Source organism: Cognatundibacterium curvum, from assembly GCF_014284235.1.
GTDB lineage: Bacteria > Pseudomonadota > Gammaproteobacteria > Burkholderiales > Burkholderiaceae_D > Undibacterium > Undibacterium curvum.
Genome location: NZ_JACOGD010000014.1, coordinates 1 through 46,957, shown reverse-complemented (window position 1 = coordinate 46,957; position 46,957 = coordinate 1). Strand labels below are relative to the sequence as shown.

Here is a 46,957-nt window from a genome sequence, read left to right as displayed (position 1 = left end):
GATTTCAACGAGCTTGGTGCCCAGGCCATTGGCCAGTGCGTACACCAATACCGCGTGAAATGCCACTACCAGCCCTATGCCCAGGAACTTCTTACCCGGCTCTTGCTGGCGATCTGAAAAATCCATTAGTACTCCTCCAAAACCACAAGGTCAACTATCTGACACAAGTCAAAACTTCTCACACAAAAAAAGATTATAAGTGCTGCAGCCAGCTTCTAAATCGAAAGCTACAAAAACCACTTAACAACTTACTGGCAACGAGGAATTCAAAATTAAACACAATGCCAAAAACCATTGAGCACATAAAATTTTGTTCACTGTGTCACTTTCTCACAAAACCTCGCAGTATTCACCTATCCGCAAAAAATATGCCCCGCGGAGGCAGCAACTGCCTTCCTCCGCGTGCGATAGGAAACCATGTGAATGAAATTGAGCAAGCAACGTGCCAGGGGGATGAAAATCAAACAGCAAAAAGACGTAAGAAAATGTAAATAAAGTTACATATTGCCGACGATTTGTAAATTAATGCTCCAAAATTTTCAGACCGCGCATAGAAACATTTCTGCACTGCACCTGTCAATAGACTAATCGCTCAGTTTCCCGAAAAAACAACAGCGCGCATTTTGCCAAAAAAAAACTGGAAAAGGAAACGCATATTTTTGTGCTTTGCAGCAATTTTTTGGTGCAAAAATAATGCCCTCTGACAGCTTAAGTCAGAAATTCGCTGAAACCGCACTCGAACTGAATAAAATTTCATTTCAGCTGCATCTTAAGCCGTCAAAATCGCAAAAATTGCGTAAATCAAAAACAAGTGTTTTACGCATGACAGCAATTCTTTTTGAAAATCAAGATACTTTCCGTATTTTCACCACAGTTACAAAAAAAGCCTTGCACTCAATTTGTGCAGACTTCTTCCTTTAGCCTGTTTTTTTTATTCTATCCATAGTACGGAACTTGCTATAAGGTGACGACGCTTGGATTTCATCCCAGCCCTGATCAGTGTGATATCTAATAAAAACAATAAGCCGTGGCGTCACTCATCCGCATCACACTGTATTTGTTTTGACGTAATTGCCGGAGACCAGTGCATGGAATTGACTTACTTTCGCCATAAAATAACTCAAACACTAAAATACGGAGCTGGCACAGCCCTGCTCTGCAGTTTCTTGCTGCCATCAAGCGCATGGGCTGACAACAGTCAGTCCAGCTTTGCTGATCCTGACAAAGTACTGAGAACTATCTTCCCTGTCGCTGAAACCGGCTTTGATCCGGCTGCAGCCAGAGACTTGTATTCCAATGCAATTGTTGAAGCCGTATTCGAACGCCTGTATAGCTATGACTACATGGCGAGCCCGGCCAAAATTATTCCGGAAGCCGCCGATGGCTTACCGCAGATTTCTGAGGATGGAAAAACCTACACCATACGTCTCAAGAAAGGCATTGTCTTCACACCCGATCCTGCGTTCGGGGGCAAGAAACGAGAATTAACGGCACAGGATTTTGTCTACTCCTGGATGCGATTGATGGATCCCAAAATCGCATCTTCTCACCGCTGGCTGTTAGAAGGAAAAATTCTGGGGCTGGACGATCTGCACACCCAGGCCAGGAAAAGCGGCAACTTTAACTACGACGCACGGATAGCGGGCCTGGAGACGCCGGACCGCTATACCCTGCGCATCCACCTGACCCGACCCGACTTTAATCTGCCCATGATTTTGACGTATGCAGCGACCTCTGCTGTGGCACGCGAGGTGGTGGAAAAATACCGCGACCTGCAAGGTCAGGTGATGGCTAATCCGGTCGGCAGCGGCCCGTTCAAACTGGTGGAGTGGGTACGCGGCTCCAAGATGGTATTAGATGCCAATCCCGATTACCGCCCGGTGTACTGGAATTTCGCCGCCAATCAGTCTGCAGAAGATCAGCGTATCGCCAAAGCCATGCAGGGTAAGCGCCTGCCTCAGATAGGCCGTGTGATCGTGAATGTGATATTGGAAGATCAGTCACGCCTGCTGGCATTTCAAAAAGATGAAACCGATTTATTCCAACTGTATGGCGGCCTCGCTCCACAGGTGCTAAAAGATGGAAAACTCAAACCGGAATTTCAGAATAAAGGCGTGCAGTTATCGCGCATCGTAGATCCCGAACTCGCCATTTACTATTGGAATATGCAAGACCCGGTGTTTGGTGGACTCAGCAAAGAAAAAATCGCACTGCGACGGGCGATCTCAATGGCGCACAGAGTTGAGGATGAAATCCGTATCGTCGATAACGGTGAAGCGATTCCACTGCAATACCCAATTCCGCCCGGCGTGGTCGGCCATGATCCGCAATATCGCAGCATAATTCAATACAATCCAGCTGCTGCCAATGCCTTACTGGATAAATTTGGCTACAAAAAAGGGAAAGATGGTTACCGTACCCTGCCCGATGGTAAGCCGCTGGAAATTGTGCATACCGCGCAAACTGAATCACGCGGACATTTGCAAGCTGAAGTCTGGAAAAAAACCTATGACAGCATAGGCATACGGATGAAAGCAGAATTCCGGCCATTTGCCGAAATCCTCAAAGCCGAAAAACAATGTCAGCTAACTCAGAGGATATCACCCTGGATAGCAGATTATCCGGATGGCGATAATTTTATGCAGCTGTTTTACGGCAAAAACATCCATCTGAATAATAATGGCTGCGTCGCGATTCCTGAATATGATGCGCTGTATGAACAATCGCAAAAACTGCCCGCCGGTCCTGAGCGTGACCGCCTGTATCACAAGATGGCCCGTATCATGGAAGTGTATTCTGCCCAACGCTTAGGCTTTGCGCGTTACCGCAATATGCTGGCTCAGGAAAGAGTGACCGGCTATCGCAAACATCCGGTGATGCGTACCGAATGGCTGTATATCGATATCGACAAAAACAAAGCTCGTGTCTCACCATGATGCAACGCTAATTCACCAATCGGCTCCGTTTTTTGTATAAGCCCAACCCACACTGGAACAGATATGATCGCTTATATTGTGCGCAGACTCTGGCAGATGCTACCTACTTTGCTGGGTGTCATCCTGCTGGTTTTTTTCCTCTTTAACTGGGTAGGCGGCGATCCGGCCTATATCCTGGCTGGCAAAATGTCGAGTCAGGAACAGATCGCCAATATCCGCACCCAGTTGGGTATTGATCAGCCTTACTATGTACAGCTGTGGATATTCATCAAGCAAATCCTGACTTTCAATTTCGGACATAGCTGGAGTACCGGCGAAGCCGTCTCTTCGATTATCGGCAGTCGTCTGGGGCCATCGCTGACAGTGCTGATCCCGCTGACTATCATAGAAACCCTGATCGCGATTGCGCTGGCACTGGTGATTGCATTCCGGCGCGGCTCGCTGACTGACCGTGCGGTGATGATCGCCTGTACCGTCGGTATGTCAGTCAGTATTCTGGTCTACATCATCGTCGGTCAATATGTGTTTGCATATCAGCTCAGTCTGTTCCCGGTACAGGGCTGGGGCAATAGCTTCGCTGAAAACCTGTTCCGTTATTCCGCCCTGCCTATCCTGATCGCGCTGGCAGTGGGTGTCGCCCCGAATCTGCGTCTGTTCCGCACCTTTATTCTGGATGAAGTGAATCAGGATTATGTACGTACTGCGCGCGCCAAAGGCCTGTCTGAAGCCAGAGTCAAATGGGTGCATGTTTTACGCAATGCCGCGATCCCTATCATCACCCATGTGATGTCCAACCTGCCTGCGCTGCTGATCGGTGCATTTCTGATCGAAAGATTTTTTTCCATACCAGGCATAGGACGCGAAGTCATCCTCGCGGTGGAACGCAGCGACTTCCCTGTGATTAAAGCAATCACGGTCTATGTCGCCGCTGCCACCATGGCATTTAATCTCTTAGCTGACCTGATGTATCAGGCAGTCGATCCACGTGTTCAATTGAAATGAGTCAGCTCATGATGAATCAAGTCAACTCACCCGGACTGTGGGCGCTGGCGTGGCGCCGCCTGAAAGCAGACACAGTCGCCATGATCTCGCTCGCGGTCGTCAGTCTGTTTATGCTGTTATTGCTGCTGTCTTACAGCGGGCTGATTGCGGCTGACTGGGATACTGAGGCTGGTGTCAGCTACGCGCCACCCAGCTTTCTGCATACAGCGGGCCAGCCATCCGGTCAGCCGCTTAGCAAGCCAGAAGCAGCACCTGTCGTCACCGACAATCCACTGGACCCGCTGCGCGATGTGATACGTGAATTGAACCAGAACCAGGGTAACAAAGACGCAGCAGCGACCAGCAGTCAGCCAGTAAATATTGATGGCAGCGAAGTGGTCGATCCTATCGCTCAGGAGCTGGCTGAGATTCAGGCTGAACTCGCAAAAAAACAGCAGGCACAAATACAGGAGCGCGCTGACAGCCTGCCTTTCGGTGCTGATAAGTGGGGCCACGACATCATCAAAAAAACCATTAAAGGCGCGGAAACGTCGATTTTAGTTGGCATTGTTGCCGCCTTGCTCGCGACGCTGCTCGGTACACTGTTCGGTGCCACCGCCGGTTATTTCGGCGGACGGGTCGATGATTTCTTTAACTGGTTCTACAGTATATTCACATCTATCCCCTATTTGCTGCTGATACTGTCAGTCGCGGCAGTGTTACAGCAAAAAGGCGTGGGCACCATCATACTGATCTTAGCGCTGACTGGCTGGACTGGTCCTTTCCGCCTGATACGCGCCGAGTACATGAAGCATAAGGCCAGAGAATATGTGTGGGCCGCCGATGCGATCGGCGCCTCCCATCTGCGCAAGATGTTTATTCATATTTTCCCGAATATCAGCCATGTGGCGCTGGTTCAGGTCTCAATACTGGTGGTGGGATTTATCAAATCGGAAGTGATCCTGAGTTTCCTCGGCTTTGGGGTACCGGTAGGAACGGTGTCCTGGGGCAGTATGCTCAATGAAGCGCAAAATGAACTGATACTTGGCAAATGGTGGCAACTGACTGCAGCTACTGCGGCCATGGCGCTGCTGGTCACTGCATTCTCATTATTTACCGATGCGCTGCGCGATGCGCTCGACCCGAAACTGAAATAAGGACAGACCATGACGACAATTTCATCTTCGGTCACGAACACCAGCGCAGCGCCACTGCTGCAAGTCGACAATCTGCGCGTGTCTTTCCGCGTCAATAAAAAGGACAGCGTAGAGACCGTCAAAGGCATCTCGTTTCAAATTCCGCACAATGCCACAGTCGCGCTGGTCGGTGAATCCGGCAGCGGCAAATCAGTCAGCTCACTTGCGATTATGGGTTTGCTGCCAGCGGATACCTCGTCCATCACCAATGACAGCCGCATCCTGTTTGCGGGAAAAAATTTGCTGGAATTAGATCGCGAGCAGCGCCGCCAATTATGCGGCAAAGAGATATCCATGATCTTCCAGGAGCCAATGACTTCGCTCAATCCTGTGTTTTCCGTGGGATTCCAGATCGCAGAAGTACTGCGCCTGCATAAGGGCATGGATGCGGCCCAGGCCAGATTGCGCACGCTGGCCTTGCTGGAAGAAGTCGGCATACCTGATCCGGCACGCAAAATAGATGCCTATCCCAGTCAGTTGTCTGGCGGTCAGCAGCAACGCGTGATGATTGCGATGGCGATTGCCTGCGAACCTAAATTACTGATTGCTGATGAACCGACCACCGCGCTCGATGTCACCATACAAAAGCAGATTATCGACCTGATCAATGCACTGCGTATCAAGCATCAGATGTCGGTACTGTTCATCACGCATGACCTGGCATTAGTGGGTGAAATTGCGGATCATGTGATCGTGATGCGGCATGGTGAAATCCGCGAAACCGGTACAGTGCGTCAGATTTTTGATGCGCCTCAGGATAGCTATACGCAGGCGCTGCTGCATTGCCGCCCTAGCCTGAATACACGTCCGTGGCGGCTGCCTGTGATTGCCGATTTCATGCAGCATGCAGGCCATTTACCGGAGCAAAAACAACGTAGCCGTGGTCTGGACGGGCAGGAAGACATCGTGCTGGATGTGCGTAATCTGAGCAAAAGTTTTTATACCCGCGAAGGCTTATTTGGTAAAAAAGAGTTCAAGGCGGTTGATCAGGTCAGCTTCCGTCTCGCACGCGGCAAAACGCTCGGGGTAGTCGGTGAATCCGGTTCAGGCAAAACCACAGTCGGCCTGACACTGATGCGCATCCATCAGGCCAGCAGCGGTCAGGCCTTGTTTGATGGCGAAGATATTCTGGCGCTGTCCAACAAAGCCTTCCTGCCCTATAAACGACGCATACAAATCATTTTCCAAAATCCGTATGCCTCGCTCAATCCGCGCTTTACCATAGGCCAAATTCTGATGGAGCCTATGCATATCCATCAGATCGGAGCCAATGAACAGGAGCGCATACGGCTGGCTTGCCAGTTGCTGGATAAAGTTGGTTTGCCACAGACTGCGTTTTACCGCTATCCGCACGAGTTTTCCGGCGGCCAGCGGCAAAGGATAGCGATTGCACGCTGCCTGAGTATGAAGCCGGAAGTGCTGATCTGTGACGAATCGGTATCGGCGCTGGATGTATCAGTGCAGGCGCAGGTGCTGAACCTGCTGCAGGATTTACAAGATGAATTTGGCCTGTCCTATATCTTTATCTCGCATGATCTGGCGGTGGTGAAATACATCGCCGATCAGGTCATGGTCATGCATCACGGTAAAGTGGTGGAGCTGGCGAATTCGGATACCTTGTATCACGCTCCGCAACAAGCCTATACCCGCAGCCTGCTGAACGCGATACCACGCGGCCTGCAGCCGCAGGAGCGCCAGGCATAGGCTTAGCTTCAGCAAAGGCACGGTGCGCTATCTCAACAGACCATAAAACAGACGACCGTGCCTTTTTAAGCCAGGTTAAGCCGGATCACACGCAGCACAAACAGAAAATTTGCCCGAATCCCGCTTAGCACTTACAATTCCGACCTGTTGCCGCGGCGCGGCCTTATCCGCCACCGCATTTCAGTCCCCTGAAAAGGGAGGCTGAGCAAATCATGAATAACACCATCCCAGTATTCATGCGGCTTTTCAGGCATTTTCGTGCGCTAAGCCGCATCAATACTGGGATACAATCTGGAGTCAACATGGCATTTCTGCAAGGCAAAAAAATTCTGATCACCGGTTTGCTGTCTAACCGTTCCATCGCTTACGGTATTGCACAAGCCTGCAAACGCGAAGGCGCGGAACTGGCTTTCACCTATGTCGGTGAGCGTTTCAAAGACAGAATTACAGACTTCGCTGCAGAATTTGACAGCAAGCTGGTATTCGATTGCGACGTCGCCAGCGATGAACAAATCGAAGCAGTATTCAAAGATCTGGGCCAACAATGGGACCAGCTCGATGGTCTGGTTCACGCGATTGGCTTTGCACCACGTGAAGCGATTGCCGGTGAATTCCTCGACGGTTTCTCACGTGAAGCCTTCCGCATTGCGCACGATATTTCCGCTTACAGCTTCCCGGCAATGGCAAAAGCTGCGCTGCCTATGCTGCGTCAGGATTCCGCTTTGCTGACCCTGTCCTATCTGGGCGCTATCCGTGCTATCCCACACTACAACACTATGGGTATGGCGAAAGCCGCACTGGAAGCTTCGGTCCGTTATCTGGCCGAAGATCTGGGCAAAAAAGGCATACGCGTCAACGGCATTTCCGCTGGTCCGATCAAAACTCTGGCTGCCTCCGGCATTAAAGATTTCGGCAAACTGCTGGGCTTCGTTGCGGATCATGCACCACTGCGCCGCAACGTGACGATAGAAGACGTAGGCAATACTGCGGCCTTCCTGCTGTCCAACCTGGCGAATGGTATTACCGGCGAAATCACCTATGTTGATGGCGGTTTCTCACACGTGATGGGTCTGAACGCTGACACTTACGATCGCTGATACAGCGTCATCGCATATAGTCTGTCTGTCTGGTAAAAAAGCTGCAGTGAAAACTGCAGCTTTTTTTATGTCCGGCGCTATTAGCTTAAAGTTTAGTTTAAAGTTTAGCTTACAGATTAGCCTGCACTAACTAAGCAAAAATCAAGGGACTGAATGCCTTGGTCGAGATGGTGATGTGCGCGCCTGTTTGTAGCTGCGCCACTTCGCTCGCCGACGCCATGATTTCTATGATGTCTTGCCCGACCAGCAGCGAGACAATAAAAATCACTTCTTCCTGCCGGATCGCCAGTACCTGCGCGCGCAACTGCAACTGGCCCTGCATTTTTTGCTGCAAAAACACCTCAGCCGGTGAGCCGTAACGCTGAATGCGGCCACGTTCCAGCACAAATACCGTTTGCGCGAGTTTGAAAATTTCTCCCAGATCGTGGCTGACCAGCAGCGTGGTCAAACCCAGCTCGGCATGCAGGCTGGCCAAACTATCCTGCAACTGTGCGCGCAGACTGACATCGAGTGCAGACAGCGGCTCATCCAGCAATAACAAGCGCGCCGGACTGCCGATCACGCGCGCTAATGCGCGTGCCAGCGCGACTCTTTGCTTTTGTCCCCCCGATAAACTGCCGGGCAAACGCTGACTCAAGGCCGTCAAATCATTCAGCGCCAGCAAGTGCTGCAAACTATCCTGCTGATCACGCGCCAAGGCATAGGCGACGTTCTGTGCTACGGTCAGATTCGGGAACAGCGCATAGTCCTGGAACACCATGCCCACCGCGCGTTGCTGCGGCTGACGACACACCGACCGCGCGGTATCGAGCCAGACTTCACCATTGACCACGATGCGGCCAGACTGCGGCATGGCCAAGCCAGCCAGCATACGCAGCAAGGTAGTCTTGCCTGCACCGGAACTGCCAGACAACGCGCAGAAAGCCTGATCCTGAATAGACAAATCCAGCTCCAGCCATTCTGGTCCGCTGGTAGTTTGCATGGGATGACGCAGACTGATTTCTATCATGCTGCCCCCTGCCCACGCGCGTGACGCCGGTTCACGATATACACCGTCAACAGGATAGAAAAACTCATGACCAGTAACACTGCCGCATAGGCATGGGCCGCAGCATAATTCAGGCTTTCGACTTCATCATAAATCGCTATTGATGCGACCTTGGACACGCCGGGGATATTCCCGCCTATCATCAGCACCACGCCAAATTCGCCGACGGTATGCGCGAAACTCAATACGATGCCGCTCAATAAGGCGGGACGGATATTCGGCAATAAAATGCGCAGCAAGGTGTACCAGTCCGGCTTACCCAGCGTGCGCGACGCTTCCAGCAGCGATGGCGGCAAATTCTGCAAAGCCGACTGCAGCGGCTGCACCATAAACGGCAGACTGAAAATCACAGAACCAATGAGTAAACCGGCAAAACTGAACACCAGTTTCAGATGCAGATACTGCTCCAGCCAGGCGCCGAATGCATGCTGAGGACTGAACGCAAGCAGCAAATAAAAGCCAAGTACCGACGGTGGTAAAACCAGCGGCATACTGACCAGAGTTTCCCACAGCGGCTTCAAACGGCTGTGGGAATATGCGATGCGATAAGCGATGGGTATGCCGCACAGTATCAGCAGCAGCGTGGTCGCGCTTGCCAGCTTCAGGGTTAACCATAAGGGCTGCCAGTCGATGCCGCTCATGCTGGCTCCTGCGCTGCGCCGCCGTGCTGAGTCGGCTGCTGAATCTGCTGCTGAGGCGGCTGCTGAATTTGGGGATGAATTTGCGGCATCATGCTCATTTCATTCGACTTCACCAGCGCTTCAAGCTGATCGCCGATGCCCAGTTGCATCGCCTGTGCCGAGCGTGTGGTGATCAGCGATTCTATGCAACCGCCAGACACATCCTGCAACGCCAGCCTGACCCGCGTCAACAAACGCCCCTGCTCCAGCGCGACCACCTGGCCAGGCATGCGGTTACGCAGGCTGATCTGACCGCTAAGTTGTCTGGCTAAAGCAACTTCGGATTCTTTGAACAGCATCGTCACCGGCTGCCCGACGCTCCATGTGGTGGCAGGATGCGCAGCACCCAGCACCATCGCTGTCAGGATCAGCTTGCCATGCTCACCGATTGCGACATCAGCGATACTGACGCTGCCCTGGGTGTCTATCGCCAGCAACTGGCCGCTGAGCTGATTCATGGCAGGATATAGCCGTAACGTTCAAAGATGGCGCGGGCTTTGGCCGAGTAAATGAAGTCGTAGAATTGCTGCGACACCGCCGCATGCTGCTGTTTACCATGCTTCAAAATGACGGCTCCCTGTGCAATCGGCTGATACACATCGCGCGGCAATTCCAGCCACTTACCCTGCCCCTTCATTTCAGGTGACAGCACCACGGATTTGGCAGTAAATCCGAGGTCGGCTACCCCCGAATGAATGTACTGGTTAGTCTGCGCTATGCTCTCTGCAAACACCAGCCTGGGCTGTAAAGTCTGCTCCAGTTTATGTGCGTTCAGCACGCGCATGGTTTCGCGCCCATACGGTGCCGTCTTAGGATTCGCGATGGCGATCTTACTCACCCTGGCCTGCTGCAAAGCAGCTTGCCACTGCTGTAAATCCAGGTCTTTCATGGTCCACAACACCAGTGCGCCATAGGCATACACTTTAGGTGCCTGCATCGCATAACCATCTTTATACAGCTTCTCGGGAAATTCCATATCCGCCGATAAGAACACATCGAATGGCGCACCATTGCTGATCTGCGCCACGAACTTGCCGGAAGAATTGAAACTGGCCTGCAGCTCATGTCCGGTTTCTTGTTTAAACGCAGCCTTCAAATCATCAAACACGAACTGCACATTGGCCGCGACCGCGACAGAGATGGTTTCGGCCTGCACGGCTGCCGAAAAAAACATAGCGCAGCACAAACTGCTACGCATCAGGGTGCTGAAAAATTTCATGCTACCTATCCTAAATTCATTAATTTGCGGCACAGAGTTCAGTACAATGCGGCATTCGTTTGAGTATCACAGCCAGGATCACAAGCGCTCAGCACAGGGTAGCTTAGCCTGACATGGCAGACATACTAACAGTCCAAATCACTTTGCTCAATTTGCCAGCTTCATCCTGCTTCATTTTCCTGAACTGACATGCGCCCATCCTTACATTCACTGCTAAAACACGGCATCCGCATCTGCATCGCTGGCGCAGCACTCAGCCTGAACGGACTCAGCTTCGCTGCCACGGCGGGCAGTTGTACATCATGGCCAGCGTGGGAGCATTTCCGTCAGCAATTCATCACTAAAGACGGCCGTGTAGTGGACCATAGCGGCAACATCAAACCAACGGTATCTGAAGGGCAGGCCTATGCCATGTTTTTTGCGATGGCAGCCAATGATCAGCCCAGTTTCAAACAACTGCTGCACTGGACCAGCAATAATCTGGCCGGTGGAGATCTGACGGTACGGCTACCCGCCTGGCAATGGGGGCAACGTGCGGATCAAAGCTGGGGCGTGATCGATAATAATTCGGCGTCCGACGCGGATGTATGGATGGCTTACTCTCTGCTGCTGGCTGGTGATATCTGGGGTAATACATCGTACTCAGCACTGGGCAGCCTGCTGGCACAACGCGTACTTCGGGAAGAGAGTCTGGATTTACCCGGCTTGGGCTTCAGCTTACTACCGGCGCCACATGGTTTTGATCTGGGTGAAAAACGCTGGAAACTCAATCCCAGTTATGTGCCTTTGCAATTGCTGCGCTGGCTGGCCGTCAAAGAACGCGACCAGCGCTGGCAGCAAATGGCGCAAGCGTCTTTCCGTTTGCTGATCCAGTCTGCACCCAAGGGTTTTAGTCCTGACTGGACCATTTACCAGACCACCAGCAGCGGCCGCGCCAGCTTCTCGCCTGACCTGAACGGCGTGGAAAAAGGGGATGGTGGCTACAATGCGATCCGGGTTTATTTATGGGCCGGTATGCTGCATGCGCAGGACCCGGAACGCTCACGCCTGCTGCGGCACTTGGCCCCGATGGCAGCCTTGACTGAACAACTGGGCTATCCGCCTGAGTTCGTGAACATACAAACCGGTGAAGCGAAAAATCCTGGGACCACCGGATTTTCTGCCGCGCTGCTGCCCTTTTTGAGCAGCGGCCAACACAGCAAAGCACTGCAACAGCAGCAATTACGTATTCAGGCCAATGGCATACGGCCAGATGCCTATTATGATCAGGTGCTGGCCCTGTTCGGAATCGGCTGGCAGGAAAAGCGTTTTGCCTTTTTGCCGGATGGCCGCGCCGAATTTGCCTGGCAAGCTGCGGCCTGCCATTAAGGCCAGCCACATGCGCTTAGCCGGGATAACATAACTGCATGCATCTCCCCCGCAAACTCGGGCTTTCTATGCGATTTACAAAAAAGACTGCGAAATCTCACAAAATCATGTATCATTCCGTTTTTGCACTGCAATATAAAGATTCGTTCAGCGACTCCTTAAGCGCAGTGAGAAACTGAGTAGCATCGCAAGCCTGTGCCCATAAACCTTATGGTGCACGTAAAAGCCCTCCCGCCCTGCATGTCTGGTAACTAGATAGACATCATCCCGGCGCAAAGCTTTTGTGCCGAAATTTCATTGTCGTCCGTTTTTGGATTTTCTGTGTTCATTTCGTTTGCTTGACGCTGCATTTTTGCGCGCATTGGTTTTGTGGCGCGCTCCATTTTTACGAAAGAATTTCATGAGTTTTGAAGCACTTGGCCTCCACGTTAACATCATCCGCGCCCTGACCGATTCTGGCTACACCAAGCCTACACCAGTTCAGGAACAGGCTATCCCTGCCGCGATTGAAGGACGTGATCTGATGGTCTCGTCCCAAACCGGCTCCGGTAAAACCGCAGCCTTTATGCTGCCAGCATTACACAAACTGGCTACTGCTGAAGTCGTTACTTATACCAACGGTAAAACACCGAACCAGGAACGTCAGGCTGCACGCTCACGCGGCGACCGCCCACGTTTCGTCGCTGCAAAACCAAAAATGCTGGTACTGACACCAACCCGCGAACTGGCATTGCAAGTTACTACCGCAACGGACAAATACAGCTCATACACACGCCGCCTGAAAGCCGTATCTATTCTGGGTGGCATGCCTTACCCAAAACAGATGCAACTGCTGTCGCGTAATCCGGAAATTCTGGTGGCAACGCCAGGCCGTCTGATCGACCACATGGAATCCGGCAAAATCGATTTCTCTGAATTGCAAATGTTGGTTCTGGACGAAGCTGACCGCATGCTGGACATGGGCTTTATCGACGACATCGAGAAAATCGTTGCTGCAACACCGCCTACCCGTCAAACCATGCTGTTCTCTGCAACGCTGGATGGCGTTGTGGGCAATATGGCAAAACGCATCACGACTGAGCCTTTGGTAATTCAGATTGCAGGCTCTGCCAGCAAGCATGAAAACATCCAGCAAAAAGTGCATTTCGTTGACGATCTGTCCCACAAAAACCGTATGCTGGATCACCTGCTGCGCGACGTTTCTGTCGATCAGGCTGTGGTGTTTACCGCGACTAAACGTGATGCAGACAGCATCGCTGACCGTCTGAACATCGCTGGCTTTGCCGCAGCAGCACTGCATGGCGACATGCATCAGGGCGCACGTAACCGCACACTGGACGCACTGCGCCGTGGTCAGGTTCGTGTTCTGGTAGCGACCGACGTTGCTGCGCGTGGTATCGACGTACCTGGCATCACGCACGTCTTCAACTATGACTTGCCAAAATTCCCGGAAGACTACGTACACCGTATCGGCCGTACCGGTCGTGCTGGCCGTAAAGGTATCGCAGTATCGCTGGTGAATCACGCTGAAGGCATGCACGTTAAACGTATCGAACGCTTCACCAAGCAATTGATCCCGGTCGATGTGATCGAAGGTTTCGAACCTAAGAAATCGGCTGCGCCAGCACGCTCTGCCGCCCGCAAACCTAGCGGCTGGAAACCAGGTGACACACGCAAGTCCGGCAACAACTTCGGCAACAGCCGTCCAGGTGGCCAGCGTTCTTTCAGCAAGCCAGCTGCGCCACGTAAAGAAGGCAGCGGTGGCGGTAATGGCGGCGGCTATCGCGGCAACCGCTCCAGCGAAGGCGGCGCACGTCGTTCTTTCGGCGAATAAGTCACACTGATCTGATCATTTGAGCTGAGCATCATATTGCCCAGATCAAATAAGTAATATCAAAAAAAAGCGATCCCATCCGGGGTCGCTTTTTTTATACTCTGCAGCTCAGCGTATAATCAAAGCCTTGACTAACGCATACAGCACGCAAACATGAGCTCAACTTCCGATCAGCCCGTCCGCCTGACCTCGTTCTCCCACGGAGGTGGCTGCGGCTGCAAAATCGCACCCGGCGTTCTGTCCGAAATTCTGAAAAAATCCACAGGCTTTCCGGTTCCGCCACAATTATTAGTCGGCATAGAAACCTCGGATGATGCAGCCGTCTATCAACTCAATGAACATCAGGCACTGATCGCGACCACAGATTTTTTCATGCCTATCGTGGATGATGCATTTGATTTTGGCCGTATTGCGGCAACCAATGCAATTTCCGATATTTACGCCATGGGTGGCACCCCCATCATGGCACTGGCACTGGTCGGTATGCCAGTCAATCAGATTCCACTCGACGTCATCGGCGAAGTGATACGCGGTGGCGAATCTATCTGCGCAGAAGCTGGCATCCCGATTGCGGGCGGCCATACCATTGATTCGGTTGAGCCGATTTATGGCCTGGTGGTGATGGGCCTGATCCATCCATCCAAGGTCAAGCGCAATGCCGGTGCGCGCGCAGGCGACCAGCTGATACTGGGCAAACCGCTGGGCGTAGGCATCTTGTCAGCCGCACTGAAAAAACAGGCACTGGATCAGGATGGTTACGCCAGCATGATCGCCAGCACGACTCAGCTCAATCGCCCCGGACAAGTACTGTCGGAACTGGACGGTGTACATGCGATGACGGATGTGACCGGTTTTGGTTTGCTGGGTCACTTACTGGAAGTCTGTCGCGGCTCCGGTGCAGCCGCGCATCTGCGCATGAACGACATCCCGTTATTGAACGGCGTGGAGACATTGGCTGAAGCCGGCATGATTACCGGCGCCTCAGGCCGTAACTGGGCAGCCTACGGCCATGAAGTACGCCTGTCAGCACAGCTGAGCGCAGCACAACAAGCCCTGCTGACCGACCCGCAGACTTCGGGCGGTTTGCTAATCGCCTGTGACCCTGCTGTCACAGAGCAGGTTTTATCTGTTTTCCGCAGCAGCGGATTTTTGCATGCTGCTGTGATTGGTGATATGGTGAGTGGTTCACCTATCGTTGAAGTTAACCCCTGATCTTTGAAACTGTACTAACCATGAATCAATTAGAACAACTGAAACAGTACACCACCGTAGTGGCCGATACCGGCGATTTCCAGGCGATCAAAGCCTATACGCCACGCGATGCGACCACCAATCCCTCACTGATACTGAAGGCAGTTCAAAAACCGGAATACCGCCATTTGCTGGAAAAAGCCGTGGCCGAAACAGCGGGTCAGTCGATTGATGCAACGATAGATCATTTACTGATTTCCTTTGGCTTGCAAATCCTGAATGAAATCCCAGGCCGTGTTTCGACTGAAACCGATGCACGCCTGTCATTTGACACCGCTGCCACCGTCGCTAAAGGACGCCAGCTGATCGCGCTGTACGAAGCTGCCGGTGTGCCACGCGAACGCGTACTGATCAAGATCGCTTCTACCTGGGAAGGCATACGTGCTGCTGAAATCCTGGAAAAAGAAGGTATACGCTGCAATATGACTTTGCTGTTCTGCCTGGCTCAGGCGGTTGCCTGCGCTGAAGCCGGTGCCCAGCTGATTTCGCCTTTCGTGGGCCGTATTTATGACTGGTTTAAAGCTAAAACCGGTCAGGAAATCTTTGGCGCTGATGATCCTGGTGTATTGTCAGTCAAATCTATCTACACCTATTACCGCAAGTTTGGCTACAAGACGGAAGTCATGGGCGCGAGCTTCCGCAATACCTCGCAGATTCTGGAGCTGGCCGGTTGCGATTTACTGACGATCAGCCCTGACCTGCTGCAAAAACTGGCGGATTCCAATAATGCAGTGACTGCGAAGCTGAGTCCGGAACTGGCGGCGCAAGCTGATATCAGCAAAATCGAAGTCAGTGAAAGTGCTTTCCGCTTCCAGCTCAATGAAGATGCGATGGCGACAGAAAAACTCGCCGAAGGTATACGTGCCTTCTGCGCAGACACAGTCAAGCTGGAGCAAATGATCGCAGCGATGCGCTGAGGCCGGAGCAGACTAAAGCGAACTCTCAGGGCGCTGATGCGCCCTGTTTTTATACCACTGCAAACCCTCAATAACCAAGCATCAACCGCAAAGAAAAATGAAAACCCTGATCGATATCAGCAGCTGGAAACGGCGCGAACATTTTGCGTTTTTCTCGGGCCTGCATGAGCCTTTTCACGGCATCGTGGCAGACATCCCCTGCACCCAGGCACGTCAATTCTGCCGGGATAATCAGATCTCATTTTTCCTGTTTTATCTGCACCGCTGTCTGGCAGCAATCAACCAGATACCTGAACTGCGCTATCGCGTGCAACAAGAACAGGTGGTGCTGTATCAGCAAATCCACGCCAATGCCACCATAGGCCGTGCAGATCACAGCTTTGGCTTCTGCCCTATCGACTATCAGCCTGCGTTCAGTGCTTTTTGTGAACAGGCTGAGCTCAGCATGGCGCGCGTCAAAAACAGCGAGGGCTTGTGCTTTACGCAGGAATGCCAGCGCGATGATGTGATACATTTTTCAGCCATGCCCTGGATCGCCTTCAATGGCATCACGCATGCACGCCACCATGACGGCAAAGACAGCGCCCCCAAAGTCTCTGTCGGCAAATGTGTGGAAAAAAATGGCGAGCTGGTGTTTCCGGTGGCGGTGTTCGCCCATCACGGACTGGCGGACGCCTATCACATACATCAGTTTTTCGACGCCTTCACGGAACAACTCAGGCAGCTGCCCTGATACGAACTGGCGACAAAAACACAACATACGTATTTCCCCTGATCGGCAAACGGATTTTTTTATCCCACACTGTGCAGCAGGGAAGTCCAGTCTTCCCACCCCGATAACAACAAGAAAGGATAGGCCTCTATGCTAGAAAATCTGAAGTCCAGCCTCAGTCACTACCGCGCGCAACGTATCGTGAAGCGCTCAGCACTCAGGGATATCCTGACTGATATTCCTCCCGGTCTTTTCCCTTACTGGCAACAGACCGCGCAACAAGAATTCCCCGGCATCCCTCAGGATGCCGTTTTTTTTGCCTCGGCTACAGAAGGCCTGTGCATGTTTTTCGAATGTGTCAGACGCAGCGAACAGCCTTGCGCACTGCCCTCCAAAGCTGCCGACTCGGTCTGGCATGCCTGGCTGCGCTACTCCAGCATAAGCCTGGAGCAGTTCTGCGATAAACACTATGAGCGCCAGATTCCCCATCTGAGTGCCAGCGAAATGTCTGTAGATCTTGAGCTGGCACTGGCCGCCACCCTGATTCAGGCCAGACGCTTTGAACGTCAGTGCGAAACCGATCCCACCCTGCCCGCACTGTTCACGCTCGACAAACGCCTGCGCATGCCGAATGGCTATGCTTACCACATTAGCGCAGATAAGCCAGGCTATCGCGCCATGAACCGTGATGGTCAGGCTTACGGCGCCAGCTATTATCCAGAAGCCTTACAAGCCTACGGCATGCTGACCGCTGGCATGATCAGCGCCACCATGTATGAACACTACAAACGCAGGGAAGCAGAGCGACAACAGAGCAGCTACACAGACACCGGCAGTTCTGGCATCTCAGATAGCAGCAGCTTTAGCAGCGACAGCAACAATGGCAGCGATTGCAGTGACAGCGGCAGCACAGGAAGTAGTTGCGGCAGTAGCTGTGGCAGTAGCAGTTGAGACTGAAGCAAGGTCAGCATTCATGGACTACGGCTTAGTGACGCTGCAGCGCCCGAATCATGCAGCAGGCAATAGGCCTGCGTCCACAATGAAACCTAAAGCGAAAATTCGAACGAAAAAAAACCTGCTGATTTTCATCAGCAGGTTTTTTAACTTGGCGTCCCCAAGGGGATTCGAACCCCTGTACTCACCGTGAAAGGGTGATGTCCTAGGCCTCTAGACGATGGGGACATATACTGTCCATTTACTGACCTACGCTGCGCTGAATTACTCAGTTCAACGGCTTACAACCTGGCGTCCCCAAGGGGATTCGAACCCCTGTACTCACCGTGAAAGGGTGATGTCCTAGGCCTCTAGACGATGGGGACAGATTCTGTCCAAACTACTGACCTTAATTTTAACTTACTGTCCGCAATCAAGCATTTGATTGGCGTCCCCAAGGGGATTCGAACCCCTGTACTCACCGTGAAAGGGTGATGTCCTAGGCCTCTAGACGATGGGGACAGCAAATTACTCTATTCTGATTGTCACGCATTTTTGGTGGAGGTAAGCGGGATCGAACCGCTGACCTCTTGCATGCCATGCAAGCGCTCTCCCAGCTGAGCTATACCCCCTTAGGTGCAATGCAGAACAGAAGAAAGATTATAGGGGATGAAGTAAGTCTTGTAAAGCCCTCACCCCCAATATCTGGTGTATCAGGCAAACGCAACGGCCAGACGTGCAGCGACCGTTTCACGGCCAAATAAGTCAATCACCGCATCAATCGATGGGGTTTGCAATTGACCCGTCAACAGCAGGCGCAAAGGCATCGCCAATTGCGGCATTTTCAAGCCATGTTCGGCCAGCACGGTTTTCAAGGCAGCCGAGATCGCCGCTTTGTCCCATGCCACGGTTTTCAACAATTCTGCATATTGCTGCAAGGCCGGGCGCACCGCATCTGTCAGATGTTGCTGCAGCAGCGCGGCCTCAGGCGCTGGCTGGCGATAGAACAGCATGGCAGACTCCGCCAGCATCACCGTGGTGTTAGCGCGCTCCTTAAACAAAGCAATCACAGCAGCCAGATCCGGCGCGCCAGCAAATTCTGCGCCAGCCGCCAACATGGATGGACGTATCAGCTCAGCCAGACGCGCATTATCTGCGGCCTTGATGTAATGATTATTAATCCAGTCCAGCTTTTCAGGATTGAATTGCGCCGCCGATCCAGACAAGTGTGTGAGATCAAACCAGCTGCACATCTGCTCCATAGAGAAAATCTCGTCATCACCGTGACTCCATCCCAGACGTGCCAGATAGTTCAGCATGGACTCAGGCAGATAACCTTTGTCTGCATAATCAGTCACGCTGACCGCGTTGCGACGCTTAGACAGTTTTTGCCCGTCTGGCCCCAAAATCATAGGCACGTGACCATACTGTGGCAGGCTGGCACCCAAAGCATTGAGAATATTGATCTGACGCGGCGTGTTATTCACATGGTCATCACCACGGATTACATGGGTAATCTGCATATCCCAGTCATCAATGGCCACGCAGAAGTTGTAAGTAGGCGTGCCATCCGGACGCGCAATCACCAGATCGTCCAGCTCTTTATTACTGATCGTGATCGTTCCCTTAACGACGTCGTTCCAACTCACGTCGCCGTCGAGCGGATTTTTAAAACGGATTACTGGCTTACGGTCTGCCGGTACTGGTGGCAAAGTCTTGCCTGCCTCCGGACGCCAAGTGCCGTCATAACGTGGCTTATCACCCGCAGCACGCTGACGCTCACGCATCGCTTCAACTTCTTCCGGTGAGGAATAGCAATAGTACGCAGTACCTTGTGCCAGCATGTCTGCCAGCACAGCGCGATAGCGCTCCATTCTTTGCATTTGATAAAACGGACCTTCATCATGCGCCAGGCCCAGCCAGCTCATGCCATCTAAAATTGCCTGCACCGCCTCCGGTGTAGAGCGCTCCAGATCCGTGTCTTCTATTCGCAATACAAAAGTGCCGCCATGGTGGCGGGCAAATGCCCAGCTGAATAAAGCGGTACGGGCACCGCCTATGTGTAAATAACCAGTAGGGCTGGGAGCAAATCGGGTACGGACTGTCATGGAGAGGATTGCACCGCATGCCATCAGAAAGTCTGAAGACATCAGGTCGCGGAAAAGTTAAAAACAGCATTTTACCGCGTTCGCCCTTAGACGCCTACCCGCGACCAGGCGGGCGAACAGGCTGTGCGCCGTGTTAGTATGCAGCACCTGTTTCCATCATGATGAATGAGTATGCAAGCCCCCCTCCCCGTGCGCGATGGCATCGCACCCAGTTATTGCTGGATACCGGAAGGCATAGCGCCGACCCCGCTGCTGTGTTTTTTGAGCCTGCAGTTCCCTGACATTCCAGATGCAATATGGCTGCACAGAATTAGCCAGCGTGAAGTGCGCGACCAATATGGCAGTGTATTGAAGGCCGACAGCACAGTGCGACGCGGCATGTGTCTATACTATTACCGTGAAATCGAGCACGAGACACGCATACCTTTCGATGAAAAGATCCTTTATCAGGATGCACATTTGCTGGTGGCCGATAAACCGCATTTTTTACCCGTCACACCAGGTGGCCGCTTTTTACGCGAAACCCTGCTGACCCGGCTACGTCAAACCACAGGGCTGGAACATCTGACACCCATACACAGACTGGACCGGGAAACCGCGGGCGTGATTCTGTTTTCACACAATCCTGAAACACGCGGCGCCTATCAGTCCATGTTTCAGAAAAAAACCATCAGCAAAATCTATCACGCGCTGGCGCCAGCGATGCCCGAGCGCAGCTACCCATTTGTATATCAAAGCAGAATGGAGGAAGGCGAACAATTCTTTACCATGCGCGAAACGCCAGGTGCCCCCAATACGGAAACCCTGATCGAGCTCGAACAGCAGCGCGGCGCGCATAACCTGTACCGCTTATCACCCGTCACAGGGCGCAAACATCAGTTACGCGTGCACATGGCCAGTCTGGGCACTCCCATCGTCAATGACAGTTTTTACCCGGTCGCGCTAGCCTGCAAAGGAGATGATTTCAGCCAGCCGCTGCAACTGCTGGCAAAACAAATCAGTTTTCACGATCCACTCAGCGGAGAATGGAGAGAATTTCAAAGCCAGCAGGCCTTGTAATACATCAGCAATAGCACCAGCCGTCTTCACCCCGAAAGACCAAGGCTACGCGGGCGGCAAGGCCATGCAAACCGCCCTGCTATTGACACATACGATACATAGGGATATTATCTCGGTCTTCGGAGTGTAGCGCAGCCCGGTAGCGCATCTGCTTTGGGAGCAGAGGGTCCAAGGTTCGAATCCTTGTACTCCGACCAGTTTCAAGGGATAAGTAATTAATTTAGCCCATTTATTTCAGAGTAGCGAAATAAAAAAGCCGTTTTTCGGAGTGTAGCGCAGCCCGGTAGCGCATCTGCTTTGGGAGCAGAGGGTCCAAGGTTCGAATCCTTGTACTCCGACCAGTTAAAAAAGCATCGTTGATTTTCAACGATGCTTTTTTCATTTGCGGCTCCGGATTTTCTGCGCCACATTGTCCAGTGCAGGACTGCGGCTCAGACTGAATTCGCTAGCTTGTCCGCAGCCAAGCTGGCACACCAGTCTGGCTGACACGGACAAGCAGACTCCATCTAGACTAAGTTACGTCTGGCCAGGATACGCAAATCCGGTGCCAGCATCTGCACATCATGAAATTGCCAGCTTTCTGCCTGATCGACATGCGTGAGCTCGGGAATACGCAGTAAGCCCGCACCAGCACCCAACAATTTAGGCGCCAGGTAGACCAGTAATTCATCGGCCAGCTTAGCCTCCAGTAAGGCGCCATTCAGCACCGCACCCGCTTCCACATGCAATTCATTGATTTGACGGCACCCTAATTCCAGCAACAGCGCAGGCAAATCGACCCGCCCATGAGCAGCAGGCAGTAACAAGACCTCAACGCCCTGCGCCTCAAGTGCGGCACGTTTTTCCACATCATCATGCGCTGCCACGACCAGACTCACGCCCTGTTGCAGACAACGCGCCTGTGGACTTATCTGTAAATGAGAGTCGACGATGATTTTGATGGGCTGACGTGGCGTGCTGATCCCGCGCACATTGAGTTGCGGATCATCGGCCAGCACAGTGCCAATGCCGGTCAGTATCGCATCGGCACGCGCACGCCACTGATGACCATCCAGCCGCGCAGCTGGCGAGGTGATCCACTGGCTCTGACCATTCGGCAATGCAGTGCGACCATCCAGACTGGCCGCCATCTTCACGCGCACCCAGGGTTTGCCACTCTCCATGCGCCGGAAAAATCCCAGATTCATTTCGCGCGCCGCCAGTGCAATATCCGGCTCCTGACCGCACTCTACCTGCAAACCAGCCTGCTGCAAGATCGCCAGCCCGCGTCCCGCTACCTGAGGATTGGCATCACCAACGGCAGCCACGACACGCGCAATACCCGCATCAACCAAGGCATTTGCGCATGGCGGGGTGCGGCCAAAATGACTGCATGGCTCCAGTGTGACGTAGGCCGTGGCACCAGCAACTGCATGGCCCTGCGCATGCGCGTCACGCAATGCCATGACTTCCGCATGCGCCTGCCCCACCGGCTGGGTCCAGCCCTGCCCCAGTATCTGACCATCCTTCACGATCACACAGCCAACCTTAGGATTTGGCGAGGTTTCTATGGTCGCGCGCGCAGCCAGCGCCAGCGCCAGCTGCAGATAATGTCGGTCGGTTTGCTGCTGATTCATACTCAGGTATGTTGAATAGAAATACTAGGGAATTTACTGCTCATATCTTTCGCTTTGTCAGCCACTTTGACAGCGACACGGCGCGCGATATCTTTGTAAATGGCAGCGATAGGACCATCGGGATCAGCCACCACGGTAGGCTGACCGGAATCAGCTTGCTGACGGATAGACATCGTCAACGGCAATCCCCCCAGGAAATCGAGACCGAAGTCAGCGCACATTTTCTGGCCACCACCTTCACCGAAGATAGACTCGGCATGACCGCAATTCGAGCAAATATGGGTACTCATATTTTCGACGATGCCGATGATAGGAATATCGACCTTTTCAAACATCTTCAAGCCCTTGCGCGCATCCAGCAAGGCGATATCCTGCGGTGTGGTCACGATCACAGCACCCGTCACTGGCACCTTCTGCGACAGCGTCAGCTGTACGTCACCGGTACCCGGTGGCATATCCACGATCAGATAATCGAGATCGCGCCAGTTCGTTTGCTGCAGTAATTGCTGCAAGGCCTGAGTCACGATAGGTCCACGCCAGACCATAGGCTCGTCCGGATCGATCATGAAACCTATCGAGGATACCTGCAGACCGTGATTTTCCAGCGGCTCCATGGTTTTGCCGTCCACAGTTTCAGGACGCCCTTGTATGCCCATCATCATCGGTTGCGAAGGACCATAAATGTCCGCATCCAGAATACCAACTGCCGCACCTTCTGCAGCCAGCGCCAGCGCCAGATTGACTGCGGTGGTGGACTTACCGACCCCGCCCTTACCAGACGCAACAGCGATAATATTTTTCACATTCGGCATCAGCTTAATGCCACGCTGCACCGCATGCGCAACGATCTTGACGCTGACCGCGACATGCACCTGCGCCACGCCAGGCAAGGCTTGCAGCGCATTGCTGACCAGTTCGCGTATCAGGGTCAGCTGACTTTTTGCCGGGTAAGCGAGCTCAATATCCAGGCTGATATCGGCGCCTTGTATTTGTATATTTTTGACGGATTTCGTCGCGACGAAATCTTTTTGCGTATTTGGATCGATGACCTGGGATAAGGTTTGTTTGATCAGTTCTGCTGTGAGTGTCATTTGCTTCTCCATTCAATGCCGCAAGTCTAGCGCAAATTGCTGCAGGCAACCCGAAAGCCCTGAGCGCATAAGGACTTTTAGCCCATACAGCGGATATAACGCGGCAGTTTTTCAGACATTTTCCTTCCTGCTGCAATAATCCCTGACTTTTTTTGCTGACATTCGTGTATGGTGCGCCCACCTTTTTATTTTTTTGGGGCAGATATGCACACCGAGAGCTTTATACCTGGCAAAGATGCCTCGCTTGAATCAACCATCGCCACCATGCAGGCCAAACTGGCAGCGCGTGGTTTTGTACTGAATGAATCTTCCTGGATCAATGAGATAGAGGGCATCTGGTCGGTCCACGTAAAAGACCAGGAATGCCCGATGTTATTCGCCAATGGCAAGGGTGGCACCGAGCTGGCCGCACGCGCCAGCGCATTAGGTGAATTTTTTGAGCGTCTGGGCACCCACTATTTCTGGACCCACTTTTATCTGGGCGAAACCAGAGCCAACCGTCCTTTTGTACACTACCCGCAAGAGCGTTGGTTCCAGCCTGAAGAAGATGGCAGCTGGCCTGCTGACATGCTCAATCCTGAGCTGCACGATTTTTATAACCCGGATGGCGAAATCGATGCCAGCGTGCTGGTCGACCTCAATTCCGGCAACGTAGCACGCGGCATTTGCACCCTGCCTTACACGCGCCTGCGCGACGATGCAGTCGCCTATGTACCGGTCAATATTATCGGCAATCTGTATGTGAGCAATGGTATGGCGGCCGGCAATACCATGATGGAAGCGCGCAGTCAGGCACTGTCTGAAATTTTCGAACGTCATGTCAAATACCGCATCATCAGCGAAGGCATCTGCCTGCCTGAAGTACCGGATGAAGTCATCGCCCGTTTTCCAAGAATCGCAGCAGGTATTGCTGGCCTCAGAAAAGCCGGTTTCGGCATCCTGGTACGCGACGCCTCTTTAGGTGGTCAGTATCCGGTCATGAATGTCACCTTGCTGCACCCGGGTGATCAGGGCATATTCGCGAGTTTTGGCGCGCATCCTCGCTTTGAAATTGCACTGGAACGTGCATTAACCGAATTGCTGCAAGGCCGTGCGCTCGAAACCCTGACCGGCTTCCCGGAACCAGGCTTTGACATGGATGAAATCAATGCGGTCGCCAATCTGGAAATCCACTTTGTTGATTCCAGTGGCGTGATCAGCTGGGACTTCCTGAGCGATGAACCTGACTATGCATTCGCTGACTGGAATTTCAGCACCACCACAGCCGAAGATTATGCATGGCTGGTGAATGCGATTCATGCTGAAGGCAAGGACATCTATGTCTCCGATTTCTCAGAGCAAGGAGCCTATAGCTGCCGCATACTGGTGCCTGGCATGTCGGAAATTTATCCGGTCGAAGACCTGGAGTGGGAAAACAATAGCATAGGCAATCACATCCGCCCGGCCCTGCTGCGCCTGCACAGTCTGAGCGAAGCTGAGTGTGCAGCGCTGCTGGCTGACTTGCAAACCATGAATCTGAACGATGAACGTCCGCTGTGGGAGATCCTGGGGCTGGCTATTCCTGTTGGCACCGCATGGAAGCAGTTACGCATCGGTGAACTCAAAACCTTGCTGGCATTAGCCACCGGCGATACCGAAGCGATTCTGGAAGGCTGTGACTGGATCCATCACTTCAATGACCTGAGCAAGGACCGCAGACTGGTTTATCGCTGCGTAGAAAGCATATTGAAGCTAGAAGATAGCGAGAACTATCTGCGCGCGCTGATTCTGCTATACGGCGCGGATACCTTCCGTCAGGCAGAGGCTTTACTGGATCGCAGCGAACGCTTTTTTGGTCTGGACGAATTAGGAAGCGATATGCAGGGCAGCGCCATGCATCAGGGCTTGCTGAAGGCCTACGATAAGCTGTTTGCGTAATACCTGATGAAGCAGGGGATAGGAACCAGCAACAATCTTATCCCCTCTTCTGTGCCTGCTTAGCGCGAAGAGATGCAGGCTAACTGAACGCACAAATGACGAAATCAAACACGCATAAATTTCTGTCTTGACAGAAATAACCGAAATACCTAAACTCAGCGCATGGAACTGACACCTGTAAAACAAAAATTTATTCTGCACTGGGGCGAGATGGGCACCTTATGGGGCGTCAATCGCACAGTAAGCCAGATTCATGCCCTGCTCTATATCGCAGGTTGCCCGCTGCACGCAGAGGAAATTGCGGACACCTTGGGGGTGGCCCGCTCGAATGTATCGAACTCACTGAAAGAGCTGCAGAACTGGAAGCTGGTGAAACTGGCCCATGTGATGGGTGACCGGCGCGCACATTTCGAAACTTCGCTGGATGTTTGGGAACTATTCCGCACCGTGGTCAGAGAGCGCAAAGAGCGCGAGCTAAGCCCAACCATAGGCATTTTGCAGCAATGCCTGGATAGCCCGGATATAGGTCAGGAAGACAAGGCGACCCAGTTAAGAATTAGCGAGACACTGGCACTGATGCAAACGCTGACCAGCTGGACCGATGAGATGTTAAGACTGGAACCCGCCACCTTGATGAAACTGCTCAAAATGGGTGCTGCGGTACAAAAACTGGTCCGAGGTGAAGATAAGACGTCTTGATGCGGGCATTCACGCCGCATTCAGATTGACGCTGAGGAAGAACAATCTCAGCGTTTTTTAAAAAACATGCATTTCTGTTTTAACAGAAATTACAGAAACAATATCCATAACCACACTTAATCAGAGGGAGATCACGATGGGAATTTATCCACTGACCATTTTGTATGACGAATCCTGCCCGCTTTGCAAACTGGAGATCGATAACCTGAGAGCACGTAATCAGGCCGGACAATTGCGTTTTATCGACGTTTCTGCCCCCGATTATGACGCGTCCTTATGTCCGGTCGCCAAAGCAGATTTGATGCGAATTATTCATGCCATACGTGCCGATGGCCAACTGCTGCATGGCATGGAAGTATTCCGGTTAGCTTATGACGCGGTCGGTCTGGGCTGGATCACCGCCGCAAGCGGATGGCCCTTACTGAAACCGGTGTTCGACTGGCTCTATCCGCATATTGCCAACAATCGAAATCGCTTAAGCTGGGTGCTTTCAGGCCCACTATTTCGTCTGGCGGCCCGGCGTGCGCTGCGTCGCAGTCAAGCCTGCAAAGACGACGCATGTGAACGTAAGGATTACAAGGATGCATCATGAAGATCCTGGTCTGTGGAGCAAACGGCTTTATTGGCAGGCATTTATGCCTGCAATTACAAGCTGCCGGACATCAGATCCTGCGTGGCATCAGACCCGCCCACCGTACCACACGTGCTGCTCAGGATGAAATGTGGATGGATTTTTCGAGCGATACCCAGGCCAGCGTTTGGGAATCACGTCTGCAACAGGCGGGGCAGATTGATGTCATCATCAACGCCATCGGTATTTTGCATGAGTCGGGCAAGCAAACCTTTGAGGCGATACACCGTGATGCACCCATCGCCATGTACCAGGCGGCTCAGCGGCTAGGCATAACACGCATCGTGCAGATTTCTGCGCTGGGCGGCAACCAGGACTCGCAAATACAAGAGGGCATGAGTCCTTACTTACGCACTAAGCGTGAAGCAGATCGCTTTTTACTGCAATCGGACTTATGCGCCTTGATACTTCGTCCCTCGCTGATCGTTGGCATGGATGGCATCAGTAGCCGCTTTTTCAGAATGTTGGCCAGCCTGCCGGTTTTACTAGTTCCCGGCGATGGCAAGCAGCGTCTGCAACCCGTTCACATTGATGATCTTTGCGAGGCAGTTGTGCGCTGCTTATCGACACCGGCATGCGCGACGCTGGAATTGAACGTGGTGGGACCCAGCGCCATGACTTACACGGAAATGCTAATCAATTACCGCGCGCTGATGGGACTGCGAGCTGGCCGCGTGCTGTGCATCCCCTTATGGCTCATGCATACCGCGGCTGGCTTGGCACGGTTTTTTCCTCAACAGGTGCTGAGTCGCGACAGTTTGCGTATGCTGGAAAACAACAATGTGGCCGATCCGGTGCCACTGCAACAATTGCTGGCACGCCCAAGCCGAAATAAAGAAAGCTGGTTCCCTCAAATCCCGGACAGCATGCTCGCCAGCGAAGCACTATTGAAATGGCATCTGATTTTCTATCGCTTTACCTTGGCTTCGATATGGATAATCACCGCCGTCTTATCGCTAGGATTGTATCCACTGCAGGATAGCCTGCGACTCCTGCAAGCTTTGCCCATCCCGGCAAGCTTACATTTGCCTCTGCTGTATAGCGCTGGCATCCTGGATGGATTACTGGGCTTAGCCTGCGTATTTGCACCATCGCGTAAATTATGGACATTCCAGCTTGGACTGATTGGAATTTACAGCTTGCTGATCGCCCTCTACCTGCCACAATTCTGGCTACATCCGTTTGGGCCGGTATTAAAAAATGTGGCCATCGTCGCCCTGCTGATCAGCTTAATATCTAGCGACAGGAAAGCATCATGAATAGCTATCTGCTGCTAAAAACCTTACATATTATTTCATCTGTTTTATTGGTCGGCACTGGTTTCGGCTCGGCTTTTTATCTCTTTTTCGCGAACCGTAGCGGAAACACAGAAGCACAAATGGTAGTCACTCGGCTGGTAGTGTTTGCGGACTGGTGCTTCACCACGCCAGCGGTGCTGATCCAACCCATCAGCGGCGTCAGCATGGCGTATTTAGCAGGCTGGCCTTTGAGCACGCCCTGGCTCATGGCGTCCATACTTTTATACTGTTTGGCCGGACTCTGCTGGCTTCCTGTGGTCTGGCTGCAAATTCAATTGAAACACATGGCAGCACAGGCAGTGGCGACCAAGACAGCACTGCCAGCACGGTATTGGCGCTACACCAAATACTGGGAGCGACTCGGCTACCCTGCGTTTATCGCGATGCTAGGGGTGTTTTATCTGATGGTGAATAAGCCACTGCTTTAAAAACCTCGAGCCTTTACTCCATGACGGAATTAGCGCATCAAAATATGTGAATGCGCTTTTTCCTGAGGATAAAATACATAACAAGTGTAATCATGATTTCGGTCAGGTAAACACTGGCCAATAATCCACCCCATCCCCAATAGCTAGTCGCGATAATCGCATACACGATATGCACTGGGCCAGCTACCATATAGACGCGACTAAGTGCCGCCCCCTCACCCAGCGCCAATAATCGCCACTGAGCAAAAACCGTGGCGACTGCGATCACCACTGGTAGCACAGCAAATGCTTTGAGATAAATACTAATCCCCTCAAAGGCCGTACCAAAATAATATTTCGCGATCAGATCTGCCCCGAAGAAAACCACAAGAGCCCCCACTATTTGCGTGCCTACCAAAGCGATCCAACCTAAACGGTTTAGCTTTACAAACTCTTCACTTTGATAGTTACGTCCCATAGCAGCAAAGCGTGGAAATAAAGCACTCGCGATGGGTTGAATGAACCCCTGAATTGCAAAACGTATTTTGTCGCTTGCGGCAAAAAAAGCGACTTGTTCCGGTGTGCCTAAAAACTTTAACAAAGTAAGATTGACCACCGTATATAAGCTGATAAAGATGTTGGAAATGAATACATGCCAACCCTCACGCAACATATCTCGCATACGTATCCAGCTTACCGGCACCCATTCGAAAACCTTCTGCTGCCTTAACACGATAAATGACATTAACGCTGCCAGTAAGCCAGGTGCATTTAACAAAGCACCTGCCAGGACTACGTCATCCGGTGTATGAATGAAAAAGAAAATTGGTGGCAACACAAGCAAACGGGAGAGTCCGGTAATCAGAGCCAGGTCTCTCATTCTTTCTATGCCCTGAAACAACCAGGTGGGAAACAGAGCATTACCGTAAACACCTGTGAAAGTTGCAGCAATCAGCCAAATTGATGTGTGCAAAGCTGGGATCAGCCAAACCAACACAACGCAAACCACGGCCATCAAACAAGCCAGCAAAAGCTTCACCGCCAGCGTATTACTAACAATTTCAGAAATATTTTTGACACTCCCCGGTGCCAGTGCGATCAGCCTTGTGGCCGTAATTCCAAACCCATAGTCAGTCACCAACACAAAATATTGAACAAAAACCTGGGCAAAACTGAGTGCCGCAAATTGCTCAATCTCCAGCTTCCTGGTCAGATAGGGCAAAGTGAGCAATGGAGACAGATAGATAATTCCCTGCACAAATACAAGATATAGAATATTTTTTGCGGCAGATGACATGAAATCAGGCAGGTTGTCTAGAAAAATAAGGCCAAGGAATTGTAACCGAAGCCAACAAATTTGTTACCAAAGACAATATTTATCTTTTGAAATGAAAAAAACCTGAGCATAAACAATATGCCCAGGTTTTTCTAAGGACGCCCTGAAATCACGAAAACTTCAGATATGCTTTCAACTGACGCCACTTCTCTTCCTGCTCAGGTGTTTTTGGCTTGCTCGCTGCTTCTTTCAGGAATGCGAGTACCAACGCAAGTATTAAGCCTAAGAAAGCAAATGCGAGAATGATGATCGAACGTTTAGGCTTGTCTTTCAACTCAGGCTCAACTGCTTTATCCAGTACCTGAATCAGTGGAATATCCTTAGCCTCGTCCAGGCGCGCAACCTCATACTGCTTAGAAAGCAGCTCATACAGCATTTGATAGTATTTGGCATCTCGCAGTAATTGAACACTGCTGCTGCCCGAAGTTTCTCTAACTTTCGCTGTACCTGCATCAGTAGTAGACGGCGTTCCATTCTCCAACTTTGCTAATTCTTGCTGCATTCCCAGCAATTCCTGACTGACACGCTTATATTCCTGATTGTTCGGTGTCACAAAAGCCTGCATCGCTTTGAGTTGAATTTCTTTTGCAGAAATAGCAGCACGCAGCTTTGCCACGGTTTCCAGCACAGCTTTACTTTGCGCATCAACGCTCAACATGCCTTTGCTATCAATACCCGACGATAAAGCTGTTTCTGCGGCAATCATTTTATCTTTTGCCTGCAATAACTGCTTTTCGTAGAAAACACGACGTTGAGATGCTTCAGTTAAGGCAAAAGTACTGGTCAATACAATCAGTTCTTCCACATAGGCATTAGCAATTTCAGCAGCAATTTTCCGATCCTTGTCTTCCACCTCAATAGAAATAATATTGTCCTTACCCGAAGAGATTGCAGAGTTTGCTTCCAAAACTTTACGTGTTGTTTCCGTGAACTTTTGCTCATACCTCGATTGCAGATCAAAACGCTTGATCAGCTTGTCAGTCAGCAAACGACTCTTCAGCATAGAAACGTACAAGTCATTGGGGTTTTTTAAGCCCAATGCAGCGCCCGCACCACCCGCCAAGCCACCTAACTGACTCAGCATCGCGGACGCCGTAGACTGACTCTGCTGCGGAGGCAATACTTTGGTATTCGCCTTATACACTTTAGGCATCGCAAAGCTGATCAATAGTCCAGCAAGTCCAAACAGGACTGGGTATAAAATGATCTTACTTTTATGTTTCGCCAGCACCAGCATCAGATCCATCAAACTGATGCCATCCTCGTCTTCATCATGCATAGCAAATTGATTTTCTTGATTCATGACTGTCATGCTTATTGCCTCAAACTCTTAATTGCCGCTGCACTGATGCCAAATCCCGATAAGATTTGCGCCCAGTCTTTAAGTCCGTTAATCACAGATTTATAGGCAGTCTCTTTATTCAAACGCTCGGGCACCACAATGCTGTCGCCAGGCATGACCTCGGCAGAACTGACACTGGAGAACCAGCCACGCCCGGTAGAGGACAAGACCGTACCATTGGCACGCAGCACAAAAATGCCTTCCAGGTCAGCTTCAGATGTGACACCGGCATTCGCCAGATATTTTTCAACTGTAGTACCCTTACGCCAGATCACTGAGGACTCTTGATTAACAGCACCAAAAATATGCACGAAATCAGGACGGCTAGGAATGATCAATTGATCGCCATTCTCCAACTTTAATTGCGGCAATTTGTCAGTATTTTCATCGCTGGCTGACAAATCTAAAGAGACACGACCCGTCGCTTTCAATTCGCGCATACGTGCCAAGGCTTGCATACCTGACTCTTGTTCGCTCTTGACTTTTAGTGCTGCCAACTGTGCATCCGCACCTGACTGATTTGCTGCCGCTTTGGCAGACTCAGTACGTAGCTGAGACTCAAGCCGGCGAACCGTTTTTTCCAGATTGACCTGCTGCTCGGCACGTACTTTGTCGCGATAAAATTCCGTACCAAATAAATAGGCGTTTGAGGTTGCACCACCGGCTTTGGCCACCAAGCTCTGCAGGGTCTCACCCGGAGCCATTTGATACACTCCAGGCACATTCACTTCGCCCTCGATACGCGCATATACTTTACGCTTAGCGACCGGAACACGGATATCATTTTGCGAAAACACAGTGACCGCATCGCCAGCCTGCAATTGCAGATTATCTTCAGCATTTGCTGTATCCAAGGCGCGGCCAAGATTGAATGGAATCAAACTGACATTCAGCGTAGCACGGTCTATACGCTCAATGACTGCATAATCCCAGTTCACATCATCGAACAAATTACCGATACGTGCAGACAGTGAGCTTGCATTTTCTTTTTTCTCATCCTGACCATCTACCGTCTGCTGCAGCAAAATATCATTCTGACGCTGCACAGAAGCACGTGTGATCAGGCTTTCACGATTTGGGATCAGATCGCGAATGCGCATGCCGGATTTGAACGGAACACGTAAAGCCTGATTCACATTACCACGCAAAGTCACCGCATTCGCAAAGTCAGGCGTAATTGCAGTCACTGTCAACAAATCGCCATTCTTTAATGTCTTAGCAAGACCTGCTCCATTAAGTGCAAATTCTTCGACAGTGCGTGGCTGTGACTTACTTGGATCAAGACGCTCCAGAAAGGCTCTGCGCGGATCAGCTACGACAGGCATGCCTCCGGCCAGATCCAGCACACTGGAAATGGATTCGTTCGCCGTTTTCAATTCAAAAATGGCTGGTGTATTAACTTTACCCGTCAGTGCGATATGCCCGACTGCTGCCGGGATAAAAATGGTATCTCCATCCTGAAGCTTGATATCACTGCTCTTATCGCCTTTTGCAATAAAGGCATACAGATCCAGACTACCCTGCACTTTGCCATTACGCTTCACTTGCACATTACGCATAGAGCCAGCAGCGTTTGGGCCACCACTCACAAGAAGTGCCGTGACCAAAGTTGAAAATCCAGAAACTGTGTAAGAGCCAGGTTTTCTGGCTTGCCCGACCACATACACCGTGATCGCGCGCAAGCGCCCAAAACTGACATTCACAGTAACGTCGCGATAAAGCTTGGCAATCGAAGAACGAATTACCGCCTCGGCGTCTGATGCTTTAACACCAGCCAGGTTGATATTTCCTATAGTAGGGATACTGATGGCACCGTTCCTGTCAACGACCGCACGGTAATCGACATCAAGACTGCCCCAGGCCCGTATCAGTAACTCATCACCGGCACCCAGCATGTACTCGGATGGTACGGGGGTATTTTGCAAAGGCGCAAAACTACTTGGTGTATTTTGGAAAAAGTCAGCGCCAAACACAGGTAAATTTTTTCCGGTTGCATAACGGACAAAGTTTTGGAACTCACTGTTTTCGATCTTTTCAGTCTTTTCAGCATGCTTATTTTCAACACGCTGCGACACCTCATCCGCTGCGGATCTGGGCGGCGCTTGCAATGCAGGCTGATTGGTAATGCGCGGCTGTTTCGACATCAAGGATTGCACATCCGTCGCTTGCACATCAGCCTGCTGTGCAAATGCACTGCCAGCCACCAGCAAAGCGACTACTGGTAAGGTACTCTTCATAATTTGATGCATAGGGTGTACGTTAAATTGGTGTATGAGCTTACGAAATAATTTATTTAATGCATATCTGACAGGTTATCAGGCAGCATCACGCGACAGTTTGTGGTTGTCGTCCGCTTCAGAAGCGCGCTCACCGACTGTCATCCAAGGCTTGATTTTAAATCGCACAATCATTGCATAAAATATGCAATAGCAAAGAATGAATATGCCAGTAAATAATAAAATTAAAGGCGTATTCGACCAGCATAACACTGCCGGAATAATAGAAAATGCAGTCAGTCCCCACAGGTAAGGGGCGGTCATAGAATTACGTTTGACCATATGTGCGGCTTCTTTCGAGCCTATCATATGCCTGACTAAGCGCTTATAAACCAGCGAATGCAAGTGTATCGCATCCGGCAGGCCTGCTGGCAAACCACGGATGATCTTGCGGCGATAGATAGAAAATACAGTTTCCCACACTGGGTAAATCACCAATAGCAGAGGGAACCAAGGTGAAACTGATGGGTTGCGGTACACCAGCATGACGCAAATTTCCGCGATCATGAAGCCCCACAGATAGGCGCCGCCATCACCAGCAAAAATTGTTCCGCGTGGATAATTCCAGAATAAAAATCCCAATGTTGCACCTATCAGGGCAATACACTGCCCCAGCAGAAACACATCACCAACCTGATAACTGACATAGGCCAGCGCGGACAATATCATCAACACTACCGTTCCGGCTAATCCATTAAAACCATCGATGATATTCATCGCGTGAGTAATACCACCGACGGCAAGCATGACTAATAAAGCATTCAGGATGAGGTAACTGGTGACCAGATGATCCAGCAAAGGCAAACCTAAGCGCACCAGTTTTGCATCCAACAACCACATCCCTAGCAAGGCAGCAACAAAAGCGGCTAACAAGCGCTTTAAAGGACTAACTTTCTTTGTGACATCTTCGATGATCCCAGCCAGCCAGACAGGCAAAATAGCAAGTACAAACCACAAACTATTGACATGCCACTCCCCAAGATATAGGACGCTTAAGGCCGACAACAATCCAGCAAATATGGGGACGCCACCAATGCGTGGGGTCGCACCATGATGCATTTTTTGGGGACCAGAACCACTTTGATCGGCAGAAAATTTGTGGTGAGCATGTTTGTAGTAAATCAACAAAAAACACACACTCCAGGATACAACTGCCGCGATAAATAGAATAGCCGCCATGCTCACACTTATAAAAATATATACAACAATAATATTACCAGACTGAAGCGGAATTCTTTCATTCTGTATTCACAAGATCGGGTAAGCATAAAAAAATGAACTAACCGGCAAATAGAAAAACTTCGCATATATTACGCAACTAACATTTCTATTTGATTACCACTTAGTACTCAGCAACAACTCTGCACATCCGTTCCCGCACTAAGATTTTTTCAGCCAAAAACCGGGTAGTTGCAATCACGCTGGGTTGATAGCCTCAAACAAACCTGACTAAAAATCTAATCATCGAGCAAACAAAATCGGAAGTACACAAGCCAATCGACAATCCGCTAATCAGTCCGCTTTTTGTCGGAATGGTCTTAACTGCGACCAAAAGCGTCCTCCAGCCGGACAATATCGTCTTCTCCGAGATAGCTGCCGGACTGTACTTCAATGATTTCCAAAGGAATAACACCAGGATTCCTCAACCTGTGCACTTCTCCCAATGGGATATAGGTCGATTGATTTTCTGTGATCAACTTAACTTCTTCGCCACAAGTGACCTCAGCGGTCCCCTTTACAACTATCCAATGTTCGGCACGATGATGGTGCTGTTGCAAACTCAGACTGGCGCCAGGCTTGACCTGTATACGCTTAACTTTGAAACGGTCTGACTCGTCTATACTGTCATACCAGCCCCAAGGCCGAAACACTTTCCGGTGTAAGGTATGTTCAGCACGACCTTGCTGTTCCAGCATGGACACGACTTTCTTGACTTGCTGACTCTGCTTACGATCGACAACCAAGACTGCATCCGCCGTCTCCACGATAACAAGGTCCTCAACACCCACAGCACTGACTAAACGATTAGATGCATAAATCAAAGTGTTACTGGAATCCGCCAAAAAAGCATCGCCAACTAACATATTGCCATTGCTGTCATGTTGACCAGTTTGCCAAACCGCATCCCATGCACCGAGGTCACTCCAACCTGCTACAAGCGGTATCATACTGATGTTAACTTCTGAACCTGGGCAGCTCTCAATCACAGCATAGTCAACTGATTCACTGGCTACCTGATCAAACAAAGCTTTATCTGGACGGATAAACATCGCATCATCGGAGCGGCTTTCCCATGCAGCGCTGACAGTCCGCAAAATATCAGGACGAAACTTTTTCAGTGCATTAAGCCATGTACTCGCTTTTAAGACGAACATGCCACTATTCCAAGCGTAGTTGCCGCTACTCAGGTACTGGACTGCAGTCTCTAAATCTGGTTTCTCCGCAAATTTCAGCACTTTATGTTTACCTGACTGCCCCAGATTTCCATCGTAGTGTATGTATCCATAGCCAGTTTCTGGCCGGTCAGGCGTGATACCAAGAATAACAATTTCACCACTGACCGCTGCCTGTACACTTTGGCGCAAGGCATCAGTCATAGCTGATTCGTCAACTACAGTCTGATCAGCTGGCGTGACGACCAAAATTGGATCCTCTCCATGTACATTTGCCTGTAATGCGGCCAGCGTAAGTGCAGGCGCTGTGTTACGTGCCACTGGCTCAAGCAGCAGCCTGGCATCGACTTCTTTCAACTCACGCAACTGATCCAGAGCTAAAAACCGATGATCTTCATTCGTGACAATTAAAGTTTCATTAACCAGAAACTCATTCCCAGCTATTGAATTAACACGGCAAACGGCTTGCTGGAAAAGGCTGCTTTGGCCATTGAGCACCAAAAATTGCTTAGGAAATCCAGTACGGGAAAGCGGCCACAAGCGAGTACCGGAACCACCGCACAATATGACAGAAACAATCTTAATCATCAGTTACTTTCTTCGGTAGCAGTAGTGCGAAGCTGAGGAAATTCGTCTCATTTTGAAGTATTTCAAGTGATTAACTAAAAACACCCCAAAGAAATCGCAACGAAAGTTTGTCAAATCAACTAACGTTCCGCACCTGCTCACTGGTTTTTCCAAAACGTCGCTCGCGTTTATGGAAGGAAGCAATAGCTTCATCGAGCGCTTCCGCGCCAAAGTCAGGCCAAAATGTTTCTGTAAAATAGAATTCTGAGTAGGCCAATTGCCACAAGAGGAAATTAGAAACACGCGATTCACCGCCGGTGCGTATCAGCATGTCAGGTTCGGGGCCGTATGCCATAGAAAGTTTTGAAGAAAGCAACTCCTCTGTCACATCCCCGGCTTTCACGCCATCGGCGATCAACTGGTTACACGCGTTGACGACATCCCAGCGACCACCATAATTTGCACAAATAGTCAAAGTCAGCCCGGTATTGGCCGCAGTTTCAGACTCAGCCAAGCGCACTAAATCCTGCAAATCTTTATCAAAACGACTCAGATCACCGATTACTTTGAGACGGATATTATTTTCACCCATTTTGCGTATTTCGCCGACCAGCACCTTGCGGAAAAGCTGCATTAACAAAGAAACTTCTTCCTGAGGACGACGCCAATTTTCAGAACTGAATGCAAATAAAGTTAAAAACTCAACTCCACGATTTACACAGGCTTCAACTACCTTATTTACCGTCTTTACACCTTTTGCATGTCCTGCAAAGCGCGGTAAAAAGCGTTTTGTCGCCCAGCGACCATTGCCATCCATAATAATAGCTATGTGCCTAGGCATATTTCCGTTCGCCATCACATCCGCATTTTTACTTTTCATACAATTCTCAAATTATTTACTCGGGACACCAAATGGAATGCTTATTGTCGCATCAACAACAGTTGAATTCAATTGGCCTTTGAATGATTTTACCCGCCCCACCCCAAACTTCAGTTGTGTATAACGATTTAACCCATAAGTCAGATAAGCCAGACTCTGCACAATTGCACCACCCTGACTATTCACACCGCCGCCGCCCGCTGCACCGGCAAGTATCTCTCCAGACACCCCTAAACCATGCGATATATTTGCGGACCTCATACCCAGACCAGCTAAACCGACAGAATAGCCACCAGCGTTTCCACTAAATCCACTATGTGCCTGAGCGGACATAAACAGACCTGCATTTAGATCACGATTGATTTTCAAGCCCATCGTGCTGAGAGCCTGATCGCCGCCGGAATAACGGCTGGCCTTGACATAATGTTGAACACTCGCTGCCCATTCCATACCGCGAATAGCGCGGTCAGCTCTCGAGAGACCAGCGTCATCCAGAACTATCCCCAGATTCAAAGTTCCGTACTTCGCTTTAAATTGACCGTCGGGTGCATTGACTAAGCCGCCTTCCAACGTGACAAACACTTCAGGAGTAATATCTATTTTCGAGTAAAGCCCTGCTTTTGCAATCAGACCTCCGCCTGTCGGTACCTTACCGCCACCGCCCATACCTACAGAAAAACGACTTCCCAAATGCAAAGAATCTGAAAACACAGGAATCTCATAAGCGACCCCGCCTAAAATCTCGGCATATCCATCCGCACCGCCCCTAACAGCGGCACCGGCCTCAATTCCCCACAAGACATTTTTAGAAAGAAATTGCTCAGATCTGAAGCCGGCATAACCTAAGGATCCCACATAGGGCTTTGCAGCAAGATCAGCAATACCATGCCGAGGCTGATACACCCCACCCGTGAGCTGCATCCTATCGAAACCAATTCCACCCCGCACCACTCCGGCAAAAGAGCGCCCCGCAGTTGCTGAATCTGCATAATTGAAATCGGTATCAAAGCCAATAACCAGACCAGCCTGATTTGAACGTATCTGTCCGTTAGGAAAGCGTACTTGAGACAGGGAGAGCCCGACTTCAGTACGTCCTGACTTCCAAGTTAAATCTATATGAGGCCGAAGCATAAGCCCCCCCCCGACTGCAGCAGCGCCGCCGCCACCACCGCCAGCATATAAGCCAGCTTTTCCATACACATCTGCAAACAAATGCCGCCTTAAAGCCAACTCGGCTCCACCAGTAAAGAAACCACCGCGTTGTCCGGATATCGCACCATAAGCAGCCGGACCAATTTCAACAGTCTCATTTACTTTCAGCAGGTAACTACCACCTAACAAACCCATGGTTTCGTTTTGTGGCAGGCCAATTTTTTCGATGCCAAACTGCACATGGGCTGCTTTACTTGCAATTTCGAATTCAGGAGATGAGGTCGTCTGCTGTGCATGCACATGAGAAAAAGTAAGCGAGCATACAATCACAAGCGGAAATGAGGCGCTTTTTTTAATTTTCATTTTTAAATGAGGCTTGATATCAGACTGCTAAAGGCAATCACTAATTTACTTGAGCAAGATTCCTGAATTCTGTATGCAGGAAATCATATCATTCGGATAGTGTTAACTGGCAATGCAAATTTGCCACATTACTTAAGGAAAACTACTTGCAATCTGCGTCAGAAGTGCATTGTATCAATGCTTTGGATACGAAAGAAGCATTAATTTTGCACTTAGATATGTTAATGGGGTTTATATCTGTGCTAATAAAAAAAGCGGCTCTACATCAGCCGCCTGTTGCAGATGCATCGCAAGTCGCATCTTTATCGGGATTACATGTCCTGGCTCGGCCAAGAAAATTTAACTTTACTCTGCGCGTCACTGAGTTATAAGTAAAAGAAACGGTTCCAGCCTGAGGCTGCTGTACACTCGTTTTTGTGCGGCTCCTGCCATTACCCGTGTAGGAAACATAAGCCGAAGAGCTATCTGTGAAAACACTGGTTACATTAAATTTACTTGATAACGCGTCGTGAGTAAAAATAATCTTCTCATTGGAATCTGCCTTCAAATTACCATTATCATCTACAAAAATGGTCCAGCCCGATTTCCAATTACTTCCATCGGTAGCAACCATTGTGACTTGCGCCCCACGCTTTATGGCCTCAGCGCGAGCAAGGTTGACACCTGCATAAAATTCTAAGGTCGCAGTCTGCAATCTTTGGCTATCGATAAATGAATTAAATGAGGGTGCCGCAAGTGCCATCAGGATCGCTGCTATAGCAAATGCTATCAGCAACTCTACTAATGAAAAACCACGATGTAAACGATAGAAATTTATTTTTCGCATGGCTCACCAGCACAAATCTTTAGTTCCCTGGCTTCCAGTAAAACCCTTGACGCCAGTACTCGTGAGAGTCAAATTTCCGCATACCGCGTCACTAAAGGCCTTATTTACATTAATAGTTCCAGGCATAGCAGTTAGCAACACACAACTTTGAATGACATCGCCAGTACAGGCTGTTGCTTTAATCTCATAATTACTGACTGGCGCAGTTGCACCGGAAAACCAGGTAAATTTCTTTTCGGCAGCGTCAGTAGATGATTGAGAAAAAACAATATAACTGTTGTTCTGTGTGTAAAACTGCTCTTCTTGTAGCATCAGTTTTACCAATGCCGTCTTTGCCTCTGCCCGCTTGGTTTTTAAGGCATGCGATTGATAGGCCGGAACGGCGAACGCAGTAATCAGGCCAAGAATGGCCACTACGATAACTAACTCTATCAAACTGAAACCGTTATTTTTTTTCATAACTACCCCGATATACACAATTTACGAACCACCTGCCGTAGCAGCTTTTTTCAATTCTTGCCAATTCCTGATTTCCTGCCAACTGATACGACCTGCGCGGGTAACTGCATCAGCCGCTGCTGAATTCTCAGTTGTAATGCCTGAAGAGTTACCGGTTCCTGCTGTTCTGACAGAAATCTTTGTAGTGATTCTGCGTGCGCCAGTCCCTGTCCTGTCACCCGACGACGTAGAGATATTTATCACGATCGGGGAAGTAAGTAAGCCGATGGTCGATATAGTGCCGGTAACTTCATTATTCATGCCGGTCAGGACGTCGACCGCGTATTTCCTGCCACTTCCTCCCGAACATGGGTCGGAACTAAGGATAAGCGTATTGAAAAACAAATAATTACCTGCGAGCGTACCAGTCAGCGTGTGATGTATACGCTCACCTGTATTTTGAGAATTAGAAAAATCCAAATACCATCCTTTTTTGGTTCCTGTTACTACACCATACACAAATTTATTCCCTCCGATTCGGAAGCCACTACCATCCGCAGTAAGCGTCCGCGGTTCTAACTCGCTGCGACTAGCTACCACATCACTGTCATATGTCGTATCTAAAATTGCATAGTACGAATTAGACATGTAGTTAGACGGAGTAACATCAAAGGTCTCCATGTACTTTCCGGTCCCGAAAGTCAGGATGTAGCCGCCGCCAGGAGCGAAAACAATTTGTGGTTGCACAGTGATAGGCTGTACTGAACCACTTGAATTTTTTGCTGTGAATACCGGCTTACTCGCGACTTTGGCTTTATCCAGGCTCCCAGCAGTAAAGTCGAAGCGCCATAAATTCCCTTGTAAATCTCCCGCATAGGCATAACTCACTGCCCCATTTGGACCATAAGCTACATTGGGGGCACCGAGGCCATTTTTAGCCGTACTATCCTTGATAGGTGTCATTAATTTAAAGTAATTACTACCTCTAACCCATGGGTCTGACGGTCTCTTATCTAATGAAAGGATGAATAGTGCACCCTGCCCTGTCGCATTAACGTCATAGTCATAATTATTATAACCACTCGAAATCACGACAAAGTTACCAAATGTAGGACTTGTCGCAGTACCACCGGTACGGAATTTTGCGATCATTGGCGGGGAGAGTACGTACCCCATATCCTTATCAACTTTATCGGTGAACTCCCATAACGCACCTATTCCACCAGAAAAATTAGCAGGATTGGTCACATCGAGTGCAAAAACACCCTTGTTTCCAGCCCCCATACCTGCGACCAATAAGGTTTTCCAAACGCCATTAACCTGTGCTTCCTTAACTGTAATACGGCCATCCACATAAGAACTGTGGCTATAATAAGGATCAGTCAGTTCATTCAAGCTTGAAATCAAGGCATTAGGAATGTATGAAAATATCTCCTGACCATTTACTGCATCGAACGCATGCAACATGCCATCATTGGACCCAACATATACAGCTGTCTGACGATTTTTGTTAGCCGAATAGAACTCACTATAGCCTACGCCAGTCACATTTTTTGCTGGAGCACCATAATAAACTGGCGCGCTGTTGACGATGTCGCCCAACACGCTGTCACGTGTCCGGAATTTTCCGGTGGTATTTCCACTCGCGTCCTTACCTTGCTCCAGAGTACGCACGCCACGTAAATATTGTATTCGGTCACTGGCGAGGTTATCTGTGATGCCCGTATGAGGATCCGTATTTAACGCAGCTAAATCTGATGCACTAAAGTTACCAGTACCACTTGCAGAGAAGCTTACGAGTGCCAGAGAACCATCAGCAGAAATTTTCGATGTATAAATTTTCCTATCAGCTGGCAATGGGTTGGGTGGAAGCTTAGTTACAGGATCACCAGTCAAAATCACACCCGCATCCCAGACAGCGCTAGGATTTGCAGCCGTTGCCGAAAGTTTTTTTAAACTTCCCGACCATTTCTCTGCTTTAAAACCGGGCTCATACACAAAAGGATTATCGCTTGAACTGGTAGAGCTGATCCCTACTCCTGCAAGCGTTCCCCCGCTTGACGCGACAGTTTGGAAAATAGAATTTATCGCTGCCATCATTCGCTTAGGATTACTGGCCAGGAAGAAGTTATCTGGATCAGTACCATTCCCACTGGCCCATTCCTTATTATTTGCAATGGCGGTTTTGCCATCTGAATCGAAGGTCATAAATGGATTTTTATCCAGATTCAAATCGCTAAAGCCACCATATTTTGCAGTCAAATAAAGCTGCGACACTCTTGGACCAGTATTTGCGCGAGCAGTGTTATCTATAGAACCATTCCCGTTTTCATCAACGTCTATCGTAAAAGTTTTAACCCTTACAGGTTTATCCAGACGAATATCATTATTCCGCGCCCAATATGCTGTGCCAACCATATAGAACGTGGCTCCGCTGGACCCGGTATATGCACTTGCCATATTAGCTAGTGAAGCAACTGGCGCACTATTTCCTGAACTGGAACTTGACTCCATCGCAGCTACGAGTGCGGTTTGAGCTTTTGCATCAAATGCAGGCCACTGCGATGTCGCAGCATCAGCAGGCCTTAAACCACGCCCGGCCCCAGCCAAAGTCCCCCCCGGAATGAAAGTATCCTGGTGGGTATTTGCATCACCAATAGCAATAATGTAATTTTTCTGACAAGACGCTTCAATCGGATCTGTCCAGTTTGTCAACACCTGAAAGTTATCCTGCATCGCAGCAGTAATTCCCGAGATAGCGCTAGATGTAGGCGCTTTTCCTTGCAGATAGCGGATACTCTCGTAATACAATTCCCCTAAGGGATCGTACCCCTTGTAACTACCCGTACGTCCAAATTTGTTAAGATAGTTAATGACACCACTATTCCCTGTAGCGTCATTTTCAGGATTATCATAATAAATGCCAGTTAGGGGATTCCATTCTGGACGGGTATTCACCTCTTCAGCAAAACCATTCGTTGCACGATACTGCTTACTGCCCACGTACTTCAGGGGGGCACGTAACACACCACCATATCGTGTATTCACGTTATCCATCAAATAACCAAATGCTCCGTAGCGCACACTATTCTGATTACGCTGCATCTGCCCAACTGGTTTATAGGTACCATTCGGATATTGCAAACACAAATCCGTCCTGGATGTATTTTCTTGCGCGTCACAAACTTGTACGCGCACAAGAAACTCTCCGAGAACACGATCTGATCCAATATCAAGGCGCGTGTCAGAATTAATGTCATTATTCGGGTAAGTTCGCTGAGTTCCACAGCCGCCAGTCACATTCACATCCGTAAACATGATTTTATTATTGCAATTTAATACGTATAAAGTTGCAACGTCATAAGGAGTTACTCCTCTTGGCGCACTCATCGTTGCGGAAGCTACAACTACTTTCCGGCGGAAATAGCCACTATTATAAAAATCAGGTAAGTAAGCTCGTTGCAATACTGTTTGAGAAGAGGAATCAACTATTCTATCCCCGCCGGTTAATGAGAGGCGCAACATATCGATAGACGAAGACGAAGCCCAATTCATAAAATTTCCGCTGAATGAGTTACCACCACATTCGTAATTCGCATCCGCATCTTTTGATATGGAAAAATAACCGTTCGCCATATCAGAAGTACTTACTGTCCTACTGGTAATTAGGTTCCCATTCTTATCTCTGGAAAATGTTTTAAACCCACCATTGACATAACATTTTTTTGAGTTGAAATAGCCTATATATTCAACCGCTTTACTGTAATCACTGGCATTGGTGTAAGCAGCTTTCACTGTTGGAAACTCAACTGACAAGTCCAGCAATAAGTTGGGGCGAACGTTACCACCGCCCGAATACAGCGGTTCACTCGCCAGACTGACTGTTGGTGGTGCGGCAAACGCACTCAACATGAGTGAGCTCGCCGCAACGAACAAAACCAGGTGAGCAGGCAGGCCCAATGATGTCAACTGCCGGGTAAATATGTGTCGCATCATGACTTCTCTGCCTTCCGATAAAACGATTGCAAAACAACTTGGGTATTTTCATTTGCACCAAAACCAATGGCAGTAATTCGGAACAAATATTTAGTCTGTTCGTCAGCCTTACGACCAGCTTCTAAGTCCTGCACAGCTTCTATAATGTAACGTGGCAATTTAGCTGGAAAGGAACTCTTTCCGGTCACCATGGACTGTCCCGTAAAACGACCGAATTTAACCGACGCGGAGCCAGATGCATCAGATGCCAAATCAATCATAAACCAAACTGGCGTCTGTCCTTGCGATGCAGGTAAGCACATGCCCTGATATAAATTTGCTTCCCCGGTTGCACAACCGGCCTCAAAAAACAGATTCGACTTAGGATCAAATGTATCTGCACGGCTGCCCGCAATGACAGTTTGCGGATCGATATCCATTTCCGCATCTTTCAGAGCAGCTTCCGCTGCCATCAGTGCAATTTGCCTGTCTCTGTCGTTGCGGGATGCCTTTTCGCCCTGCATAGAAATAGTTGACATGGAAATACTCAATATCAATACAACGATCAACATCATTAGTGATACAAACAAAGCCGCACCCTGTTCGCGCTTTGCCAAGTGCCAAGAGAGTCGGCTTGAACGATTTCGTTTAGCAATATCCTTGAAATACATGGTCTGACTCAATTCATTTATGGAGGAGGAAGACAAGTGCCGCGATCGGTATCGACATAGCACAAATTACGCACCTGAACAGTGGTCGTATAAATTCTGCGGCTACGATTTTGCGTGCCAGCCGGTAGTTGTGATTCCATGATCGTCGTCCCTCTGTCATTGGAGCCATTGGCTGCTGCATAAGCGGATCCGAATAAATCGTATTGCGATGTCTGTTTATCAATACGAGAATTCTGTGTGCCCCGCACTAACATCGCGACTTTCACCACAGAGATTTTCTTCCAGTATGTTTTTCGATTCAAATCCTGCTTTTGTTCAGCCTGTGTTGTTCCTGACAGTACCAACGTTGAATCCAGTGCATTTACTGCGGTTGCCGTTAAATACTGATTAGCAGTACCATCCGGTGGATTACTCCTGTCAATTCCATACAAAACCTGAAAAGACTCCACACCTTTCACGATCGATTGTGCAGACCACTTCCCTGAAGCCGCGTTATAGTATTTACAGATCAACTCAGGATCATTGTTCGCATCATTTGCCACATAGTAAATACTCCAGCCCCGATCCTGATCTGCGGTACTCGGAGAAACGGGTGCAGGAACAAAAAAACCGGCGCAATTTGTCACGATGCCGTCACCTGCCCCACTACCGGAACCAAAATAGCGAACAGCGAGGACATCACTGAAATTCACGGCACTGCCGTTAGGTGTGTCAATTCCAGTTGATGTTGCGCTTACACTATTGGCATCCAGTCCGGAAATATCTGAACTTGCCGTTTCCGGGGTAATTTGAGGGGAATTATTAAAATCATAATTCACATAACCCGCCTGTCTCAAAGATGCCGCAATATTATCAAGCGCAAAGCGTGCCGTATCCTGCGTATCCTTACCTTCAGTCTGCGCAGTAAATAAGGTTTTTGTAGACACGACCAGACTTGTTGCAGCTAACACGACAATAAGGCCAAGCATCAGCGAAACCAGCAATTCAATCAGAGTCAAACCGATCTGAAATCTGAGGCGCATCACGTTGCGCGAGTTTGAGGACAATTTTGATGTATTCATCATTTCACATACGACTCAACGGTGATTGCGACACTGGGAGGTATTGTCCCATTGCTGTCTATAAAACTTCCATCCGGATTTTTGCTTTTCCATCCGATTTTAATCGTCATCCCAGAACTACCGTCCGCTGTACAAGACCAAGTTAACGCCTTCTTTGTACTGTCAAACGGTGCTGAATCGCGGCACACCATAACACGGCCTCCGGGCAATAAATCTTTAACGCGCACCAGCCATTCATAGATTTCCGCTCTCGCCAAACCATTTGCATCACAACTGGCAGCAGACGTAAAGCACATAGCGGGCGCGCTTGGCGCAGGATCAGTCAGCGAATTATAATTAATTGCCAAGTATGGATTATTTGCATCCCCCCCCTTCATCACAGCATCGCTTGAGCGCATTTTGTCAGCCAATTCGCTTGCCAGTGCCACCGCAACGGATTGAAAGCCACTTTGCTGTGTCGTTCTTACAGCCGCCAGTTGTAAGCCTGCAGCACCTATAACGCCTATGGCGAGTACAAATACCGCAATCAATACTTCAACAAGGGAGAAACCCTGAGTATGTTTCAATTTCATAGCTTCCTACCATGGTATACGCGTATCGGTATTGTAGATGTGGGAGAGAAAATCAGGTAACCGTTTGTCTATCGTAATATGCCAGTTATCGGAATTTTTGAGGAATATGATCAGGTATTGTGCGCTTCTGTTTTGCGAAACGTCAAAGTACGCTGGACCAGGTACTGCAACGCCTTCAAGCGCTGCAATCAACACGATTAGCTACATATACAACAAAGGGAGAACGCGTGAGCGTTCTCCCTTTGTTTTTATTTTCTGATTTTTGTTTTTTGGTTTATGTTTTTTGCTCTTCGGCTGTTAGCTGCTTGCCGTCATGTGCAGTCTGGATACAGCCCTTCAAAGCCCAATCCTCAGACCTACAAGCAAAGCGCAGAGCACATGAAGCGAACCTAAAAGCCTAAAG

Annotated in this window: 38 protein-coding genes and 6 tRNA genes; 20 read left to right on the top strand and 24 right to left on the bottom strand. The window is 50.0% G+C overall.

Translation table 11 applies throughout. The features are described 5' to 3' along the window. Nucleotides 1-693 precede the first annotated feature (693 nt). From H8K43_RS18440 to fabI, 6 genes are all read left to right on the top strand, one after another. Entirely contained in the window at nt 694-921 is a 228-nt protein-coding gene (locus tag H8K43_RS18440) for a hypothetical protein (RefSeq protein WP_186905212.1), read from the top strand. Between the two features lie 245 nt (nt 922-1,166). Next, a complete protein-coding gene (locus tag H8K43_RS18435) occupies nt 1,167-2,936 on the top strand; it encodes an ABC transporter substrate-binding protein (RefSeq protein WP_230404116.1) in 1,770 nt (589 codons plus the stop codon). Between the two features lie 63 nt (nt 2,937-2,999). Beyond that, nucleotides 3,000-3,938 carry an ABC transporter permease gene (locus tag H8K43_RS18430; protein WP_162021841.1) on the top strand — a complete coding sequence of 313 codons (939 nt, stop codon included), beginning with the start codon at nt 3,000-3,002 and terminating at the stop codon, nt 3,936-3,938. An 8-nt stretch (nt 3,939-3,946) separates the two neighbouring features. Further along, the gene (locus H8K43_RS18425; RefSeq protein ID WP_186905210.1) at nt 3,947-5,074 is read left to right on the top strand and encodes an ABC transporter permease; all 1,128 of its coding nucleotides are present in this window, start codon (nt 3,947-3,949) and stop codon (nt 5,072-5,074) included. Nucleotides 5,075-5,083: 9 nt separating this feature from the next. Then, complete coding sequence (locus H8K43_RS18420) at nt 5,084-6,817, top strand: ABC transporter ATP-binding protein (protein WP_186905209.1); 1,734 nt, start codon at nt 5,084-5,086, stop codon at nt 6,815-6,817. 302 nt (nt 6,818-7,119) lie between these two features. Beyond that, nucleotides 7,120-7,914: an enoyl-ACP reductase FabI gene (gene fabI / locus H8K43_RS18415; RefSeq protein WP_186905208.1), complete on the top strand. Its 795-nt coding sequence runs from the start codon at nt 7,120-7,122 to the stop codon at nt 7,912-7,914. Between the two features lie 130 nt (nt 7,915-8,044). Here the strand turns inward: fabI and H8K43_RS18410 are convergent, their stop codons facing one another. From H8K43_RS18410 to modA, 4 genes are read right to left on the bottom strand one after another with little or no spacing between them, the layout of a single operon-like run. Next, nucleotides 8,045-8,923: an ABC transporter ATP-binding protein gene (locus H8K43_RS18410; RefSeq protein WP_186905207.1), complete on the bottom strand. Its 879-nt coding sequence runs from the start codon at nt 8,921-8,923 to the stop codon at nt 8,045-8,047. Continuing rightward, nucleotides 8,920-9,603 (bottom strand): molybdate ABC transporter permease subunit, encoded by a 684-nt coding sequence (modB, locus tag H8K43_RS18405; protein ID WP_186905206.1) that lies wholly within the window; start codon nt 9,601-9,603, stop codon nt 8,920-8,922. Before modB ends, H8K43_RS18410 begins: the two co-directional genes overlap by 4 nt. Beyond that, nucleotides 9,600-10,100: a TOBE domain-containing protein gene (locus tag H8K43_RS18400; RefSeq protein WP_186905205.1), complete on the bottom strand. Its 501-nt coding sequence runs from the start codon at nt 10,098-10,100 to the stop codon at nt 9,600-9,602. Before H8K43_RS18400 ends, modB begins: the two co-directional genes overlap by 4 nt. After that, nucleotides 10,097-10,861: a molybdate ABC transporter substrate-binding protein gene (gene modA, locus H8K43_RS18395; RefSeq protein WP_230404114.1), complete on the bottom strand. Its 765-nt coding sequence runs from the start codon at nt 10,859-10,861 to the stop codon at nt 10,097-10,099. Before modA ends, H8K43_RS18400 begins: the two co-directional genes overlap by 4 nt. Before the next feature lie 189 nt (nt 10,862-11,050). On the opposite strand from modA, the gene bcsZ reads away from it, so the two are divergent. The 6 genes from bcsZ (at nt 11,051) to H8K43_RS18365 (ending at nt 17,894) form a co-directional block, all read left to right on the top strand. After that, on the top strand, nt 11,051-12,229 hold the full coding sequence (gene bcsZ / locus H8K43_RS18390; RefSeq protein WP_186905204.1) for a cellulose synthase complex periplasmic endoglucanase BcsZ: 1,179 nt from the start codon (nt 11,051-11,053) through the stop codon (nt 12,227-12,229). 400 nt (nt 12,230-12,629) lie between these two features. Further along, nucleotides 12,630-14,063, top strand: a complete 1,434-nt coding sequence (locus tag H8K43_RS18385) for a DEAD/DEAH box helicase (protein ID WP_186905203.1) — start codon at nt 12,630-12,632, stop codon at nt 14,061-14,063. 153 nt (nt 14,064-14,216) lie between these two features. Next, the gene (selD, locus tag H8K43_RS18380) at nt 14,217-15,275 is read left to right on the top strand and encodes a selenide, water dikinase SelD (protein ID WP_186905202.1); all 1,059 of its coding nucleotides are present in this window, start codon (nt 14,217-14,219) and stop codon (nt 15,273-15,275) included. Between the two features lie 20 nt (nt 15,276-15,295). Next, nucleotides 15,296-16,231, top strand: a complete 936-nt coding sequence (gene tal, locus H8K43_RS18375; protein ID WP_186905201.1) for a transaldolase — start codon at nt 15,296-15,298, stop codon at nt 16,229-16,231. Nucleotides 16,232-16,328: 97 nt separating this feature from the next. Continuing rightward, nucleotides 16,329-16,964 carry a CatA-like O-acetyltransferase gene (locus tag H8K43_RS18370; RefSeq protein WP_186905200.1) on the top strand — a complete coding sequence of 212 codons (636 nt, stop codon included), beginning with the start codon at nt 16,329-16,331 and terminating at the stop codon, nt 16,962-16,964. Nucleotides 16,965-17,093: 129 nt separating this feature from the next. Then, nucleotides 17,094-17,894, top strand: coding sequence for a hypothetical protein (locus H8K43_RS18365; protein ID WP_186905199.1), 801 nt, complete (start codon nt 17,094-17,096; stop codon nt 17,892-17,894). A 155-nt stretch (nt 17,895-18,049) separates the two neighbouring features. On the opposite strand, the gene H8K43_RS18360 is transcribed toward H8K43_RS18365, so the two are convergent. From H8K43_RS18360 to gltX, 5 genes are all read right to left on the bottom strand, one after another. Continuing rightward, a tRNA-Glu gene (locus H8K43_RS18360) sits at nt 18,050-18,125 on the bottom strand. Nucleotides 18,126-18,186: 61 nt separating this feature from the next. After that, nucleotides 18,187-18,262: transfer RNA gene (locus H8K43_RS18355), tRNA-Glu, on the bottom strand. Between the two features lie 60 nt (nt 18,263-18,322). Next, a tRNA-Glu gene (locus H8K43_RS18350) sits at nt 18,323-18,398 on the bottom strand. A gap of 34 nt (nt 18,399-18,432) precedes the next feature. Continuing rightward, a tRNA-Ala gene (locus H8K43_RS18345) sits at nt 18,433-18,508 on the bottom strand. Between the two features lie 81 nt (nt 18,509-18,589). After that, a complete protein-coding gene (gltX, locus tag H8K43_RS18340; RefSeq protein WP_186905198.1) occupies nt 18,590-19,984 on the bottom strand; it encodes a glutamate--tRNA ligase in 1,395 nt (464 codons plus the stop codon). A gap of 165 nt (nt 19,985-20,149) precedes the next feature. Here gltX and H8K43_RS18335 point away from each other — a divergent pair, with 165 nt between their 5' ends. From H8K43_RS18335 to H8K43_RS18325, 3 genes are all read left to right on the top strand, one after another. Next, entirely contained in the window at nt 20,150-21,043 is an 894-nt protein-coding gene (locus H8K43_RS18335; protein ID WP_186905197.1) for a pseudouridine synthase, read from the top strand. 120 nt (nt 21,044-21,163) lie between these two features. Then, a tRNA-Pro gene (locus H8K43_RS18330) sits at nt 21,164-21,240 on the top strand. A 67-nt stretch (nt 21,241-21,307) separates the two neighbouring features. Then, nucleotides 21,308-21,384, top strand: a tRNA-Pro gene (locus H8K43_RS18325). A gap of 165 nt (nt 21,385-21,549) precedes the next feature. Here the strand turns inward: H8K43_RS18325 and ribD are convergent. Continuing rightward, nucleotides 21,550-22,659 carry a bifunctional diaminohydroxyphosphoribosylaminopyrimidine deaminase/5-amino-6-(5-phosphoribosylamino)uracil reductase RibD gene (gene ribD / locus H8K43_RS18320; protein ID WP_186905196.1) on the bottom strand — a complete coding sequence of 370 codons (1,110 nt, stop codon included), beginning with the start codon at nt 22,657-22,659 and terminating at the stop codon, nt 21,550-21,552. A gap of 2 nt (nt 22,660-22,661) precedes the next feature. After that, nucleotides 22,662-23,750: an iron-sulfur cluster carrier protein ApbC gene (gene apbC / locus H8K43_RS18315; RefSeq protein ID WP_186905195.1), complete on the bottom strand. Its 1,089-nt coding sequence runs from the start codon at nt 23,748-23,750 to the stop codon at nt 22,662-22,664. A gap of 204 nt (nt 23,751-23,954) precedes the next feature. Between apbC and ycaO the strand changes: the two genes are divergently transcribed. From ycaO to H8K43_RS18290, 5 genes are all read left to right on the top strand, one after another. Further along, nucleotides 23,955-25,667, top strand: a complete 1,713-nt coding sequence (gene ycaO / locus H8K43_RS18310; RefSeq protein WP_186905194.1) for a 30S ribosomal protein S12 methylthiotransferase accessory factor YcaO — start codon at nt 23,955-23,957, stop codon at nt 25,665-25,667. Nucleotides 25,668-25,829: 162 nt separating this feature from the next. Then, entirely contained in the window at nt 25,830-26,366 is a 537-nt protein-coding gene (locus H8K43_RS18305; protein WP_186905193.1) for a GbsR/MarR family transcriptional regulator, read from the top strand. A 136-nt stretch (nt 26,367-26,502) separates the two neighbouring features. Continuing rightward, entirely contained in the window at nt 26,503-26,958 is a 456-nt protein-coding gene (locus tag H8K43_RS18300; RefSeq protein WP_186905192.1) for a thiol-disulfide oxidoreductase DCC family protein, read from the top strand. Beyond that, nucleotides 26,955-28,256 (top strand): SDR family oxidoreductase, encoded by a 1,302-nt coding sequence (locus H8K43_RS18295; protein WP_186905191.1) that lies wholly within the window; start codon nt 26,955-26,957, stop codon nt 28,254-28,256. Before H8K43_RS18300 ends, H8K43_RS18295 begins: the two co-directional genes overlap by 4 nt. Continuing rightward, nucleotides 28,253-28,723, top strand: coding sequence for a DUF2269 family protein (locus H8K43_RS18290; protein WP_186905190.1), 471 nt, complete (start codon nt 28,253-28,255; stop codon nt 28,721-28,723). Before H8K43_RS18295 ends, H8K43_RS18290 begins: the two co-directional genes overlap by 4 nt. Nucleotides 28,724-28,760: 37 nt before the next feature. Here H8K43_RS18290 and H8K43_RS18285 read toward each other — a convergent pair whose 3' ends face one another. The 13 genes from H8K43_RS18285 to pilV all read right to left on the bottom strand — a co-directional run bounded on the left by H8K43_RS18285 (nt 28,761) and on the right by pilV (nt 46,554). Then, nucleotides 28,761-29,999 (bottom strand): oligosaccharide flippase family protein, encoded by a 1,239-nt coding sequence (locus H8K43_RS18285; protein ID WP_186905189.1) that lies wholly within the window; start codon nt 29,997-29,999, stop codon nt 28,761-28,763. Between the two features lie 148 nt (nt 30,000-30,147). Next, the gene (locus tag H8K43_RS18280) at nt 30,148-31,284 is read right to left on the bottom strand and encodes a GumC family protein (protein WP_186905215.1); all 1,137 of its coding nucleotides are present in this window, start codon (nt 31,282-31,284) and stop codon (nt 30,148-30,150) included. A gap of 68 nt (nt 31,285-31,352) precedes the next feature. Then, entirely contained in the window at nt 31,353-33,617 is a 2,265-nt protein-coding gene (locus tag H8K43_RS18275) for a polysaccharide biosynthesis/export family protein (RefSeq protein WP_230404112.1), read from the bottom strand. A 78-nt stretch (nt 33,618-33,695) separates the two neighbouring features. Further along, nucleotides 33,696-34,835 (bottom strand): MraY family glycosyltransferase, encoded by a 1,140-nt coding sequence (locus H8K43_RS18270; RefSeq protein ID WP_186905188.1) that lies wholly within the window; start codon nt 34,833-34,835, stop codon nt 33,696-33,698. Nucleotides 34,836-35,194: 359 nt separating this feature from the next. Next, the gene (locus H8K43_RS18265; protein ID WP_186905187.1) at nt 35,195-36,637 is read right to left on the bottom strand and encodes a mannose-1-phosphate guanylyltransferase/mannose-6-phosphate isomerase; all 1,443 of its coding nucleotides are present in this window, start codon (nt 36,635-36,637) and stop codon (nt 35,195-35,197) included. A 115-nt stretch (nt 36,638-36,752) separates the two neighbouring features. Further along, complete coding sequence (gene uppS / locus H8K43_RS18260; protein ID WP_230404105.1) at nt 36,753-37,496, bottom strand: polyprenyl diphosphate synthase; 744 nt, start codon at nt 37,494-37,496, stop codon at nt 36,753-36,755. A 12-nt stretch (nt 37,497-37,508) separates the two neighbouring features. Beyond that, complete coding sequence (locus tag H8K43_RS18255; RefSeq protein WP_186905186.1) at nt 37,509-39,011, bottom strand: hypothetical protein; 1,503 nt, start codon at nt 39,009-39,011, stop codon at nt 37,509-37,511. A 265-nt stretch (nt 39,012-39,276) separates the two neighbouring features. Next, the gene (locus H8K43_RS18250; protein ID WP_186905185.1) at nt 39,277-39,837 is read right to left on the bottom strand and encodes a GspH/FimT family pseudopilin; all 561 of its coding nucleotides are present in this window, start codon (nt 39,835-39,837) and stop codon (nt 39,277-39,279) included. Between the two features lie 3 nt (nt 39,838-39,840). Next, a complete protein-coding gene (locus H8K43_RS18245) occupies nt 39,841-40,296 on the bottom strand; it encodes a type IV pilin protein (RefSeq protein WP_186905184.1) in 456 nt (151 codons plus the stop codon). Between the two features lie 21 nt (nt 40,297-40,317). Beyond that, nucleotides 40,318-44,271 carry a pilus assembly protein gene (locus H8K43_RS18240; protein ID WP_186905183.1) on the bottom strand — a complete coding sequence of 1,318 codons (3,954 nt, stop codon included), beginning with the start codon at nt 44,269-44,271 and terminating at the stop codon, nt 40,318-40,320. Next, a complete protein-coding gene (locus H8K43_RS18235; protein ID WP_186905182.1) occupies nt 44,268-44,921 on the bottom strand; it encodes a pilus assembly PilX family protein in 654 nt (217 codons plus the stop codon). The genes H8K43_RS18240 and H8K43_RS18235 overlap by 4 nt, the downstream gene beginning before the upstream one ends. Before the next feature lie 17 nt (nt 44,922-44,938). Further along, nucleotides 44,939-45,985, bottom strand: coding sequence for a PilW family protein (locus H8K43_RS18230; RefSeq protein WP_186905181.1), 1,047 nt, complete (start codon nt 45,983-45,985; stop codon nt 44,939-44,941). Further along, complete coding sequence (gene pilV / locus H8K43_RS18225; protein WP_186905180.1) at nt 45,982-46,554, bottom strand: type IV pilus modification protein PilV; 573 nt, start codon at nt 46,552-46,554, stop codon at nt 45,982-45,984. Before pilV ends, H8K43_RS18230 begins: the two co-directional genes overlap by 4 nt. Between the last annotated feature and the right edge of the window lie 403 nt (nt 46,555-46,957).

Coding starts and splice junctions, on each gene's coding strand:
- bcsZ (WP_186905204.1), top strand. CDS start 11,051: ATGCGCCCATCCTTACATTCACTGCTAAAACACGGCATCCGCATCTGC.
- H8K43_RS18230 (WP_186905181.1), bottom strand. CDS start 45,985: ATGATGAATACATCAAAATTGTCCTCAAACTCGCGCAACGTGATGCGC.
- H8K43_RS18270 (WP_186905188.1), bottom strand. CDS start 34,835: ATGGCGGCTATTCTATTTATCGCGGCAGTTGTATCCTGGAGTGTGTGT.
- H8K43_RS18440 (WP_186905212.1), top strand. CDS start 694: ATGCCCTCTGACAGCTTAAGTCAGAAATTCGCTGAAACCGCACTCGAA.
- apbC (WP_186905195.1), bottom strand. CDS start 23,750: ATGACACTCACAGCAGAACTGATCAAACAAACCTTATCCCAGGTCATC.
- H8K43_RS18370 (WP_186905200.1), top strand. CDS start 16,329: ATGAAAACCCTGATCGATATCAGCAGCTGGAAACGGCGCGAACATTTT.
- H8K43_RS18245 (WP_186905184.1), bottom strand. CDS start 40,296: ATGAAAAAAAATAACGGTTTCAGTTTGATAGAGTTAGTTATCGTAGTG.
- H8K43_RS18280 (WP_186905215.1), bottom strand. CDS start 31,284: ATGGATCTGATGCTGGTGCTGGCGAAACATAAAAGTAAGATCATTTTA.
- H8K43_RS18255 (WP_186905186.1), bottom strand. CDS start 39,011: ATGAAAATTAAAAAAAGCGCCTCATTTCCGCTTGTGATTGTATGCTCG.
- H8K43_RS18250 (WP_186905185.1), bottom strand. CDS start 39,837: ATGCGAAAAATAAATTTCTATCGTTTACATCGTGGTTTTTCATTAGTA.
- H8K43_RS18400 (WP_186905205.1), bottom strand. CDS start 10,100: ATGAATCAGCTCAGCGGCCAGTTGCTGGCGATAGACACCCAGGGCAGC.
- modB (WP_186905206.1), bottom strand. CDS start 9,603: ATGAGCGGCATCGACTGGCAGCCCTTATGGTTAACCCTGAAGCTGGCA.
- H8K43_RS18425 (WP_186905210.1), top strand. CDS start 3,947: ATGATGAATCAAGTCAACTCACCCGGACTGTGGGCGCTGGCGTGGCGC.
- H8K43_RS18300 (WP_186905192.1), top strand. CDS start 26,503: ATGGGAATTTATCCACTGACCATTTTGTATGACGAATCCTGCCCGCTT.
- H8K43_RS18240 (WP_186905183.1), bottom strand. CDS start 44,271: ATGATGCGACACATATTTACCCGGCAGTTGACATCATTGGGCCTGCCT.
- H8K43_RS18305 (WP_186905193.1), top strand. CDS start 25,830: ATGGAACTGACACCTGTAAAACAAAAATTTATTCTGCACTGGGGCGAG.
- H8K43_RS18385 (WP_186905203.1), top strand. CDS start 12,630: ATGAGTTTTGAAGCACTTGGCCTCCACGTTAACATCATCCGCGCCCTG.
- H8K43_RS18275 (WP_230404112.1), bottom strand. CDS start 33,617: ATGAAGAGTACCTTACCAGTAGTCGCTTTGCTGGTGGCTGGCAGTGCA.
- gltX (WP_186905198.1), bottom strand. CDS start 19,984: ATGACAGTCCGTACCCGATTTGCTCCCAGCCCTACTGGTTATTTACAC.
- H8K43_RS18235 (WP_186905182.1), bottom strand. CDS start 44,921: ATGTATTTCAAGGATATTGCTAAACGAAATCGTTCAAGCCGACTCTCT.
- H8K43_RS18265 (WP_186905187.1), bottom strand. CDS start 36,637: ATGATTAAGATTGTTTCTGTCATATTGTGCGGTGGTTCCGGTACTCGC.
- pilV (WP_186905180.1), bottom strand. CDS start 46,554: ATGAAATTGAAACATACTCAGGGTTTCTCCCTTGTTGAAGTATTGATT.
- fabI (WP_186905208.1), top strand. CDS start 7,120: ATGGCATTTCTGCAAGGCAAAAAAATTCTGATCACCGGTTTGCTGTCT.
- H8K43_RS18430 (WP_162021841.1), top strand. CDS start 3,000: ATGATCGCTTATATTGTGCGCAGACTCTGGCAGATGCTACCTACTTTG.
- H8K43_RS18290 (WP_186905190.1), top strand. CDS start 28,253: ATGAATAGCTATCTGCTGCTAAAAACCTTACATATTATTTCATCTGTT.
- uppS (WP_230404105.1), bottom strand. CDS start 37,496: ATGAAAAGTAAAAATGCGGATGTGATGGCGAACGGAAATATGCCTAGG.
- ycaO (WP_186905194.1), top strand. CDS start 23,955: ATGCACACCGAGAGCTTTATACCTGGCAAAGATGCCTCGCTTGAATCA.
- H8K43_RS18410 (WP_186905207.1), bottom strand. CDS start 8,923: ATGATAGAAATCAGTCTGCGTCATCCCATGCAAACTACCAGCGGACCA.
- ribD (WP_186905196.1), bottom strand. CDS start 22,659: ATGAATCAGCAGCAAACCGACCGACATTATCTGCAGCTGGCGCTGGCG.
- H8K43_RS18420 (WP_186905209.1), top strand. CDS start 5,084: ATGACGACAATTTCATCTTCGGTCACGAACACCAGCGCAGCGCCACTG.
- tal (WP_186905201.1), top strand. CDS start 15,296: ATGAATCAATTAGAACAACTGAAACAGTACACCACCGTAGTGGCCGAT.
- H8K43_RS18285 (WP_186905189.1), bottom strand. CDS start 29,999: ATGTCATCTGCCGCAAAAAATATTCTATATCTTGTATTTGTGCAGGGA.
- selD (WP_186905202.1), top strand. CDS start 14,217: ATGAGCTCAACTTCCGATCAGCCCGTCCGCCTGACCTCGTTCTCCCAC.
- H8K43_RS18295 (WP_186905191.1), top strand. CDS start 26,955: ATGAAGATCCTGGTCTGTGGAGCAAACGGCTTTATTGGCAGGCATTTA.
- H8K43_RS18365 (WP_186905199.1), top strand. CDS start 17,094: ATGCTAGAAAATCTGAAGTCCAGCCTCAGTCACTACCGCGCGCAACGT.
- H8K43_RS18335 (WP_186905197.1), top strand. CDS start 20,150: ATGAGTATGCAAGCCCCCCTCCCCGTGCGCGATGGCATCGCACCCAGT.
- modA (WP_230404114.1), bottom strand. CDS start 10,861: ATGAAATTTTTCAGCACCCTGATGCGTAGCAGTTTGTGCTGCGCTATG.